This window comes from Agromyces sp. NPDC056965 (assembly GCF_042673425.1).
Lineage (GTDB): Bacteria > Actinomycetota > Actinomycetes > Actinomycetales > Microbacteriaceae > Agromyces.
The window spans coordinates 36,652-94,322 of sequence record NZ_JBHURI010000002.1 but is presented as its reverse complement, the minus strand read 5'-3'; the positions used below and the strand labels follow the sequence as shown (position 1 = coordinate 94,322).

Here is a 57,671-nt window from a genome sequence, read left to right as displayed (position 1 = left end):
GCACGGCGACCTCGCCGACGTCTCGGGCAACGACGACGCCGTCGAGGCGCTGCTCGCCGCAGCGGCCGGCGGGCACCATGTCTTCCTGCTCGGCCCGCCCGGCGCGGGCAAGACGATGCTGGCGTCCCGCCTGCCGGGCATCCTTCCCGATCTCGACGCCGACGAGGCGCTCGAGGTCGCGTCGCTCCGCTCCCTCTCAGGCCGACCACCAGTTGCCGGGCTCTCGCACCGCCCGCCGTTCGAAGCGCCGCACCACACGGCCACGGCCGCGGCGATGGTCGGCGGCGGCAGCCGACTCATCCGCCCCGGTGCTGCCGCGCGCGCCTCGCACGGCGTGCTGTTCCTCGATGAGGCGCCCGAGTTCCCCTCGGCGGTGCTCGACGTGCTGCGCCAGCCGCTCGAGTCCGGTTCGATCTCGATCCATCGGGCGAACGCCGTCGCTTCCTTCCCAGCTCGCTTCCAACTCGTGATCGCCGCGAATCCGTGTCCGTGCGGCAACCACGGGTCGAAAGGGGCGGAGTGCACGTGCCCGCCGATCGCACGACGTCGATACCTCGCTCGCATCTCCGGGCCGCTCCTCGATCGCATCGACGTGCAGCTCCGGGTGCCGCGCATCACCGCGGCGGGCCTGCGTCTCGCCGCCGAGCGCCCGGGACCCTCCACCGCGGCCGCCCGCGCCCGGGTCGTCGAGGCCCGCGCCCGCGCCGCCCGTCGATTGCGCGGCACCCCATGGCGTACCAACGCGCAGATGCCGGGCCCGTGGATGCGCGGCGCAGGCGGGCTGCATCCGGGCGGTCGCGCGACCGCCGACCTCGATCGCGCACTCGAACTCGGCGGGGTGACCATGCGCGGCTACGACCGCATCCTCAAGGTCGCCTGGACCCTCGCCGACCTCGACGGCGCAGACGCTCCCGCCCTCGACCACGTCGGCCGCGCGCTCTTCCTCAGAAAGGGACTCCCACTGTGAACACCGTCCACCGCGAAGCGACCGGGCTGCGCGCCGTGCTCTCGGCAGTGCGATCGGCACCGATCGCCGACGACGCCGCGCTCGACGAGATCTTCGCCCGGGCGCTGCTCGGGTCGGTCGCCGAGCCCGGCGACGGGCTCCTGGGTCGCGCGATCGACGCCATCGGCGCGGCGGCCGCGGCCGCGCTCCTCCTCGACGCCGCGAGCCCGGCCGCCTTCGCCGACGCGCTGACTGCTGCGGGCGGTTCGATCGACGCTCGCGAGGCGAAGTCGGGCCTCGAACGCTGGACGCCGCGGCTCGATCACGGGGCGTTCGCGCGATCGCTCGAACAGGCCGCTCGAGTCGGGGCGCGCCTGCTCCTGCCGAGCGACGCCGCCTGGCCGGTCGGAGTCGACGAGCTCGGCGTCCACGCCCCGCTCGGGCTCTGGGTCCGCGGTCGCGAGCACGCGCTCGACGGCTCGTCGGCATCGATCTCCCTCGTCGGCGCCCGCGCGGCGACCGGCTACGGCGAGCACGTCACCATGGAGGCGTCCGCCGGACTCGTTGATCGCGGGTTCACGATCGTCAGCGGCGGCGCATACGGCATCGACGGCATGGCGCACCGCTCGGCGCTCGCGAGCCATGGCACCACGGTTGCCTTCCTCGCCGGGGGAGTCGACCGGTTCTACCCGATGGGTCATGAGAGCCTGCTCTCTCGGATCGTCGACACCGGAGCAGTCGTCTCCGAACTGCCGTGCGGGGCCGCGCCCACGAAGTGGAGGTTCCTGCAGCGCAACCGGCTCATCGCGGCTGCGAGCGAGGGCACCGTCGTGCTCGAGGCCGGGTTCCGCTCGGGCTCGCTCAACACGGCAGGGCACGCCGCCACCCTCGGCCGCCCGCTCGGCGCGGTGCCCGGTCCGGTCACGAGCCCGGCTTCCGCCGGATGCCACCGACTCCTGCGAGAGTTCGACGCCGTGTGCGTGACCGACGCCGAGCAGATGGCCGAACTCGTCGGTGGCGCGCGGGCCCGCTCCGATGCTCGAGCCCTCGGGCCCGAACCCGACGATCGCGGCATGCTCGGCACAGCCATGCCCTCTGACACGGTGCGCGTGCTCGACGCACTGAGCACTCGCAGCCCGCGCGAGTTGGCCGACATCGCACGGCGGTGCGGCATGACCCCGTCGGCGGTGATGGGCGTGCTCGGCGGGCTCGACGCCCTTGGGCAGGCCAAGCGGCATCCGTTCGGCTGGTTGCGGGCGAAGTGCGCGTGACAGTGGGTGACCGCCGTTCACTAATGACTAGCGTGATGAAAGTGGGCAGAGATTCTGCTGACGCAAGGAGGGGTCCCGTGCTGGGAAGAACCTATGAGCGCGAGAACTGTTCGGCCGCCCGTGCACTCGAGCTGGTGGGTGAGCGGTGGAGCCTACTGATCTTGAGGGATGCGATGTTCAGGGGTGCTCGCCGATTCACGGAGTTCGAGAGATCACTCGGTATCGCTTCGAACGTCCTCGCATCACGACTCGAGCTCTTCATCGAGAACGGCCTCATGGAGATCCGGCGCGCACCAGACGGCGCTGAGGTCCGCGAGTACGTGCTCACGCCGAAAGGGCTCGACCTGGAGCCGGTGATCCACGCGCTGAGCGCTTGGGGGGACAAATGGGCCGCGCCGGATGGCGCCCCGATCCTCTACGAACACTCGCGCTGCGATGGTGCCGTCCACCTCGACCTGCGGTGCGAGACGTGTGGCGATTCGGTCGAGCCAGGGGAGATCGTCGCCGTCCCCGGCCCTGGCCTGCAGCGGGCATGAACGGTTCGGGGCCTGACCGGGGTCCGGGCGAACCGGGTTCGGCCAGACGGCCGGTCTTCATGACGAAGGCTCAGCAGAACCCGACCGTGCGGTGAGGGCGTCCACGGCGGAGCGCGCCCGCGAGGCGGGTGCTGCCTGGCCGGCCGATGATTCGGGCATGCCCTCCCCGTCCTCGGCAAGCCGACGCAGGCTCTCCCTCACGAAGAAGACCCACGCATTCGAGCACACGTCGTAGCACTCGAGATCGGGCACCAAGCCGTGCTGGGTGAACGTCACACGGGCTCCGTCGCCCTCCGCGGCGATATCGAACTGGATTCGGTCGCCGACCCACTCGCTCTGGTCTTCGACGAACGCGAAGAAGTTGTCGACCACGAGCCAGATGATGCGTCGATCGTGCTCGACGTCCGTGATTCGCATGCGTGTGCGGTGGAGGCCCGGGACCTCGAAGCCGAACTCGTCCCCCACCTCCGCGGTCGGGCCGTCGATCGCCTCGTTCCACCACCCCCGAGCGTCGAGAACCGCCTTGAAGACGTCCTCGACCGGGCGGTTGATCGTGACGGAGGTGGTGAAGTCGTTCATGAGGGTCGGCCTCTCGTTGAGCGGTGCTTGCATGATGCAAGTCAAGGTATCCGGTCGGCGCTTATGATGCAACAATTTTGTTGCACGTTGCGGTGTCCGTCGCCTGCGGCACCGCGTCCTCCGCGGTGCGTCGGCGGCACGCCCTAGGCTGACGGCGGAAGGAGGGCTCGATGCAGCACCCGCAGCTCGGCCGGTACCCGGCAGCCCGACACGTCATCGCCCAGGTGAGCGACACCCACCTCCTGCGCGGCGGCGAACCGCTCGGCGGTGTCGCCGACACGGTCCAGGCGCTCGCGCAGGTCTCAGCCCAACTCGAACGGCTCGGCGGCGGGGTCGACGCGATCGTCGTCACCGGCGACATCGCCGACCTGGGCGAGCCCGACGCCTATCGCCTCGCGCGCGCCGCGCTCGAGCCGCTCGCCGAACGCATGGGCTCCCGCCTGGTCTGGGTGATGGGCAACCACGACGAGCGCGCCGCGTTCCGCAGCGAGCTGCTCGGCGAGCCCGCGAGCGATGCGCCGGTGCATCGTGTCGTCGAAGTCGACGGCCTCCGCATCATCGCCCTCGACTCCACGGTGCCCGACTACCACCACGGCGAGCTCGACGACGCGTCGTTCGACTGGCTCGCGGCGACCCTCGAGGTGCCTGCCGAGCACGGCACGGTCATCGCGCTGCACCACGCGCCCATCGCCACGCCGCTCGCGCTGATGGACGTGCTCGAGCTCCGCGGCCAGGACCGCCTCGCCGAGGTCCTCCGCGGCCGAGATGTGCGGCTGATCCTCGGCGGGCACCTGCACTACGCGACGAACGGGAGCTTCGCGGGCATCCCCGTCTCCGTCGCCGGGGCCACCGCGTACACGATGGACCTCTCCGCCACGCCGCGAGATCTCGTCGGCGTCGACGGCGGTCGCTCCTTCTCCCTCGTGCACCTCTATGCCGACGGCGTCGTGACCTCGGTCGTGCCGGTGGGGCCCTACACGCCCGTCACGACGCTCGACGAGGTCTTCCTCGACGAGATCGAGTCGCTGTCGCCCGAGGCCCGTCTCGAACGGTTCTCGCGCAAGCTCGGCACGGCGTGAGTCCGAGCACTGCTTCAGGGCGTGCCGTGCGCCCTGCCGGCCCGCGCGGGAGCAAGCTGGTCACGTGAACCTCGACCAGCTGCTCGACGACTACCTGTCGCACGTCGCAGTGGAGCGCGGGTACTCGCCGCACACCGTCGCCGCCTATCGGAGCGACCTCGTCGAGCTCATCTCCTTCACCGAGGCTCGTGGTTCGACCGACGCCGCGGCGATCGACCTGCCGCTCCTGCGCGACTGGCTCTGGACGGCGACCGAACGCGGACTCGCCCGATCGAGCATCGCGCGCCGCGCGGCATCCGCTCGGGGATTCACCGCCTGGTTGAGTCGCCGCGGTCTGCTCGAAGCAGACCCCGGTGTGCGGCTCAAGGCGCCGCGGGCGCAGCGCACGCTGCCGCGCGTCGTCACCGAGCAGGCCGTGACCGATGCCCTCGCCGCGCTCTCGGCCCGGGCGGCCGACGACGCTCCCACCGAGGTGCGCGATCTCGCGATCATCGAGCTGCTGTACGCCTCGGCGCTGCGGGTCTCGGAACTCGTGGGCCTCGACCTCGACGACATCGATCGACGGCGGCGCGTCGTGCGCGTGCTCGGCAAGGGCTCCAAGGAGCGGATGGTTCCCTACGGGGCTCCCGCGGCCCGTGCGATCGACCGGTATCTCGACGTGGCACGACCGAAGATCGTCGCGAGTGCGAGCATTGCGCCCGCGCCGGTAGCCGCGAACGCCGTGTTCCTCGGCGCTCGTGGCGGTCGCATGGGCGTGCGGAGCGTCTACCGGCTCGTCGCCGCCATCCTCGCGGAGATCCCGGGCACCGGGCCGAGCGGGCCGCACGCCTTCCGGCACACCGCGGCGACGCACCTGCTCGACGGCGGCGCGGACCTCCGCGCCGTGCAGGAGTTCCTGGGACACGCGAGCCTCGGCACCACCCAGATCTACACGCACGTGTCGTCGGAGCGACTCAAGCAGAGCTACCGCACGGCGCATCCGCGCGCCTGACGAGGGGCAGCGCCCGACTCACTCGAGCGGGAGCAGCACCGCGCGAGGCAGCCCGCCGAGGAAGAGGAACGGCGACACGTACTCGCCGTCGACACGCACACCGAAGTGCACGCACCCGGAGTCGCAGTGCCCGCCCGTCGCGACCGTGCCGATCGGGTCGCCCGCCGCCACGGTCGCACCTGCCGCGACGAGGCCGGCGACCGGCTCGATCGCGCTCACGACCCCGTCGCCGTGATCGATCGAGACGACCGGGCGCCCGGCGACCATTCCGCTGAAGCTCACCACCCCTGGGGCGGCGGCGACCACGGTGGCGGCCGGGGTCGCCGCGATGTCGATGCCGCGATGACCGGCCGTGTACGGCGTCGGCGGCGCGCGGAACGGGGCGACGACACGGGTCGGCGCTGGGACCGGCCAACGCCAGGGCTCAGCGGGCTCGGACTGCGATGGACCGTCGGCAGCGACTCGAGCGGTCGATCGCAGCGGGGGCGCCGCGGTCGCCGACGAGGCCGCGGAGAGGGGCGCGACGAGCATGAGTACGACGAGCATGAGCGCGACGATCTCGCTCGGAGGCGATGAAGGACTCGCCGCTCGCCCCCTGCGGGTCGGTCTCGGAGCGTTCATGGTCCGATGATCGGGCCGGCACGCGGCATCCGCTCGCGTCGGCACCGGAGAGGTGGATGGGACCGGCCGACCGCGGTTGGGGAGGGGCAGTGCCGATGGTAGAGTATCGGGAGCACCCCGGTCTTCCGGGGTGACTACGCGCGCCATTTCGGCCGACGACTCCACTCAGTCCAGTCTCTGCTTCCAGCAGGAACCGGCGGAGCCGTGCCGGGCGCCAGGGCTCCAGCCGCCGGCCGGAGCGACAACTGAGAACAAAGGAGTACGGCTCATGGCCGTCGTCACCATTCGCCAGCTGCTCGACAGCGGCGTTCACTTCGGGCACCAGACCCGCCGTTGGAACCCGAAGATGAAGCGCTTCATCCTCACGGAGCGTTCGGGCAGCTACATCATCGACCTGCAGCAGTCGCTCGCCTACATCGACAAGACGTACGACTTCGTGCGCGAGACGGTCGCCCACGGCGGCACCATCCTCTTCGTCGGCACGAAGAAGCAGGCGCAGAACGCGATCGCCGAGCAGGCGACCCGCGTCGGCCAGCCCTACGTGAACCAGCGCTGGCTCGGTGGCCTCCTCACCAACTTCCAGACGGTCTCCAAGCGCCTCGCGCGCATGAAGGAGCTCGAGGAGCTCGACTTCGAAGGCACCACGAGTGGCTTCACCAAGAAGGAACTCCTAATCAAGAAGCGCGAGCTCGACAAGCTGCACAAGTCGCTCGGCGGTATCCGCAACCTGACGAAGACGCCCTCGGCGCTCTGGGTTGTCGACACCAAGAAGGAGCACCTCGCGATCGACGAGGCCAAGAAGCTCGGCATCCCCGTCATCGGCATCCTCGACACCAACTGCGACCCCGACGAGGTCCAGTACCCGATCCCGGGCAACGACGACGCGATCCGTTCGGTGAGCCTGCTCACCCGCATCGTCGCCGACGCTGCAGCCGAGGGCCTCATCGAGCGTCACCAGAAGCCCGAGGCCGAGGGCAACGTCTCCGCCGTCGAGCCGCTCGCCGAGTGGGAGCAGGAGCTCCTCCAGGCCGGCTCCGAGACCACCCCCGAGCAGGCTTCGGCCGAGACCGAGGTTGTGGCGGAGACCGTCGCAGAGGCCAAGGCCGAAGCGGCCGAGGTCGTCGACGAAGCAGCGACCGAGGTCGCCGCGACCGAGACCGCTGCCGACGTCGAAGGCGCGGAGGCTGCCGAAGCCGCCGAGTCCAAGTAAGACCACGAGTTCAGGAGACTTCAGAGATATGGCCAACTTCACTCTCGAAGACGTCAAGAACCTGCGCGAGCGCCTCGGCACCGGCATGGTCGACACGAAGAACGCCCTCGTCGAAGCTGATGGCGACATGGAGAAGGCGGTCGAGATCCTCCGCCTGAAGGGTGCGAAGGGCAACGCCAAGCGCGCCGACCGCTCCACCGCCGAAGGCCTCGTCGCCGCCGTCGACAACGGCGACGGCACCGCGACGATGATCGAGCTCGCCTGCGAGACCGACTTCGTCGCCAAGGGCGACAAGTTCGTCGGTCTCGCCGACCGCGTGCTCGCTGCTGTCGCAGCTGCCCGTGCCGAGAACCTCGAGGCTGCACTCGCCGCTCCGGCCGACGGCAAGACCGTCGCGACCGTGATCGACGAAGAGGCCGCGATCCTCGGCGAGAAGGTCGAGCTCCGTCGCATCCGTCTCGTCAAGGGCGAGCAGTTCGCGATCTACCTGCACAAGACGTCGAAGGACCTCCCGCCGCAGGTCGGCGTCGTGCTCGGCTACGCCGGCACTGACGCTGAGACCGCCCGTTCGGTCGCGCAGCACATCTCGTTCGCGAACCCGGAGTACCTCACGCGTGAGGAAGTTCCGGCGGAGTCGGTCGAGAAGGAGCGCGCGATCGTCGAGCAGATCTCGCGCGAGGAGGGCAAGCCCGAGGCCGCCCTCCCGAAGATCATCGAGGGTCGCCTCGGTGCGTACTTCAAGCAGGTCGCCCTGCTCGAGCAGGACTACGCGAAGGACAACAAGCTGTCCGTCGCGAAGGTGCTCGAGGGTGCAGGCCTCACGGTGAGCGACTTCGCTCGCTTCAAGGTCGGCGCCTAGGTGCCTCGAAGGAGTCCGGATCGTTCGCGATCCGGACTCCTTTGCTATGTCCGGAACGATTCCGGACGCATGACGGGTCGTGCCCGTCGAAAACGCCCGAGCAACGGCACTGCGCCGAGCTCGGCGAACCAGTAGCTTTGACCCCAGAGGGGAAGGATCGGTCGGGATGACGGAACACAAGCGCAGGGTCCTGCTGAAACTCTCGGGGGAGGCGTTCGGGGCCGGTGCCCTCGGGGTGAACCCCGACGTGATCAGCGCACTCGCACGTGAGATCGCCGATGCCGCACGCACGGTCGAGATCGCGATCGTCGTCGGCGGCGGCAACTTCTTCCGCGGCGCCGAGCTCTCGCAGCGCGGCATGGATCGCGGCAGGGCCGACTACATGGGCATGCTCGGCACGGTGATGAACGCGCTCGCCCTCCAGGACTTCCTCGAGCAGGCAGGCGCCGAGACGCGCGTGCAGTCGGCGATCTCGATGACGCAGGTCGCCGAGCCCTACATTCCGCGTCGTGCGGAGCGGCACCTCGAGAAGGGCCGGGTCGTCATCTTCGGCGCCGGCGCGGGCCTGCCCTACTTCTCGACCGACACGGTGGCCGCACAGCGCGCCCTCGAGATCGACGCCGAGGTCGTGCTGGTCGCGAAGAACGGCGTCGACGGCGTCTACTCCGACGACCCGCGCACGAACCCCGACGCGCACAAGATCGACCGCATCAGCTACCAGGAGGCCCTGCAGCGCGGCCTCAAGGTCGTCGATTCGACGGCGTTCAGCCTCTGCATGGACAACGGCATGCCGATGCAGGTCTTCGGCATGGCGCCCCACGGCAACGTCACCAAGGCGATCCTCGGAGCCGACCTCGGCACGATCGTCAGCAACGGCGAGCCCGCCACCAGTCGATAGACTGTCCCGAGTAGCGAAACAGAAGGAGCCCCCGTGATCGCGGACGTACTTTCCGATGCCACCACACGCATGCAGAAGGCCGTGGAGGTCGCCAAAGACGACTTCTCGAGCGTTCGCACCGGTCGGGCGAACCCCCAGCTCTTCCAGAAGATCATGGTGAGCTACTACGGCACGCCCACGCCGCTCGCGCAGCTCGCATCGATGCAGAACCCCGAAGCGCGCACCCTCGTGGTCACGCCCTACGACAAGGGCGCCCTGAAGGACATCGAGCAGGCGATCCGCGACACTCCGAACCTCGGAGCGAACCCGTCGAACGACGGCAACATCATCCGCGTCACGCTGCCCGAACTGACCGAGGAGCGCCGCCGCGAGTTCGTCAAGATCGTGCGCGGCAAGGCCGAGGACGCTCGCGTCTCGGTCCGCAACATCCGCCGCAAGGCGAAGGACGACCTCGACGCCCTCAAGGGCGACGTGGGCGATGACGAGGTTTCGCGCGCGGAGAAGGAACTCGAGCAGATCACGAAGTCCAATGTGGACGCGATCGACGACGCCCTGAAGCGCAAGGAAGCCGAACTCCTCGAGGTCTGAGGCAGACGATGTCGGGCGTCCCAGAAGAGGATCAGTCGGACGCCGGGGGAGCAGAACGAACCTCGCGCGAGGAGTTCCGAGCGCAGGTGCACGCCCGCAAGGCCGACCTCGAGCGCCAGTTCGAGGTCGGCAAGGCCCAGTTCGATCAGGCGCAGGAGAAGATCAAGGCCCGTACCGGCCGCAACCTGATCCTCGCGACCCTGATCGGACTCGGCTTCGGAGCTGTGCTCCTGCTCAGCCTCCTCGTGATCAAAGAGCTGTTCATGCTCTTCGCGGTGGTCATCGCCGCCTTCGCGAGCTACGAGCTCGCTCAGGCCCTGCGCAAGGGCGGCTATCACGTTCCCCGCATCCCGACCGTCGTGGTCGCAGTGGCCGCAGTGCCGCTCGCCTACTACGGGGGCGCGGGTGGTCAGCTGATCGCGGTGCTCGGCGGCATCCTCATCGTCTCGCTCTGGCGACTCGGCGAACAGGCCGTGCCGTCGCTGCGTCGCCCGGGCCGTGAACTCGCACGCGACGTCGCGGCCGGTGCGTTCGTACAGGGCTACGTGACCTTCCTCGCGACGTTCGCCGTGGTGCTCACCGCAGCAGAGGGCGGCGAGTTGTGGACGCTCGCCTTCATCGCGGTGGCGGTGGCCGCCGACACGGGCGCCTACGCGTTCGGGCTGATGCTCGGCAAACACAAGATGGCGCCCGTCATCAGCCCGAAGAAGACCTGGGAGGGGTTCGCGGGCGGCGGCGCGGTCAGTCTCGTCGCCGGTGTACTCCTGTCGACGCTGATGCTCGGGAACACCTGGTGGTTCGGCCTCATCTTCGGTGCTGCGATCTTCCTCACGGCGACCCTCGGCGATCTCGTCGAATCCCTGATCAAGCGTGACATCGGCATCAAGGACATGAGCTCGTGGCTTCCGGGCCACGGTGGATTCCTCGATCGTCTCGACTCGATCCTGCCGTCGGCTGCCGTCGCCTTCGTGGCATTCCGGATCTTCGGGTGAGCGTTTCCACGCCGACCCTCCGCAATAATGGAGCGGTGGACTCCACCTTCCCTCGCGCTCGCAAGCCCAAGCTCGGTTACAACACGGCTCAGGTCGAGTCGTTCCTGCAGGTGGCGCGCCGCGCATACGACGGCACCGCCCAACCCGGCGATGAGCCGCTGACCTCGGATCGCATTCGATTGACGGCGTTCGCGATGCAGAAGGGCGGCTACTCGACGACCCACGTCGACCAGGCCCTCGAGCGGCTGGAGGACGCCTTCGCCGCTCAGGAGCGGCAGGTCGCGGCCCGGCTGCACGGGGGCGAGGCGTGGCTCACCGAGGCGCGCACGACCGCACAGGTGGTCTCCAACCGCCTCGCGCGCCCCGAGGGGCATCGCTTCGATCGAGTCGCGCCGCTCGTGCGCGGGTACAGCACTCGAGACGTCGACCGCTTCGCGGACAAGCTCACGAGGTACTTCAGCGACGGGTGGCCGATCTCGATCGACGACGTGCGCAGCGTCGTGTTCAAGACGCAGCGCGGCGGGTATCGCGAGGCTCAGGTCGACCTGCTCCTCGACGCCGTCGTCGACGTGATGCTCGCGGTCCGCTGACGTGCGCGTCGAGTTGGAATCCGTCGCCGCTCTTTCGATACACTCGTCGAATCGTGGGTAGACATGCGGGAAGTGACGAGGCCGAGGAGCCGCGTCATCAGACGACCGCCGCCGCGTCGAACTCCGATTCCTCGCCGAACGTTCGACCTTCGGCATCTCCGCGCCCGGCCGTCTCATCGGCCGCCAGGCAGCCGCGAGTCGGCAAGGTCAAGCAGGCCGCGACCGTGGTGTTCGCCTTCGCGGCATCCGTCAGCTTCCTGCTCGTGAACGTGGTCGACCCGTTCTCGGGGGCGACCGCCTCGTCGAACTTCGCCGCCGAGGCCGATCGCTTCGGCGGAGAGCGCGTGCAGGCGATCGAGGTCGCCGGCGACTACTCGATCGACGTCGGCCAAGAGAGCTACGACGTCGAGAAGAAGCCCGAGGTGAAGCTCGCGCCCGCCTCGACGAGTGAGAGCAGCGGGTGGGCTCCGCCCGCAGTGACTCCCGACCCCGGCTCGGCCCAGGCCTACGCGGCCGGTGCCGTCGCGGCGCGCGGATGGGCGTCGAGCGAGTTCGACTGCCTCGTCGCGCTCTGGAGCAAGGAGTCCGGCTGGCGCGTGAACGCCTACAACGCCGGCAGCGGCGCATACGGCATCCCGCAGGCGCTTCCCGGTTCGAAGATGGCGAGCGCCGGAGCCGACTGGGAGACCAACGCGGCCACGCAGGTCGAGTGGGGTCTGGGCTACGTTTCGGGCCGCTACGGCACGCCCTGCGGCGCGTGGGCGCACTCGCAAGACGTCGGCTGGTACTGAAACGCTCCGCGTCGCTCGCGGAGCGGAGACGTCTCGCCTGCGGCCTAGACTGGATTCCATGGCGCGTTCGAACCGATCCCGGAGTCGGGCGGCGCGTGCCCGCGAGGAGCACCCCGAACTCGACGTCGAGCGTCTCACCTCGGGGTGGCGACGCACCGAGGTGCGCGGCGGTCGTGAGTGGAACGTGCAGCCCGTCTCCGAGGCGCAGGCCGTGAAAGCCTACCTCTGCCCGGGCTGCGGTCAAGACGTCGTACCGGGCGTCGCCCACCTCGTGGCATGGCGCGCGGACGGCGTGCTCGGCGACGCGGCCGACCTGGCCTCGCGCCGTCATTGGCACACACACTGCTGGAGGATCGGCGCGGCATGAGCGACACGTCCATCGAGATCCGCGCGAGCGTCGAACTGCCCGCGCGTCGTGAAGAGATCGAGCTTCACACGGCCGACGGCCTGACCCTCGTCGGCGAACTCGCCACGCCGCTCGACCGGCCGCCCGTCGCGACGCTCGTCACGCTGCATCCGCTGCCGACGGCAGGCGGCTTCATGGACTCGCACATCATCCGGAAGGCGGCCGCCCGCCTGCCGGCACTCGCCGACCTCGCGGTGCTCCGATTCAACACGCGCGGCACCGTGTCGCCGCGCGGCACGAGCGAGGGCGCCTTCGGCGAGGGCGTCGCAGAGCGAGCGGATGTCGCGGCGGCCATGTCGTTCGTCGAGGAGCGCGCGCTGCCGCACCCGTGGCTCGTCGGCTGGTCGTTCGGCACGGAGCTCGCATTGAAGTACGGACTCGAGCACGGCATCGACGGGGCGATCCTGCTCTCGCCGCCGCTGCACCGCACGAGTGAGGCCGAGCTCGCGCGTTGGCAGCATGCGAAGCCCGAACTGGTCGCGCTGATCCCGGAGTTCGACGACTACCTGCGACCGGCCGAGGCGGCCGAGCGGTTCGCGAGCGTTCCGAAGGTCACGCGCATCGACGTGACGGGCGGCAAGCACCTGTGGGTGGGGGAGTCGCAGACCCGTCGCGTGCTCGACGAGATCGTCGGGGTCGTCAACCCCGCTGCACTGCCGTTGCCGACGGAGTGGCCCGCCGACGCGAGCTGAGGGCTTCCGTGCCCTGAGCGCACTCTGGTGCGACGGGGAGCGTGGCGAGCTCAGCGCTCGTTCTGGTGCGGCACGACGACCTGCTTGATGATCAGCAGGATCGCTGCGGCGACCGGGATCGCGACGAGTGCACCGAGCACACCGCCGAGCGATCCGCCCGCGAGCGCCGCGATCACCACGAGCGCGCCGGGGACCTTCACCGCGCGGTTCATGATGCGGGGGCTCAGCACGTATGCCTCGACCTGCATGTAGATCACGTAGTAGATCGCTGCGACGAGGGCGGTCAGCGGCGAGCCGAGGCCCGGGATCAGGCACACGAGCACGATCAGCACCGAGCCGCTCAGCGTGCCGACGAGCGGCACGAGTGAGAACAGGAAGGCGAGGAAGGCGAGCACCGCGGGGAACGGGGCCTGGATGATCGACAGGAACACGAAGCTCGCGACGCCGTTGACCGCGGCGAGCGAGACCTGGCCGAGCACGTAGCGGCCGACCGATTGGGTGATCTGCTCGGTGAGGTCGGCGAAGCGGTCGCGCTTGGACGCTGGCACCAGCTGGTAGGTGGCGCGCTTCATGGTGTTCAGCGAGGAGACGAAGTAGAGCGTCAGGATGAACACGATGACGACGCCGAACACCCCGGCGCCGATCGCGACGGCCACCTGGAGCACGCCACCGGCGAGCTCGCTCAGCTTGTCGGGATTCGTGAAGAAGTCGGTGAGGCCGGTCGTGACCTGCTCGCTGATCTCGTCGACCGGAACCTGCGGGAACTGCTCCTGCAGGAACTCGATCCAGTCTTGGGAGGTCGTCTGGTCGACGATCCGCGGGATCTCCTCGACGAGCTGGCTCACCTGGTCGACGATGATCGGCACGACGGCGATCACGAGGGCGGCGACGAGCAGGCCGACCCCGCTCATGACGATCAGGATCGCCGCCCAACGCGGAAGCCCCCGGCGCTCGAGCCAGCTGGTTGCCGGGTCGAGGCCGAGGGCCAGGAACACTGCGATGCCGACGTAGGCGATGATCGTCGACAGCGTCGCGATCGAACTGAGGATGAGGAGGCCGACACCCACGCCGAGGGTGCCGACCAGCCCGATGCGGAACGCGTTCTGGATCTTCATCGAACGGCCCGCTCCCTCTTTCTCGGACCGACTACTTGGTCTTCGCGGCGATCTGCTCCGCCTGCGTCAGCACACCGCGGAGGCTCTCGAAGTAGCCGGCGACGGCGTCGCGCTCGATCTTGATCTGCGAGAGGCGGTCCTCGGCGTCCGCGACGAGCGCACGGGTGCGCTCCTCGGCATCGGCGATGAGCTTGCGTGCCTGCTCGTGCGCTGCCGCGATGCGGTCGCGGGCCTCGTCGTCGGCCTTGTCGCGGACGACCGCGATGTCGGACCGGACCTCGGTCTCGAGCCGGTCGGCCTCTGCACGGCTCTCGGCGGTGCGGGCGACGGCCTCTGCGAGCTCGGCGTTGGCGTCTTCGAGGAACTTCTGGGTCTGCGCGACCGCCTCCTGATGGGCGGCGAGGAGCTCCTGCTCGGCCTCGTCGCGCTTCGTCGACAGCTCGGATTCGAGGTCGAGGTGCGACTTCTCGATCTCGCGGCGCATGCGGTTGACCTCGTGCGTGGTCTTCTTGCGCATCGCGGTGAGCTGGTTGTCGAGGTCGATGCGGCCCTGCTCGGAGTCGGCGTCGAAGTCGGCGCGTGCCTGCTCCTGCTCGAGGGCGAGGTCGGCGCGCATCTGCTCGAGGTCGGCGGCGTGCTTGGCGCGGATGCGCTCGAGCTCGTGCTGGAGCTTGAGGCGGGCGGCCTCGGCTTCGCGCTCGATGTCGACCTTCGCCTGCTCGCGCTGCTGCACCAGTTCGGTCCTGCTGCCTTCGAGTTCGCGGTCGAGGTCGCTGCGGGCCTGGTCGAGCTCGTGCACGAGGGCGGCGCGGCGTTCGGCGATCTCGGCATCGATGCCGGCGCGTGCCTCTGCGGACTCGCGCTCGAGGTCGAGTCGGGACTGCTCGGTCTCCGCGGCGAGGTCGATGCGCGCCTGCTCGCTCTCGCGTGCGAGCTCGGCACGGGCGCGGTCGAGTTCGATCGCGACCTCGGCACGGGTCTGCTCGGTCTCCTGCGTGAGGCCCGCGGCGGTGGCCCGCGCGTCGGTGGCCTCGGCGTTGGCCGCGAGGAGGATCTCGGCCGACTTCCGCTCGGACGCGGCGATCATCGCCGCGGATTCGCGCTTCGCGCTCGTGCGGATCTCCGCGGTCTCGGTGGCGACCGCACCGCGGATCGCCGCGGCGTCGCGGGCGGCGTCCTGACGGAGCTGCTCGCTCGCCTCGTGCGAGCGGGAGACCATGTCGTCGGCCTCCGAGCGAGCGTTCTCGAGGATGCGGTTCGCCTGTGCGCGAGCCTCGGTGAGGGTGCGCTCTGCGAGTTCGTGCGCGTCGGAGCGCATGAGGTGCGCCTCGTCTTCAGCCGCACGGCGGAGCTTCTCCGCGTCGATGTCGGCCTGCGCGATGAGGCGGGTGGACTGCTCCTCCGCGACGCGGAGGGTGTTCTCGAGCTTCGTGCCGAGACCGGAGAACGTGGGGCTGCCGACCTCTTCGAGCTCGGCCGTCAACTCCTCGATGCGTGCGAGGAGACGCTTGTTCTCCTTGACGCTGTCGGTGCTCTGGTTGTTCGCGGCGATGATGTCGCGGCGAAGACCATTGATCGCCTTGTCGACCTCGTCTTTGTCATATCCGCGGAACACCTGCGTGAACTCGGTCTCTTCGACGGCCATTCTTCCTCCGGGCTCTGTCCCGCGTCGTGGGGGCGCATGCGGGATGGTGTGTCCGATTGTACGGGTCGCGCGAGGTACGCGGAGACACCGGACTTCCAGCCATCGGTTAGGGATCTCCCAGAAATCGTCGGTAGTCTGGAATGTCTTTGTCAGAGGCCGCCACGGGCGGCAATGGAGGTTCTGTTCGTGCGCTTCGTCTTCGCAATCGTGGCGTTCATCGCCGCGGCCGTGATGATCGGGCTCGGCATCGCCCAGCGCACGGTCTTCCTCGAACCCGATCGTGTCTCGATGTCGGCCGAGCTGTCGGGGGGCGAGGCCGACTTCATCGTGATCGAACCCGACGCACTGGCCGCCCACCCGGGCAAGCAGACGATCACCGTGTCGGGCTCCCCGAAGGCGTTCCTCTCCTACGGGCGCAGTTCCGACGTCGAGGCCTGGCTCGGGGACACTCCGTACGTCTCGGTCGACTACGACGCCGACTCCGGCGAACTGACCAACGAGATCGTCGTCACGAAGCCGGTCGACGACTCGACCCCCGTCACCCCCGTCGCACCGGCGACCACGCCGCCGGCAGCCGATGCCGCGACCGGCACCGCGGCCGAAGTCGCCGCACCGTCGCCCGCGGGATCCGACCTCTGGCTCGACGAGTTCACTGACGACCTCGTGCTCACCACCACGATCGACGTGCCTGAAGACATCGCGGTGCTCGTCAGCGCCGACGGCGGCGACGAACTGCCCTCCCGCGTGAAGATCGACTGGCCGCTCGACAACGCGACGCCGTGGGCCGGCCCCCTGATCGTGGGCGGCGCCCTCGTCTTCCTGGTCGGCATCGCGCTCGTGATCGCGGGCTTCGTGAACCACCGCCGCATGCGGGGCCCTCGTCGCAACCTGCCGAAGGGACCGCGCGGCAAGCTGCCGAGCGCCCCGAAGCCGGGTCGCACGCAGGTCGGCGGTGGCGGCCGGCGCTCCATCGGCCGCGCCAAGCGCGTGGCCATCGTGCCGTTCCTCGTCATCCCCGCGCTCGCACTCTCCGCGTGCTCGGCCGACTACTGGCCGAACTTCGACCAGCAGGCGGCGCCCGAGAGCACTGCTCCGGCGACGCCGGTCGCGACCCCCGCGGCGACGGACGAACCCGATGACGACACGCCCGTGACGCAGCCCGCGGTGACCGTGCCGCAGATGGAGCGCATCATGCGCCGCGTCGCCGTGTTCGCCACCGACGTCGACGCCTCGCGCGATGCCACAGTCGCAGCCGAGCGGTTCACTGGTCCGGCACTCGAGGCGCGAACGGCCAACTACGTGATCCGCGGCTCACTCGCCGAGCACCCGATGCCGACGCCGATTCCGGCGTCGCCGCTGACCCTCACGCTCCCGCAGCAGGCCACGGGCTGGCCGCGAACGGTGCTCACGATCGCCAAGAACTCGGATGACCCGACGATCGCGCCGAGCGCGCTCGTGCTCGTGCAGCAGACGCCGCGTGAGAACTACAAGATCCTCTACGCGATCTCCCTCGCGCCCGACGCCGAAGTTCCCGAGGTCGCTCCCGCGTCGATCGGCGCGCCGCCGATCTCGCCCGAGTTCAAGGGACTCGTGATGCCCACCGGTCAGGTGGCCTCGGCCTACGCCGACGTGCTGCTGAAGGGCGAATCGTCGGAGTTCGCTCCGATGTTCGACCCCGAGGGCGACACGCTCATGCAGCAGCTCGGGCCGGCAGGCCAGCAGGCCATCAACGACAGCCTGCAGGCCACCGTCGATGCCACGTACTCGAACGCGGTCGGCGACAGTCCCACGATCGCATTGGCCACGAACGACGCGGGCGCCCTCGTGAGCGTCTCGATCGACCAGACTGAGAACGTCATTCCGAACGACGGCGGTACGATCGGGTTCAAGCCCGGTGCCGCCGCTGCGCTCTCCGGGTTCACCGGAAAGAGCGCGAAGGGCGTGCAGCGCGTCATCGGCATCCAACTGCTGTTCTACGTTCCCGGCGTCGGCAACGAATCTGAAGACCAGATCCGTCTGCTCGGCTGGTCGGAGAGTCTCATCGGAGCTTCGGAGGTACCGTGACCAACCCGATTCCCCCTTCCGGCGCCGCGCTTCGCGGTGCGGTCGACCTCTCGGCGCTCGTGCAGCGTCAGTCGCCGGGTCCGGCGGGCGGGCAGGGTGCGCACGCGGCATCCGGACCGAGCGACCAGATCGTCTTCGAGACGGATGACGCCGCCTTCGGCTCCACGCTCGAGCTCTCGCACACGGTGCCTGTCATCGTCGCCCTCTGGGCGACGTGGAGCGAGCCGTCCAAGGCCCTGCTCGCGACGCTCGAGCGACTGGTCCGTGCTCGCGCGGGTCGCCTCGTGCTCGCCGCAGCCGATGCCGACCGCAGTCCGCAGCTCGTGCAGGCCTTCCAGGCGCAGTCCATTCCCACGGTCGTCGCCGTCGTCGCCGGGCAGCCGGTGCCGCTGTTCGCGGGCGAGCAGCCCGACGAGGTCATCGACCAGGTCTTCGACCAGTTGCTCGAGCTCGCCGGCCAGCACGGCGTGACCGGCACCATCGAGACCGGCGAGGCAGATGCCGCGCACGACGGAGTTCCCGCCGAACCCGTCGAACCGCCGCTGCCGCCCCTGCACCAGGAGGCGTACGACGCGATCGAGCGGGGCGACTTCGCCGCCGCGTCATCCGCGTACCGCACGGCGATCGCACAGGACCCGCGCGACTCGCTCGCCGTTGCCGGCCTCGCGCAGGCCAACCTGCTCGGACGCCTGCACGGCAAGACCCTCGACGAGATCCGCAACGCCGCCGCCGTCGCGCCGAAGGACCTCGACGCGCAGCTCGACGTCGCCGACCTCGATCTCTCGGGCGGGCACGTCGACGACGCGTTCGATCGGCTCCTCACACTCTTCCCCGACCTCGATGCCGACGGCAAGAAGCTCGTGCGCGAGCGACTCGTCGAGCTCTTCGAGGTCGTCGGCACCGACGACCCGCGCGTCGCCGTGGCGCGTCGACGCCTCACGACCCTGCTCTACTGAGTACCGCTCCGCTGAGGTCGCGCTACCGGGGCCGGAGCTCCATCAGTCGAGCGTGAACCACACCGCGCCGAGCGGCGGCAGCGTGAACGACGCCGATGCCGGTCGGCCCGCCCATGGCGTCTCAGTCGCGTCGACGCCGCCGAGGTTGCCGACGCCCGATCCGCCGAACTCCGCGGCATCCGAGTTCATGACCTCGCGCCATCGCCCGGCGGTCGGCAGGCCGAGGCGGAATCCCTCATGCGGCACTCCCGAGAAGTTCACGACGCAGAGGAGCGGTCGCCGTTCACGGTCGTACCTGAGGAACGCGATGACGTTCTCGGCGGCCGCGCCGCCCTCGACCCACTCGAAGCCGGCCGCGTCGTCGTCGAGCACCCAGAGTGCGGGCGTCGCGCGATAGCCGCGATTCAGTGCGCCGACGAACTCGGCGAGCTGCCGGTGGCTCGGCTGGTCGAGGATCCACCAGTCGAGGCCGCGTTCCTCGCTCCACTCCGAGAGCTGGCCGAATTCCTGCCCCATGAAGAGCAGCTGCTTGCCGGGGTGCGCCCACATGAAGGCGAGGTAGGCGCGCACGTTCGCGAGCTGCTGCCAGTGGTCACCCGGCATCTTGCGCACGAGCGATCCCTTGCCGTGCACGACCTCGTCGTGACTGATCGGCAGCACGAAGTGCTCGCTGAACGCGTAGAGGAACGAGAACGTGAGGTCGTGATGGTGGTGCGAGCGGTACATCGGGTCGTTCTGGATGTACTGCAGCGAATCGTGCATCCACCCCATGTTCCACTTGTAGCCGAAGCCGAGCCCGCCGCTCTCGGTCGGAGCGGTGACGCCCGGCCAGCTCGTGGACTCCTCGGCGACCATGACGATGCCGGGGTTGCGCTTGTACGCCGTCGCGGTCGTCTCCTGCAGGAAGGCGATCGCCTCGAGGTTCTCGCGGCCGCCGTGCACGTTCGGCAGCCACTCGCCGTCGGCCCGTGAGTAGTCGAGGTAGAGCATCGAGGCGACCGCGTCGACCCGCAGCCCGTCGACGTGCATCTCCTCGAACCAGAAGAGGGCGTTCGCCACGAGGAAGTTGCGCACCCGCGGGTTGCCGTAGTCGAAGACGTAGGTGCCCCAGTCGAGCTGCTCGCCGCGGCGCGGGTCGGCGTGCTCGTAGAGCGGCTGGCCGTCGAAGCGCGCGAGCGCCCATTCGTCTTTCGGGAAGTGCCCCGGCACCCAGTCCATGATGACGCCGAAGCCCGCCTGGTGCAGTCGGTCGATCAGGTACTTCAGGTCGTCGGGGGAGCCGAAGCGCGAGGTCGCGGCGTAGTAGCCGGTCACCTGGTAGCCCCACGAGCCGCCGAACGGATGCTCCGCGAGGGGCATGAACTCGACGTGCGTGTAGCCCAGCCACTCGAGGTACTCGATGAGCTCGTCGGCGACGTCGCGGTAGCCCTTTCCGGGGCGCCAGGAGCCGAGGTGCATCTCGTAGATGCTCATGGGGAGCGCGTGCAGGTCGGCGGCGGCGCGGCGCGACATCCATTCGCCGTCGGCCCACTCGTGGGAGCTCAGCGAGACCACCGAGCCCGTGGCGGGGGCGACCTCGGCCTGCCGTGCCATCGGGTCGGCCTTCATGATCCAGTCGCCGTCGGCGGTGAGCAGCTCGAACTTGTAGACAGCGCCCGGCTCGACGTCGGGGATGAAGAGCTCCCAGACCCCGGTCGGGCCCATGCTGCGCATCGCGTGCCCGGTGCCGTCCCAGCGGTTGAACGCACCGGTCACGCGCACCGCGGCCGCGCGCGGCGCCCAGACCGTGAACGCGGTGCCGCGCACGCTGCCGGTCACGCCCCAGTGCTCGCGGTAGTGGGCGCCGAGCACCCGCCAGAGCTCCTCGTGCCGCCCCTCGCCGATGAGGTGCAGGTCGAGTTCGCCGATCGTCGGGGCGAAGCGATAGGGGTCGTCGCTCGTCCAGTCCGAACCGTCGGCGTAGCGGGCGCGCACCCGGTAGTCGCTCGGGCCGAAGCCGCCGGCGCCTGCCCAGATGCCGTGGCCGACGTGCTCGAGCGCGAGCACGCCGCCGTCGGGGAGGACGGCCTCGACCGATTCCGCCAGCGGCCGCCGCGTGCGGATCGCCGTGAGCGGCCCCGCGTGGTGCGACTCGTCGAAGCCGTGCTGCCCGAGCACCGAGTGCGGGTCGTGGTGGCGCCCCTCGGCGACGGCGACGAGCACCTCGTCGGCGATGACGGGTGCGGCGAGCGGATCAGGCATCCGTGGCCCTCCTCACGTGCAGGATGTGCGCAGGCCGCGTGAACGCGTCGAGTCGCACGTAGTTCGACGCGCCCCACTCCCAGCGTTCGTCGGTCACGAGTTCGTCGACCTCGAAGCGGGCACCGGGCGGGAGGCCGATCGCCTCGAGATCGAGGTGTACGGTGGTCTCCCGCACCGAGTGCGGGTCGACGTTCGCGACGACGATGATCGTGTCGTCGGCGCCCGTGCCGGTGAAGCGGCCGTCGAGGTGCTTCGAGTAGACCAGCACCGAGTCGTCGTCGCTCGCGTGGAAGCGGATGTTGCGGAGCTGGCCGAGCGCCGGGTGCTCGGCACGGATGCGGTTGAGGATACCGAGGTAGAGCGCGAGCGAACGGCCCTCGCGCTCGGCTGCCGCGAAGTCGCGCGGCTTGTACTCGTACTTCTCGTTGTCGATCGCCTCTTCGGCGCCGGGGCGGGCGACCGACTCGAAGTGCTCGAAGCCCGCGTAGACGCCCCAGAGCGGCGCCGCCGTCGCAGCGACGGTCGCGCGCACCGTGAACGCGGCCGGCCCGCCGAACTGCAGGTATTCGGTGAGGATGTCGGGGGTGTTGACGAAGAGGTTCGGCCGCATGAAGTCGGCGGTGTCCTGCGACACGCTCGTCAGGAACTCCTCGAGCTCGGCCTTGGTGTTCCGCCACGTGAAGTACGAGTACGACTGCTGGAAGCCGACCATCGCGAGCGCCTGCATCATCGCCGGGCGGGTGAAGGCCTCGGCGAGGAAGACGACGCCCGGGTCATCCGCGTTCACCGTCGCGATCAGCCGCTCCCAGAACGCGAGCGGCTTCGTGTGCGGGTTGTCGACGCGGAAGATGCGCACGCCCTGCTTCATCCAGTGCCGCACGATGCGCAGCACCTCGGCGAAGATGCCGTCGGGGTCGTCGTCGAAGTTCACCGGGTAGATGTCCTGGTACTTCTTCGGCGGGTTCTCGGCGTAGCGGATCGTGCCGTCGGGCAGCTGGGTGAACCAGTCGGGATGCTCCGTCACCCACGGGTGGTCGGGGGTCGCCTGCAGGGCGAGGTCGAGGGCGACCTCGATGCCGAGCGCGGCCGCCCGGCGCACGAACGCGCGGAAGTCGGCGAGCGTGCCGAGATCGGGGTGCACGGCGTCGTGGCCGCCGGGGGTGCCGTCGGCGAGCGGCCCGCCGATGGCCCAGGGGGAGCCCGGGTCGTGCGGTCCCGGGTCGAGCGTGTTGTTGCGCCCCTTGCGGTTCGTGACCCCGATCGGATGGATCGGCGGCAGGTAGACGACGTCGAAGCCCATCGCCGCGACCCCGTCGAGTCGCTTGGCCGCGGTGCGGAAGGTGCCCGACTTCCACGAGCCGTCCTTCAGCTGCTTCGCCCCTTCGGACCGCGGGAAGAACTCGTACCAGGCGCCGACGCCGGCGCGGCGCCGCTCGACGAGGAGCGTGTGCTCGGGGGAGTCGGTCGAGAGTCGCGCGAGCGGTCGCGCGTCGAACTCGGCGAGGGCCGGGTCGTCGATGAGCTGGCGGCGGGCAGCGACGGATGCCGCGTCGTTGCGCAGCCCGATGGCGAGCGCCGTGAGCCGTTTGCGAGCCGCGAGGGGCCGCGCCTTCTCGGCGACGGCCCGATCGATGAGGCGCGCGCCGAGCTCGAACATCAGCTCGGCGTCGACCCCGGCGTCGACCTTGAGCGCGGCGTCGTGCCGCCACGTCGCGACCTCGTCGTCGAACCCCGTAACGTGCCAGTGCCACTCGCCGGTCTCGTCGAGCAGCACCTCCGCCTCCCAGCGGTCGGTGCCGGGCGCCAGCGGAGACATCCGCTCGCGTCGTACGACACCAGCGGGGCTCGTGATGACGAGCATCGCGCCCACCTGGTCGTGCCCCTCGCGGAACACGGTCGCGCGGAACGGCACCACCTCGCCCTCGAACGCCTTGGGGCGCCAGCGCGCATCGGGCACAGCGGGGGTCAGCCGGGTCACTGGGATCCGGCCGGCGAGCACGGGGGCGGTCGTCACGGTTCGACCGTAGCGCGTCTGCGCCGGATCGCACTCGCGAACGCGGCCGGATCGTCACGGCCGGCCGCATCTGTTGACGGGAGGTCTCGGCGCGGATACCGTCGGCGCATGGTGCGAGAGCGATGATCACCGCAGAGACGCTCCGCGGCATCCCGATCTTCGCTCCGGTGCCCGAGACGACGCTCGACGAACTCGCCCGGGCGGTCGAGGACATCCGTCTCATGCCCGGCGAGTACTTCGCGCACGAGGGCGACGAGCGGGCGCTGTTCGTCGTCGTCGAGGGCGGAGCCGAGATCACCAAGGTGATCAACGGCGAGGAGCGCGTGATCGGCCGCCGCAAGCCGGGGCAGTTCTTCGGCGAGGTGCCGATGACGCTGAGCACGCCGTTCCCGGCGAGCGGGCGAGCAGCGGATGCCGCGGAGGGCGCGCGCATCATCAAGCTCGACGTCACGGTCTACTACACGCTCGCTGCGGCTGAGCCGTCGATCCCGGCGCGGGTCGCGGGCCTCGCCCGTCGCTACCTGGATTCGCTGCAGGAGATCGCGGCCGAGCGCCTCGAGACCGATGTGCGGGTCATCGGGCCGCGATCGGATGCCCGAACGCATGAGGTCACGGGCTTCCTCATCCGCAACCAGGTCGCGTTCGAGCGCACCACGATCGACGACCCGGTCGTCGGCGAGCGGTACCCGGTCCTCGAGCACGGCGGCGAGCGCACGGTCGACCCCTCGTTGCGCGAGGTCGCGACGGCGGTCGGGCTCGACGTCGCGCCCGCGGCATCCGACTACGACGTCGTCATTCTGGGCGCCGGGCCTGCGGGACTCACCGCCGCCGTCAACGGTGCGGCAGAGGGGCTGCGCACGGTCGTGATCGAATCCGTCGCCCCCGGCGGCCAGGCGGGCACCTCGACGCGCATCGAGAACTACACCGGGTTCCCGTTCGGCATCTCGGGCGACGACCTCGCGAGCCGTGCTTTGAAGCAGGCGAAGCGGCTCGGCGCCGAGATCGTGGTGACCCGCACCGTGGAGTCCATCCTGCCGGGCGCGGGTGCCGCGGGGGTCGAGATCGTGCTCGACGGCGGCGACGTGCTGCGCGCGCCCGTGGTCATCATCGCGACGGGGGTGGCCTGGCGTTCGCTGCCGGTGCCGGGCATCGACCGGTTCCGCGGCAACGGCGTCTACTACGGGGCTGCGCGCAGCGATGCCTCGATCGCGCAGGGAGCCGACGTCTGCATCGTCGGCGCCGGCAACTCGGCCGGCCAGGCCGCCCTCTTCTTCGCGCGGCACGCACGATCGGTCACGATGCTCGTGCGCGGCGAGTCGCTCGAGACGAGCATGTCGCGCTACCTGATCGACCAGATCGCGGCCAACGACGGTGTGCGAGTGCAGACCCGCAGCGAGATCGTCGGGCTGCACGGCGGGCCGAGCCTCGAGGCGATCGATGTCGCTGACCGAACCACCGGGGCGACCGCGCGTACCGAGGCCGGCGTCGTGTTCGTGATGATCGGCGCCGACGCCGTGACCGGGTGGATGCCGGAGGACGTCGCTCGTGACGCGCACGGCTTCATCCTCACCGGAGCCGACGCGGCGGCGACCCCGCAGTGGCGCCTTGACCGTCGGCCGTTCGCGCTCGAGACGAGTGCGCCGGGGGTGTTCGCGATCGGCGACGTGCGTTCGGGGTCGGTGAAGCGTGTGGCTGCGGGCGTCGGCGAGGGCGGCATGGCGGTGGCGTTCGTGCACCAGTACCTCGCGCTCGCGTAGCGAACTGCGTCATCGCGGGCTCGTGCAGTGCGCGGCTCGGAGTCCGGGCACCGTCGGTGGGATGGACGAGACGCGGTGAAAGAAGGGGCCGGAATCGGCCTCCGGGGCCGCAGAAACGGGTCAACTAATGTCCGCTGAGCGTCGTTTGGTTCCGTCCAGCAATACCCCCCGTTGTGGGGGGTATGACGTCCCGAATCACCCCCGTTAGAGTCACGTTCACCGCGTGCGAGTTCCTCCCGTGGACGGTTCAACGGTTGAGGAGTCGCGTGATGCGTCGACGGCGTGTGTGGGATGCAATTGTCGGTCTGGTCATCGCCTCAGTGCTGGTCGGCACGCTCGCGCAACCGGCTGTTGCAGACGAGGCCGTAGAGCCCGACTTGTTCGTCGGCTCGGAGCCGTTGCTTCCCGACGAGTCTCCGGACGCAGCCGTTCAGGAGGGTGAAGCTCCGGTGCCGGTCGACTTGAGCGATGAGCCCGATCCTGCCCCGACGGTGCCCGAACCTGCGCCAGCGGAGCTGGCTCCGGCAGAGCCGACGGACATGTTGGAAGAGTTCGACCCTGCTGGTGTGCAGGTGCTTGATCGTGAGGAGTTCTCCCAGACCTACAAGGGCCCTGATGGCACTCGTGTCACGGAGCTGTCGGATGAGCCCTTGAACGTTCGGGTTGATGGAAAATGGAAGCCGGTCGAGACGGACCTCGCGGGCCGTGGCCCGTTCGCCCTTCTCGGTCGTGGGGGCGCGGAGGTCGCCCAGCATCCGATGCAGCCGGTGTTCGCGGAGAATGCGTCTGAGGAATCGTTGGTGACGTTGACGCGAGGTGCGCACACGGTGTCGTTCTCGTTGGTCGGCGCCGCGTCGTCCCAGCTGACACGGGACCGGGAGCCGTGGTCGGACGAGAAAAACCGCCTCGAGTACCCAGAGGTGTTCCCGGATACCGACTTGGTGTACGAAGTCACACCGGGCGCGGTGAAGGAGCTGTTCGAGCTCGCAGCGGCTCCCGGGGCGAAGGGGAGGTCGTCGTGGCAGTGGCGGATTGAATCCGACGGGCTGACCCTCCGCGAGGACGAGAATGGCGACATCCTGTTCGAGGACGCGAAGGGCAAGCCTCAGCTGATCGTTCCGCGCCCGATCATGTGGGACTCGGCCGGGCTGTCTGGAAAGCAGGCGAATGAGCAGGGTGATGTCGAGGCCGAGGTGAAGCGCGACGGTGCTGCTTGGGTATTGACGTTGACGGCCGATCGGGCGTGGCTGAACAACGAGGACCGCGTGTACCCGGTCTCGGTCGATCCGTTGTCGTCGTTCGGGCCCCGAGAATCGTGGGCATACAAGTCGAACGGGGCCTTCAACCACAACTACGGCATCCAGGTCGGGAATACGAATCAGAGCGGCCTCTGGCGAACGGTCGCGTCGTACGACTACCAGCAGTTCTTCGGCAAGCAGATCATCGATGCTGAGATCGAGTTCTATGGGCAGTCCTCGGACTCGACGACGACGAACCGCACCGGTTACGCGTTCTGGGCGACGAATCTCAGCTTCGACTCAGTGGGTGAGTACCTGGGGCCGGCGAACTTCTGGAACGGCGGCGGTAACGTCACGCACGACGCACTGGCGAATCGAGTCGCACAATGGGTCCGGGATTGGCAACAGGGCGCATGTCTGATGTTCGCCGGCGAAGAGATCAACGACTTCACATACAAGCACTACCAATCGAAGATGTGGGTGTCGTGGAAGCCCTACCCGACGGTCGGTTCGATTGCGGCCCCGTCACCGGGCGATGGGTCGACGAACGCAAGTTTGACGCCGACGTTGAAGATCGCAGGCAGCACCACGCCCGAGAACAGTGTGCTGCACTACTTCTTCCGGGTCAGTGAGAACCCGAATCCCGAAGTCGCACCAGTTTGGGAATCGAACTGGATCCTCTCGGACACGGTGCAGGTTCCTGACGTGAAGTTGCAGCCGGGAAAGAAGTATTACTGGAAGGCGTACGTCAGAAACGGTACAGACGAGTATCTGTGGGGAACGCCGACTACCCGTGCGTCAGCAGTCTGGAGCTTCACGACGAACAACACCCCGGTGACCGCTCTATCTACGGCCTCACCGGTCGACGGTGGCATCGTGGTCACGACCGAGCCGACGCTGTCGGTCGCGCCGCCGGTCAACTCCGAGAATCGCCCGCTGAAGTACTGGTTCCGAGTCGCCACGGGTGCTGACTCGCGCACCGGCGGCGTGGTGAACTCGGGCTGGCTGGACACGCCGTCATGGACACCGCCTGCGGGTTCGCTGCAAGATGGCACGACGTACTCGTGGACGGTGCTCACGAAAGATGACTACTCCGAGTCGGTGACGCCTTGGGTCGGCAGGTTCAGTGTGAACAAGCGGTTGGGCTCCTCGGGGCCGTCGCCGATGGATGCAGCCGGGCCGGTATCGGTGAATCTCGCGTCCGGCAACGTCAGCATGAGCTTCTCCTCGCCGACGGTGTCGACTGTGGGCGGCCCGATGGGCGTTGCGTTCGTGTACAACTCGCAATACCCGTCCAACAAGGGTCTCAAAGGCGAGTATTTCGACGCGACCCCGAAGCCGGGTCAAACCCAATCGTGGGACTTCAACCAGGCCAAACGAGTCTTGGTTCGCACGGACAAGCAGATCTCGTTCCAATGGGGCACGGAGTCTCCTGGCGCGGGCGCACCGGCCGATAAGTTCATGGCCCGGTGGACGGGCTTCATCACCCCTGATGTAGCGGGCGAATACCTCTTCGGCTCGACGCAAGACGATGGCGTCGCCGTGACCGTGGGGGGCACGAAAGTCATCGACAAGTTCAATGGGTCGTCAGTGAATTCCGCGGTGACGTGGCCAGGCAGTGCGAAGACACTGCCAGCTGCCCCGGTGCCGTTCAAGGCCGAGTACTTCGAAGCCACCGGCCCCGCCTATGTCGAGGTCTGGGTGAAGAAGAAGAACGCGGATGGATCGTACGGGACAGCATCGACTGTGCCGCCGTCGTGGTTCACGAAGTCCGCAGAAGTCCTGCCCGACGGGTGGGCGTCATCGACGATCCTTGCAGGCGAGTCGGGGACGTACTCAAAGGTCCGGGTCGAGGAAGGATCGATCACCTTCACCGACCTGACCGGTGGCACCCACACCTACCTGAAGAACCTGGGCGGCGGTTACACGCCACCGCTCGGTGAAGCGGGTGTGGTCACAATCGGTGGCGACGGCCGTGTCACCCTCACGGATGGTGCGGGCGTTGTGCACGTGTTCCGTGCCGATGGTGGCATCGAATCGGCGACGAGCCCGCTGGACTTGAAGAAGCCGGCAGCGCCTGGCGTCGAGTATCACTCGACGGGAGCCAATGCAGGTCTGGTGAAACGGACCTTCGACCGCCTCTCGGCTTCCGGCCCGACCCGCGAGGTGAAGTTCTTTCACGGCGGTGACATGGAAGGGCTGGTCACCGCTTGCCCGCCTGCGGCTGGCAGCGCGGACGCGCCGGCAGGGCTGCTGTGTCGCATCGACTACCCCGATGGCACCACGACACGTCTCTACTACGACACGGATCGGCGCCTCATCGGCATCGTCGACCCGGGCGGGGAGGAAACGTCATTCTCGTACGACGAGAACCGTCGCCTGACCAGTGTGCGAGACCCGCTGCAGACCGACTGGCTCCGTGCCGACGCCTCCCGTGTGGCATCCGCCACGAACCGCACGTCGATCAGCTACGACTCGGAAGGCAAGGCCGTGAACGTGACGCTCGCGGCACCCGATGGAGTCACTCCCGGCCTGCAGCCCGCGCACACCTACACCTACGCAGGTGCCACGACCACTGTGGATGCGGCCGGTCAGGACGCTTGGGGTGCCCCTGCGACGGGGCATGCCCGAACGGTCACCTTCGATGCCGGGTGGCGGGCAACGTCCGACGCCTCACCGTCAGGACTCACCGCGTTCACCGAATGGAACGCCAAGGACCAGAACCTCTCGGCCACGGACCCCTTGGCACGCAAGACCACGACCATCTACGACCAGCAGAACCGCGTCACCGACACCTACGGGCCGGCCTCAGCCGATTGCTTCGGCGCTGACCGTCGCGCCCTCGGCAGCTGCGCGGAAGCGCCGGCGCACTCGTCGACACGGTACGACGAAGGCCTGCAGGGTCTGAACGCACAGTGGTACGACAACGCCTCGTTGAACGGAACGCCGAAGGCGTTCTCGCTCGGCATCCCGTCCATCCCAGACGGGAGGATTGACAAAGACTGGGCCGGGAGCAGTCCGATCGCCGGCATCCCGACCACGAACTGGTCCGTCCAATTCACCGGCACGATCACGTTCCCGACCGCGGGCGAGTACTCGTTCCAGACCTACTCCGATGACGGAGCCCAAGTGTGGATCGACGACAACCTCAAGGTCAATTACTGGCAGGCATCGAGTTGGGCCCCGTCCAACATCGGCACCGTCATTGCGCAGGCCGGGCAGGTCGCTCGAATCCGTGTCCACTACTTCCAGGCCACTGGTCCGTCAGCCCTTACGCTGACATGGAAGAAGCCTGCCGACGCAGCTTTCATCAAGGTGCCAGGCGAGGCCCTCAAGCCCGCATACAACCTCGCCACCTCGTCCACGAGCGACGACTCCGTGGCCGCAGGCGCACCGACCGATATTACGAACAGCAATGTGCCGTCGCTCACGACAGCAACGTCGTACGGCGCTGAACCCTGGCTCGGACTCGCCGAGACGTCCGCAGTCGACCCGGCGGGCCTGAACCTCCGCACGGTCACGAAGTACGAGACGGACTACAACCGACGCGTCTCCCGCATGCTGCCAGCCGGCGTCGCGGCCGGGGCGACCGTCGCCCAGGCCGGCACGAAGTACGACTACTACGGCGACGTGCAGACCCTCGGCAACGCGTGGAGCACCGCCGATCCGGTCTGCGGCGTGCCCGCGTCGACGCCGCAGTACGGAAACGTCAAGCAGGCGACCGCACCGCCCGCTGCGGGCGGGGCATCGGTAGTCACTCAGTTCGTGTACGACGTTATGGGCCGAAAGCTCGGTTCGAAGCGCTCCGGTGATGCGGCCTGGACGTGCACGAAGCTCGACGGCCGTGGCCGCACGATCGAGGTCACCTACCCCGCGTACGGAGACACCGCGGCACGTACTGCGTCGTTCACGCACGCGGTCGGCGGCGACCCGCTGACCGGCCGCGCCGAAGACCCCGCCGGCGCGATCACCACGACGGTCGACCTGTTGGGTCGTACCGTCAACTACACGGATGTCTGGGGCACGGTCACGGCGACTGGGTACAACCTCCTCGGCCAGGCGACGACCTCGACGGTGACCCCGCCGGGCGGCACAGCGACGGTCACCGAGCTCAGCTACAACACTGACGGGCAGGTCGAGACCGTGTCCGTCGACAGTGTCCTCCTCGCGGACCCGTCGTACACGACCGGGCAACTGACCGGCGTGGTCTACGCGAACGGCTCCTCACTGGCTGATCTGCAACGCAACCCTGCTGGCGCCCTCACAGCCATGTCGTGGTTGTTCCCGAACGGACAGCAGCCGGTGAAGGATGCGGTGTTCCGTTCGCAGTCCGGCCGGATCGTGGCGAACACCCTCACCGACGGGGCGAACCCCGGTCAGGACTCCCGGTACACCTTCGACGCCGCCGGTCGTCTGACGTCGGCGGTGATCCCAGGGCACACCCTGTCGTACGGGTTCGCCGCGACCGACGGCTGCGGCGTCAACTCGGGCGCGGGGCTGAACGGCAACCGCACGTCATCGATCGACCTGCCCGATGGTGGCAGCCCGGTGACGACGTCGTACTGCTACGACCAGACCGACCGCCTCACATCCACGGCCGTGTCCGGCACCCCGGCAGGCCCAGGCCTGTCACCGGTCGCCGCCGGCATCCTGGCCGCGCAGCTCGCGTACGACGCGCACGGCAACACGACGAACCTCGCCGATCAGACGCTGGGCTACGACGTGTCCGATCAGCACGTGAAGACGGCGCTGACGGATGGCATGGTGATCGTGTACCTGCGTGATGTGACGGGCCGGATCATCCAGCGCACCGAAACCCCTGCAGGGCAGAACCCGCAGACCTTGGTGGCCCGTTACGGGTTCACTGGCGGCGGTGACAGCCCGGCACTCCTTCTGGATGGCGCGAACGGGGTCGTGCAGTCCTTCGTCGGCCTGCCCGGCGGGGTGACGGTGTCGAAGACAGGGGCGGCACAGTCGTGGTCGTATCCGAACCTCCAAGGCAGCATCACGGTCACCGCCGACGCCGCGGGCGTCCGCAGCGCTGGGGTGTTCCGGTATGACCCGTTTGGTCAACCGATCGACCCGGTCACCGGGCAGATCGGTACCCCGACCGCGGATGACTCGGGACCGGACACCCTCGCTGGTGACGCGGACTGGGGCTGGCTCGGCCAGCACCGCAAGCTCACCGAACACGCCGGGTCGATCATGACGATCGAGATGGGGGCCCGCCAGTACGTGCCCGCACTCGGGCGGTTCCTCGAAGTCGACCCCGTCGAAGGCGGCGTCACCAACAACTACGACTACCCAGCCGACCCCATCAACGGGCTTGATCTCACGGGCACGAACTGGATGAGCGCGTTGACAGATTCTGCGCTTGGGCAAGCCGCGTTCCTTGCCTGCGGGTTCATTCCGGGGCCCATCGGTGCAGCCTGCGCGGCGGTCGAAACCGGGCTGTATCTGGCGCAAGGAAGATACGTCGAGGCCGGCGCTGCTGCGATCGGTATGCTCGGAGCGGGTGCCGCTGGTCAGGTCTTGAAGGTGACCGTTAAGGCGGTTGCGCGTGAAGCCGCGGTTTCGATTGCTTCGACCGCCGGTAGAAGGGTGGAGGTGCTCGCACGGCGGGAGTTGACGACACAGTACCTCCGCCGTACGAACACGATGAGGACGGCGATAGAGAACATGGTGGGGTTCGGCATCAGCTCAGCTGCGTCGAGCATCTTCACTCGCACGAGCACTGTCGTCTCACGCGCTTATGTGCAAGGGCGAGGTGGGCGGAGCATCGCATGGTAGCAGCGGGAAGAGTCCGGAGGAGCCGTGTTCGTGGCATAAGTGAAGTGGCACGAGCCGTTGGTCTCTTGCTGGCGTTGGGCTTCGGTGTAGCGATTGTGTTCGGCGTGGCAGCGACTGGGACTGTTGCGGTCGGTGCGTTCGCTGCCGCACTCCCGGCCGTACTGCTCGCGGTTCGTTCGATGATGCTCGGCGTTTGGATCCAGGGCACGGATCTCCTGATCGTGTCTTGGTTGAGGACCTACCGAATCGTCGATGAAGAAATTGCCGAGGTACTGATCGGTGACTACTCCGGCTATTTCAATCGATGGGCGGACGGAGATCTCATGAGCCGCCACGTCAGTGTGCTTGGCTTGGCAATCGGTCGCAATGATCGCCTGTTTCCGGCAACTGCGATGCGCAACTCGACAGCTCGCCGGAGGATTCCTGAAATCGAGGATGTGCTCCGGGTGGCAAGCCAGCATAGGCGGGATGCGCAGCGCTAGAGCGGGTCGCCGATTGGGTGGATAGGTCTCATCTGATGCCGCCGGTCGTCTGGGGTCGGCGGTCATCCCGAGGCATACCCTGTCGTACGGGTATCGCCGGAACAGGCGGCTGCGGCGCCCCGCCGGGATGTATCCAACGTCTGCCTATTGGAAGATCGCCGAACTCGCTCGCGACACTAACGTTGTGCGAAAAGTCGCGCCTCGGACAACGGCCATCTCTCAGAGTCATGACTGGAACCTGGCCGAGCCGGGTTTGGCAACTGCGAGCGCGGTCTACGGAGCATGGCGATCCAATCGCCGACATTCACATCGCGACGAGACTCGTCGTTCACGCAACCGACATCTGCGGCTCCTAGGGTGGAGCCGTGAAGCCGATTCGCAAGTTCACGGTCCGCGCGGTCATCCCTGCTGAGCTCGGCGCGCTCGAAGAGCTCGCCGCGAACCTCCGCTGGGCGTGGCACGAACCGACCCGCCGGCTGTTCCAGCACCTCGACCCAGAGCTCTGGCAGGCCTCCGATCGCGACCCGGTCGCGTTCCTCGGCGAGGTCGACCCGGCGAGGCTCGCCGAGTTGGCGGGCGATGCCGGCTACGTCGAGTGGGCCGAGCGCGAGCGAGCGGCGCTGCGCGAGTATCTCGCGGAACCTCGCTGGTACCAGTCGCTCAGTGCGGAGACCCCGCGCACCATCGCGTACTTCTCGCCCGAGTTCGGCATCACCGCCGCGCTGCCGCAGTACTCCGGCGGACTCGGCATCCTCGCGGGAGATCACCTGAAGGCGGCATCCGACCTCGGCGTGCCGATCGTCGGCGTCGGGCTCTTCTACAAGGCCGGGTACTTCTCGCAGTCGATCTCCTCCGACGGCTGGCAGCAGGAGCGCTACCCGGTGCTCGATCCCGATGGCCTGCCGCTCACGCTGCTGCGCGCACCCGATGGCGCCCCGGTGCAGGTGACGCTCGCGCTGCCCGACGACCGTTCGCTGCACGCGCGGGTCTGGAAGGCCGCGGTCGGCCGCGTTCCGCTGCTGCTGCTCGACACCGACATCCCGACGAACGGCGATGAGCTTCGCTCGGTGACCGACCGCCTGTACGGCGGCGGTGGCGAGCACCGACTGCTGCAGGAGCTCCTGCTCGGCATCGGCGGCGCCCGCGCCGTGCGCGCGTGGACCGAGCTGAGCGGATGCCCCGCGCCCGACGTCTTCCACATGAACGAGGGCCACGCCGGCTTCCTCGGCCTCGAGCGCATCGCGACCTACATCGGCGAGGGCCTCACGTTCGCCGCTGCACTGCAGCTCGTGCGTGCGGGCACCGTCTTCACGACCCACACGCCGGTGCCCGCCGGCATCGACCGCTTCGACCGTGCACTCGTCGAGCGGTACCTGTCGAGTTCGCTGCTGCCCGGCGTCGACCCGGCCGACGCGCTCGCCCTCGGGGTCGAGCCCGGCGCCGATCCCGCGACGGGTGCGTTCAACATGGCCGTCATGGGGCTGCGGCTCGCGCAGCACGCGAACGGCGTCTCGAAGCTGCACGGCGAGGTGAGCCGGCGCATGTTCGGCGACCTCTGGCCGGGCTTCGACGCCGAGGAGGTGCCGATCACCTCGATCACGAACGGCGTGCACGCGCCGACCTGGACCGACCCCGCCCTGCTCGGCCTCGCCGAGACGCGGCTCGGCACCGGCGACACCGAGCACGCCGAGTGGCGCAGCCCCGCGCTCACCGACGGCGAGTTCTGGACGGTCAAGCGCGCCATGCGCCAGCAGCTCGTCGATGACGCCCGGCGCCGGCTCGCGGCATCCTGGCGTGAACAGCACTCGGGCGCCGAGCCGCCGAAATGGGTGACGCAGGTGCTCGACCCCGACACCCTCACGATCGGGTTCGCCCGGCGCGTGCCCACCTACAAGCGGCTGACGCTGATGCTGCAGGATCCGGAGCGGCTGAAGGCGATCCTCACGAACCCCGAGCACCCGGTGCAGTTCGTCATCGCGGGCAAGTCGCACCCGGCCGACGACGAGGGCAAGCGGCTCATCCAGCAGCTCGTGCAGTTCACCCAGCAGCCCGAGCTGCGGGGGCGCATCGTCTTCCTGCCCGATTACGACATGGGCATGGCCGAGAAGCTCTACCCGGGCTGCGACGTGTGGCTCAACAATCCGCTGCGCCCGCTCGAGGCGTGCGGCACCTCGGGTATGAAGGCCGCCATGAACGGCGCCCTGAACCTCTCGATCCTCGACGGCTGGTGGGCGGAGTTCGCGGGCGACGACTTCGGCTGGGTGATCCCCTCCGCCGATGCAGCGGGTGACGCGGGGGAGCGCGACGCCCTCGAGGCAGCCGCCCTCTACGACCTGCTCGAGCACCGGGTCGCGCCGCGCTACTACGAGCGCGACGGCGACGGGGTGCCGGTCGAGTGGGTGCGCCGCGTGCGCGAGACCCTCGCCGGACTCGCCCCCGAGCTCGGCGCCGATCGCATGGTGCGCGAGTACGTCGAGCGTCTCTACCGGCCTGCGGCCGAGCACTTCGCGGTCGTCGCGGCCGAGAGTGCGCGGGGAGCCCGCGAGCTCTCGAGCTGGGGAGCGCGGGTGCGTGCGGCATGGCCGGGCGTGCACGTCGCGCACGTCGAGTCGGGCGGCATCGACGCGCCGCACGTCGGCGACGAACTCCAGCTGCGCGCCGTCGTGCGGCTCGGCGACCTCACTCCCGACGACGTACGGGTCGAGGTCGTCTACGGGCGCAGCCGTGCCGACGAGACGATCGACGCCGCCCAGCACGCCGAGCTCGAGGTCACGGATGCCGCGGCGCAGCTCTCCCCGGGCGAGCACCTCTACACGGGATCGCTCGTGCTCGACCGCGCGGGTGCGTTCGGCTACACGGTGCGCGTGGTGCCGCGGCATCCGCTGCTGCTGTCGACCGCCGAGCTCGGGCTCGTCGCCGTCGCCGACTGAGCGCTCCGAAAACAGGACTCAGAGACGCGAACACGTGTTCTGCGCCTGTATTCGTCGCAGGGTCGGCGGGTCGTCCTGTTCCCGTCGCCTCGCGGCCGAAGCTCAGCGGGTGCGGGCGATCGGGGCGTACCGGCCCGCGGTGACGGCGAGCAGGTCGTCGGGAGCGAGCTCGAGGTCCAGGCCGCGCCGCCCACCCGAGACGTAGATCGTCTCGTGGAGGATGGCCGACTCGTCGAGCACCGTCGGCAGCGCCGTCTTCTGGCCGATGGGGCTGATGCCGCCGACGACGTAGCCCGTCTTGCGCTCCGCGACGGCGGGGTCGGCCATCTCGGCGCGCTTGCCGCCGAGCGCGGCGGCGAGGGCCTTCAGGTCGAGCTGCATCGCCACCGGCACGATGCCCACGGCGAGTGCGCCGTCGACGCTCGCGAGCAGGGTCTTGAAGACACGGTCGGGGTCGAGGCCGAGCTTCTCGGCGGCCTCGAACCCGTAGGCCGCGGCGCGCGGGTCGTGGTCGTAGCCGAGTGCCGTGAAGACGATGCCGGCCCGGGTGAGGGCAACCGTCGCGGGCGTGCCCGCCGAGGCATCCGCTCGCTTGGCCATCAGGCTGCGCCCTCTGCACGGAACAGGCGCATCGACTGGGCGCCGACCGTGATGGTGGTGCCCGGTGCGAGCGGGGCGGCCGCAGACGCCGGTGCCTCATCGGCGGAGTCCCACATCGCGGTGTAGCCGGTCACGCCGTCGTGCGACGGCAGCACGATCCGGGCGTCGGACTCGTGCGCGTGCACGATGAGGAGGATGCGGTTCGGCGTCTCGGTCTCGGGCGTGGAGGCGGCGAGGAACTGGAGCGTGCGTTCGGCGGGGGAGTTCCAGTCGTCGATGCCCATGGTCTCGCCGTCGGCGTTGAACCAGTCCATCTGCGTGGCGCTCGGCACGGTCTCGCCGAGGCGGCCGAAGCGGCTGGGGCGGAGTGCCGGGTTCTCGGCGCGCAGCCGCATCAGGTGCCGCGCGGTCTCGAGCAGCTCGGGAGCGAATCGGGGGCGGTCGGCGGCGTCCCATGCGAGCCAGGTGAGCGGCGAGTCGTGGCAGTACGCGTTGTTGTTGCCGCGCTGGCTGCGGCCGAACTCGTCGCCCGCGGTGATCATCGGCACGCCGGCCGACAGCAGCAGCGTGCCGAGCAGGTTCCGGATGCTCCGGCGACGCGCCGCCCGCACGACCGGGTCGGCCGCCTCACCCTCGACGCCGTGGTTGTACGAGTTGTTGGAGTCGGTGCCGTCGCGGTTCTGCTCGCCGTTGCCCTGGTTGTGCTTGACGTCGTAGGCGGTGAGGTCGGCGAGCGTGAATCCGTCGTGCGCCGTGACGAAGTTCAGGCTCGCAAGGGGCCCGCGCTCGCCGGAGAAGGTGTTCGACGAGCCCGCAAGCCTCGTCGCGAATCGGCCGATTCCGCTGCCGGCCGAGCCCGTCTCGCGTTCGCGGCGCAGGTCGCCGAGCCAGAAGTCGCGCATGCGATCGCGGTAGCGGTCGTTCCACTCGGCGAAGCCGGTCGGGAAGTTGCCCGTCTGCCAGCCGTCGGGCCCGACGTCCCACGGCTCGGCGATGAGCTTCGACGCGCCGATCACGGGGTCGTCGAGCATGCCGCGCAGCAGCGGATGCTCGGGCGTGAACGCCTCGCGCTCGTCGCGGCCGAGCGTGACGGCGAGGTCGAGCCGGAACCCGTCGACCTGCAGCTCGTCGGCGAAGTAGCGCATCGAGTCGAGCACGAGCCGCTGCGGCGCCGCTGCGGCGAAGTCGAGGCTGTTGCCGCATCCCGTGGTGTCGACGTAGCGGCCGTGCGCGTCGTGCCGGTAGTACGCGGCGTTGTCGATGCCGCGGAACGAGGAGGTCGGCCCCTCGCGGCCCTCTTCGGCGGTGTGGTTGTAGACCACGTCGAGCACGACCTCGAGGCCCGCCTCGTGGAGGCGCCGCACCATGCCGGCGAACTCGCGCCGTACGGCGGCTGCGCCCTCGGCACGGGCGGCGGCGCTCGCGTACGGTGCGTGGGCGGCAAAGAAGGCGAGGGTGTTGTAGCCCCAGTAGTTGACCTTGCCCTGGCGCACGAGGCGCTGCTCCGACACGAAGGCGTGCACCGGCAGCAGCTCGACGGTCGTGATGCCGAGGTTCACGAGGTACTCGAGCGAGGCGTCGTGGGCGAGGCCGGCGTAGGTGCCGCGCAGCGGTTCGGGCACGGCGGGGTTCAGCTTCGAGAAGCCGCGCACGTGCGCCTCGTAGACCACGGTGCGGTCGAGCGGCACGCGGGGCTTCGCCGAGTCGCCCCATTCGAAGTCGGTCGCGGTGAGCGCGTCGAGGGCGACGCCGCGCCAGGATCCGTCGTCGGCGCGTGCGAGCCCGCGGGCATACGGGTCGAGCAGGGTGTGCACGGGGTTGAACGCGTGCTCGACACCCACGGGGCCGTCGACGCGCAGGCCGTAGTGCGCGCCGGGGCGGAGCTCTGCGGACTCGCCCTGCCACACGCCGTCGTCGCCCCGCACGAGCGGCGTGCGGGAGATCGCCCAGTCGAGGTCGTCGGCGTCGAACACCACGAGGTCGACGGATGTCGCGTGCTCCGACCACACCCTGGCGACGCCGCCGTCGGCACCCGCACGAACACCGAGGTCGTGCAGGGGATCGCGCTCAGGCATGCGATCTACAGTAGTTCGTGGAGGCGAGACGCCTGCAAGCGCGTGCACGCCCGTGTCGCGCACACACTCGGACACCACCCGGAGGTCACATGGTCTACCTCGACCACGCGGCGACCACGCCGATGCTGCCCGAGGCGATCGACGCGCTCACCGCCGCGCTCGCCGTGGTGGGCAACCCCTCGTCGATCCACAGCGCCGGCCAGCAGGCCAAGCGCCTGCTCGAGGAGTCCCGGGAGCGCATCGCGGCGACCCTCGGCGCCGACGGCATCGAGATCGTCTTCACGGGCAACGGCACCGAGGCCGTGAACCTCGCGATCAAGGGCCTCTGGTGGCAGCGGCGCACGAATGCGGCCACCGGTGCCGAGCGTCGCCGCATCCTCGTGCCGGCGGGGGAGCACCATGCCACGATCGACACCGTCGAGTGGCTCGTCGCGCATGAGGGCGCCGAGGTGGTCGAGCTGCCGCTCGACGAGGTCGGCCGGGTGCGCCTCGACGTGCTCGCCGACGAGCTCGAGCGGGGCGCTGCATCCGTCGCCCTCGTCACGATGCTCTGGGCCAACAACGAGGTCGGCACGATCGAGCCCGTCGAAGAGGTCGCGCGCCTGACGGCTCGGGCGGGCGTGCCGCTGCACGTCGACGCGGTCGCCGCCTACGGGCAGGTGCCGATCGACTTCCACGGCATCCGGCGCGCGACGGATGCCCCGCGCGGCGCCGGTCTCGTCGCCCTCAGCGTCTCGGCGCACAAGATCGGCGGACCGGCGGGCATCGGCGCGCTCGTGCTCGACCGGTCGGCCGCGGTCGAGCCGCTCATCCACGGCGGCGGGCAGCAGCGCAAGGTGCGGTCGGGAACGCAGGATGTCGCGGCTGCGGCGTCGTTCGCGGCGGCCGCCGACATCGTGGCGTCCCGACTCGACGCGGACACGGCACGCATGGCGGCGCTCCGCGACCGGGTGATCGCCGGCGTCGTCGGTGCGGTGCCCGAGGCACGGCTCTCGGGCGACGCGGGCCCCGGGGCATCCGTTCGGCTGCCCGGCAACGCCCACTTCTCGTTCCCCGGCTGCGAGGGCGACTCGCTCCTCTTCCTGCTCGACGCCGCGGGCGTCGCGGTCTCGACGGGCTCGGCGTGCCAGGCCGGGGTGCCGGAGCCGTCGCACGTGCTGATGGCGATGGGGCGCTCGGAGGCCGACGCGCGGGGCGCGCTCCGCATCACGATCGGGCACGCGTCGACCGACGCCGACGTCGACGCGTTCCTCGCGGCGCTGCCCGCCGCCCACACGCAGGCGGCCCGTGCAGGGCTCGCAGCCCGCGCCACCTCGTTCGACCGCTGATCGACGGTCGGTCGTGTCCGGTGGGCTAGGACGCGTGCTCCTCCTCGGGGATGCCGAGGCCGCGCGGGAACACGCTGTGGCGGAGCTGGGTCTCCATGGCACCGACGATGTCGGCGACGTCGACGGCCGCGAGGTCCGCCGGACGCCACTCCGGCACGGTGTCCTGGTGCAGCGTCCCGGTGTTCTGCGCCACGAGCGCCTGCACCCCCGTGAAGAGGTCGGGCTGCGTCGTGAACCAGCGGGCGAGGCGGAGTTCGCGCTCGAGCGCATCGCGGAGCTCCTCGCCGTCGCGCGCGGCGCGCACCGACCGCAGGGTCGCGACGAGCGCGGTCGGCGAGAGCCGCAGCAGCGTATCGGCGGCAGCCGCGGCGTTCTCAGCGGCCTCGGCATCGTTCGAATCGGCGGCGGCGAGCCCCTCGACCGTCTCGCCGCTCGAGAACGCCCAGAGCCGTTCGAGGATCTCGTCGACCGTGTTCGCCGAATAGCACGCGTCGATCCAGTCGCGACGCGCGAGCACCGTCGAGGGACCTGCGTCGACCGCGAACCGTCGAACCGTGTCGTCGGGGCTGGACGCGTCGGCGGCGAGGGCCGCCTTCAGTTCGGCGATGCGCTCCGTCGGAACCATCACGTCCGCGAAGCCGAGGGCGATCGCATCGGCGGCGGTCAGGTCGATGGAGTTCAGGGCGAGGTAGGTGCCGAACTCGCCGGGAGTGCGCGCGAGCCGCCAGGTCGCGCCTCCGTCGGGAACGAAGCCGTAGCCGGTCTCGGGCTGCCCGAGCACGACCCGGTCGGTCACGACCCGCGTCGCGACGTGACCGGCGAGCGAGATGCCGCCGCCCATCGTCATGCCGTGCATGATCGAGACGACCGGCTTGGGGTACTCGGCGAGCTTCGCGATCAAGCGGTACTCGTCGCGGAAGAAGACCGAGCCGATCGTCATGCCCTCGGCCGCGCGAGCCAGGATCTCCCGGAAGTCGCCGCCGGCGCAGAAGCCGTATTCGCCGGAGCCGTCCAGCAGCACGACCGCGACGGCGGGATCGGACGACCACGCCTCGAGGGTCTCGGTCATCGAATGCATCATCTCGAGGTCGATGGCGTTGATCGACTCCGGACGATTGAGGGTCAGGTGGCCGAGTTGACCGACGACGTCGGCGTTGACAGGCGAGTGCACCAGCCCAACGGTACTTGGCGCGGGCCGCTCATGTGAATTCGTCGGCGAGGCCGTGCATCGCCGGCCACGGGGCATCCGCTCAGGAGGCCTGCCTACACTGGAGGGGTGAAGGTTCTTGCAGCGATGAGCGGTGGCGTCGACAGCGCCGTCGCTGCCGCGCGCGCCGTCGAGGCGGGGCACGAGGTCGTCGGCGTGCACCTGGCGCTCAGCCGCATGCCCGGAACCCTGCGCACCGGCAGCCGCGGCTGCTGCACCATCGAGGACTCGATGGACGCGCAGCGCGCCGCCAACGTGCTCGGCATCCCGTACTACGTGTGGGACTTCTCCGAGCGCTTCAAGGCCGACGTCGTCGACGACTTCATCGCCGAGTACTCGGCCGGGCGCACCCCGAACCCCTGCATGCGCTGCAACGAGCGCATCAAGTTCGCCGCGCTGCTCGAGAAGGCGCTCGCGCTCGGCTTCGACGCCGTCGCCACGGGCCACTACGCCAAGATCACGACGGATGACGCGGGCAACCGCGAGCTCCATCGCGCGAGCGCCGAGGCGAAGGACCAGAGCTACGTGCTCGGCGTGCTCACCGCCGAGCAGCTCGCGCACGCCTACTTCCCGCTCGGCGACACACCCTCGAAGGCGCTCGTTCGCGCCGAGGCCGCCGAGCGCGGGCTCTCGGTCGCGCAGAAGCCCGACTCCTACGACATCTGCTTCATCCCCGACGGCGACACGAGGGGCTGGCTCGCCGACAAGGTCGGCACCGAGACGGGCGACATCGTCGACCGCACGGGCGCCGTCGTCGGCTCGCACGAGGGCGCGCACGCGTTCACCGTCGGCCAGCGCCGGGGCATGCGCCTCGGCACGCCCGCGGCCGACGGCAAGCCGCGCTTCGTGCTCGAGGTGCGCCCGAAGGAGAACACCGTCGTCGTCGGCCCGAAGGAGGCGCTCGCGATCGGCGTCATCGCCGGGGCGCGCTTCTCGTGGGCCGGGCTCGCGCCCGAGCAGCCCGAGGCCGCGTTCGACTGCGAGGTGCAGATCCGCGCTCACGCCGACCCCGTGCCGGCCGTCGCGCAGCTCGTCGACGGCGAGCTCGTCGTCACGCCGGGGCATCCGCTCGACGGCGTCGCACCGGGCCAGACCGCCGTCATCTACGTCGGAACCCGCGTGCTCGGCCAGTTCACGATCGACCGCACGGTTAGCGCGGTGCCGGTCGACGCGTAGCCCGCGTCTCGCAACGCCCGGTCGACGGCATCGCCAGTGTTGGCGGTCGCTCATAGGATTGGCGATGTGAGCGACATCTCCGGTGACAGCGGCCTCCCGACCGATTTCGACGCGGCGCGAGCGGAGGCGACCGCGCTCGCCGATCGCATCGAGGGCGCGCGGCTCGCATACTACGGCGACGGCGACTCCACGCTCTCCGACGCCGAGTACGACGAGGCCTTCCATCGCCTCGAGGCGCTCGAGCGGGCGTTCCCCGAACTCGCGGGCCAAGACAGCCCGACCCAGCAGGTCGGCGCGGCCATCGTCTCGGCCGGCTTCCCCGAGCACGAGCACGCCGAGCGCATGCTCAGCCTCGACAACGTGTTCTCGATCGACGAGTTCCGCGACTGGGCGACGAAGACCGCGGCTGCGGCCGGTCGGCCGGTGCACTGGCTCTCCGAGCTGAAGATCGACGGCCTCGCCATCAGCCTCGCGTACCGCGACGGCGTGCTCGAGACCGCGACGACCCGAGGCGACGGCCGGGTCGGCGAGGACATCACCGAGAACGTCGACCTGATCCCGGCGATCCCGCATCGACTCGTCGGCGAGGGGTACCCGTCGTTCTTCGAGGTGCGCGGCGAGGTGTTCCTGCGCACGAGCGACTTCGAAGCGCTCAACGAGCGCCAGCACGAGCTGCAGGCCGCGTTCGAGGCCGAGCAGCTCGCCAAGGGGCGCGCGGCCGACGACATCCCGACGAAGTACCCCGAGTTCGCCAACGCCCGCAACACCGCAGCGGGCAGCCTGCGTCAGCGCCGCGAGAAGAAGAACGCGTTCGAGCTCTCGCTCATGCGCGAGCGGCTCGGCCGACTCGAGATGTACCTGCACGGCATCGGCGCCTGGCAGCATCCTGATGTCCGGAACCAGTCCGAGATCTACGCCCTGCTCGCGAGCTGGGGCCTGCCGGTCTCACCGCACTCGCGCGTGTTCGACACGGTCGACGAGGTCGCCGGTTACATCGCCGAGCGCGGCGAGCACCGCCACGACGTCGAGCACGAGATCGACGGCATCGTCGTCAAGGTCGACGAGCTCGCCCTGCACGACGAGCTCGGCGCAACGAGCCGCGCCCCGCGCTGGGCGATCGCGTACAAGTACCCGCCCGAAGAGGTGCACACGAAGCTCCTCGACATCGTCGTCGGCGTCGGCCGCACGGGGCGGGCGACCCCGTACGCGGTCATGCAGCCCGTCAAGGTCGCCGGTTCGACCGTGCGCCAGGCGACGCTGCACAACCAGCAGGTCGTGAAGGCCAAGGGCGTGCGCATCGGCGACACCGTGGTGCTCCGCAAGGCGGGCGACGTCATCCCCGAGATCCTCGGGGCGGTCGAGCAGCTTCGCGACGGCACAGAGGTCGAGTGGCACATGCCAGAGCTCTGCCCCGAGTGCGGCACGCCGCTGCGCGCCATGAAAGAGGGCGACATCGACCTGCGCTGCCCGAACGCGAAGTCGTGCCCCGCGCAGGTGCGCGGCCGCGTCGAGCACATCGGGTCTCGCGGGGGCCTCGACATCGAGGCGCTCGGCGAGGTCACGGCCGCAGCGCTCACCCAGCCGTCGGTGCCCGCCGAGCCGCCCCTCGCGACCGAGGCCCGTCTCTTCGACCTCACGCTCGACGAGCTCGTGCCGATCGAGGTCGTCGTGCGCGACTCCGAGACCGGCGAGCCGAAGGTCGACGAAGAGACCGGTGCGCCGTCGAGGCGCGCGCCGTTCCAGAAGCTCGGGCCGGCGAGCTACCCGCCCGGCACCGAGACGATGACGCCGGCCGAACGCCGAGCGGCAGGGGTCAAGAAGGACTACCGGGTCGTCGGTCCCTCCGAGGCCGCGACGAAGCTCCTCGCCGAACTCGAGAAGGCCAAGACGAAGCCGCTGTGGCGCCTGCTCGTCTCGCTCAACATCCGCCATGTCGGGCCGGTCGCCGCCCGCGCGCTCGCCGACTGGTTCGGCTCGCTCGACGCGATCCGCGCGGCGACCCGCGAACAGCTCGCCGAGGTCGAGGGCGTCGGCGGCATCATCGCCGACTCGCTCATCGAGTGGTTCGGCGTCGACTGGCACCTCGACATCGTCGACCGCTGGACGGCGGCGGGCGTGCAGTTCGCGACTCCGGGGCATCCTGGGCCGGGGGCGGCCGCCGAGGCCGGGGGAGTGCTCGCGGGTCTCACGGTCGTCGCGACCGGCTCGCTCGAGGGCTTCAGCCGTGAGGGGGCGCAGGAGGCGATCATCGCCGCAGGCGGCAAGGCGGCGTCGAGCGTCTCGAAGAAGACCGATTTCGTGGCGGCCGGCCCGGGTGCGGGCTCGAAGCTCGCGAAGGCCGAGGAGCTCGGGATCCGGGTGCTCGACGCAGCGCAGTTCGCGCTGCTCGTGACGGCGGGCCCCGACGCGCTGCCACCGATCGAGGTTGCAGAAGGCGACTGACGGCGACTGAAGGCGACTGCCTGATCATCGAGGGGGAGCATGTCGACACCATCCGACGACGCGACGGCGCCGAACGGCGACGCTTCGAGCGAGTCCCCACGCAGCCCGTCGCGACGTGAGTTCCTCCGTGTCGGCGGTGCGGCCGCGGCCGGAGTCGTCGTCGGAGGCGGCGCGGGCGCGGCCGTCGGCGTGGCCCTCGCCGGAGGATCGCCGAGCGCGACAGCTCCCTCGCCCTCCGCGGCGGCCAGCGGCGGTGATTCGCCGATCGAGCACCTCGTCGTGCTGATGGGAGAGAACCGGTCGTTCGACAACCTGCTCGGCCGGTTGTACTCGACGGCGTCGTTGCCTTCGGGCGCGCGGTTCGAGGGCCTCGAATTCGGCGAGTACGCGAACGTCGCCGCCGATGGCAGTTCGATACCCGCGCACGTCTACTCGGGTGCCACCGACCAGATCATGGAACGACCCGATCCCGACCCGGGCGAAGAGTACCCGCACGTGAACACGCAACTGTTCGCCACCATCGACCCGCCGCACAACGAGGGTCGCGAACCCCCGCACATGACCGCGCCGTACAACGCGCCCCACGATGGTACGAAGCCCGACATGTCGGGCTTCGTACGCGACTACGAGGCGAAGCTCACCGCGCTTCGGCGCGGACACGCGCCCGACCCCGACGACGTGCGCCAGATCATGGGCGGATTCGACTCCAGCATGCTGCCGGTGCTGTCGACGCTGGCACGCGAGTTCGCCGTGTTCGACCACTGGCACTGCGCCGTGCCCTCGCAGACGTTCTGCAATCGATCGTTCTTCCACGCCTCGACCTCGCACGGCTTCGTCACGAACGTGCTGCACGGCGGCTACCGCAAGTGGCTCGACGCCCCTGCAGCGCCGACGGTCTTCAACCGGCTCGAGAAGCAGGGGCTCAGCTGGCGCGTCTACTTCGACCAGCGCCAGCTGATCTCGTTCACCGGGTTCCTGCACGCGCCGGTGCTCGAGAAGTACTGGCGCACCGAGCACTTCGCGACGATGGAGGACTTCGAGCGAGACGCCGCGGAGGGCACACTGCCCGCCTACGCGTTCATCGAGCCGCGGATGGTCTACGACCACAACGACTTCCACCCGCCGTTCGGCAAGTTCCGCGAGAGCGACCTCGACGACGAACCGGTCATCGACAGCGCGGTCTCCGACGTCAGGGCCGGTGACGCACTGGTCAGCAGGGTCTACCAGGCCGTGCGGGGCGGGGCATCGGAGTCGGGCTCCAACGCGCTGAACACCATGCTCCTCATCACCTTCGACGAGCACGGCGGCACCTACGATCACGTGCCCCCGCCGTCGGCGACGCCTCCCGACGATGCCGGCGCCGGCGAGATGGGCTTCACCTTCGACCGCCTCGGCGTTCGCGTTCCGGCCATCGCGATCTCGGCGTACACCCGGTCCGGAACCGTCATCAACGACGAATTCCACCACGCCGCCGTCATCGCGACGCTGTCGAAGAAGTACGGCTTCGACGAATTGACCGATCGCGACACCGGTGCCAGAGACCTGACGGCGGCCCTCAACCTCGCGGTGCCGCGGCATCCGTCGACGTGGCCGTCGCCGACGCCGCAGTACGTGCCGCCGAACGACGAGGAACGCCCGCCGAACGAGGCCGATCGCTCCTCGGCACGGCCGTTGAGCCCGCCGGCCCAGGGGCTGCTCGGCCTGCTGATCGCGAAGTACGGAACGTCGGGGGAGCCGCAGCCCGAGACCTACGCCGACGCGTACGAGCTGCTGCAGAAGTACGGCGACGGGCTGTTCGGCGCGCCCCGATAGAATCGATGCATCCCCATCCCGAGACGACGGAGCAGCATGTCCGAAATCACTGCGGAGCAGGTCGCGCATCTCGCGAACCTCGCCCGCATCGCGCTCACCGATGAAGAGATCGAGCACCTCACCACGGAGCTCGGCCAGATCATGCACGCGGTCGAGCAGGTGAGCGAGGTCGCCACGCCCGACGTGCCGCCGACGAGCCACCCGATCCCGATGCAGAACGTGTTCCGCGACGACGTCGTGGGCACCACGGTGCTCACCGCAGACGAGGCGCTCGCGGGCGCCCCCGAGTCCGACGACTCGCGATTCAAGGTCTCGGCGATCCTGGGAGAAGAGCAGTGAGCGACGAACTGATCCGCCTGTCCGCAGCCGCACTCGGCGAGAAGCTCGCCGCCGGCGAGGTCTCCTCGGTCGAGGCGACCCGTGCCCACCTCGACCGCATCGCGTCCGTCGACGGTGCCGTGCACGCGTTCCTCCACGTCGAGGGCGAACGCGCCATCGAGACGGCCGCCGAGATCGACCGCCAGCGCGCAGCAGGCGCGCCCCTCGGCCCGCTCGCGGGTGTGCCGATCGCGATCAAAGACGTGCTCGTCACGAAGGGCATGCCCTCGACCTCCGGCTCGCGCATCCTCGAGGGCTGGATCCCTCCGTATGACGCGACGCCGGTCACGAAGGTGCGCGAAGCCGGCATGATCCCGCTCGGCAAGACGAACATGGACGAGTTCGCCATGGGTTCGTCGACCGAGCACTCCGCGTACGGTCCGACCCACAACCCGTGGGACCTCGACCGCATCCCCGGCGGCTCCGGCGGCGGCTCCGCGGCATCCGTGGCCGCGTTCGAAGCCCCGCTCGCGCTCGGCTCCGACACCGGCGGCTCGATCCGCCAGCCGGCGCACGTCACCGGCACGGTCGGCGTCAAGCCGACCTACGGCGCCGTCAGCCGCTACGGCTCGATCGCCCTGGCCTCCTCGCTCGACCAGATCGGCCCCGTCACGCGAAACGTGCTCGATGCCGCACTGCTCCACGACGTGATCGCCGGGCACGACCCGCTCGACTCCACGTCGATCCCCGAGGCGTGGCCGTCGATGGCCGAGGCAGTGCGCCGAGCGGATGTCTCGGGCCTCCGCATCGGCGTCATCAAGGAACTCGACGGCGAGGGCTTCCAGGCCGGCGTGCGCCAGCGCTTCCACGAGTCGCTCGAACTGCTCGAGAAGCAGGGCGCCGAGATCGTCGAGATCTCCGCTCCCCACTTCCAGTACGCGATCGCGGCGTACTACCTCATCCTCCCGGCCGAGGCGTCGTCGAACCTCGCGAAGTTCGACTCCGTGCGCTTCGGCCTCCGGGTCACGCCCGAGGGCGGCGGCACGGTCGAGCAGGTCATGTCGGCGACGCGCGAGGCGGGCTTCGGCCCCGAGGTGAAGCGACGCATCATCCTCGGCACCTACGCGCTCTCGGCGGGCTACTACGACGCGTACTACGGCTCCGCGCAGAAGGTGCGCACGCTCGTGCAGCGCGACTTCGACGCGGCGTTCGCGAACGTCGACGTGCTCGCCTCGCCGACTGCGCCGACGACCGCGTTCAAGTTCGGCGAGAAGCTCGCCGACCCCGTGTCGATGTACCTCAACGACATCGCGACGATTCCCGCGAACCTCGCGGGCGTGCCCGGCATCTCGCTGCCCTCGGGGCTCGCTCCCGAAGACGGACTGCCCGTCGGCATCCAGTTCCTGGCACCGGCCCGTGAAGACGCACGTCTCTACAACGTCGGCGCGGCCCTCGAGCAGCTGCTCGAAGAGCGCTGGGGCGGCCCGCTGCTCGCCCAGGCACCCGATCTCTCCATTCACGAGCTCACCGCGACCGAGGAAGGCGCACTCTGATGGCCCGCGCTGAACTGATGGACTTCGACAAGGCCCTCGAGCTCTTCGAGCCGGTCATCGGCCTCGAGGTGCACGTCGAGCTGAACACCACGACGAAGATGTTCTCGTCGGCCCCGAACCCCGCGAACTCGCAGTTCCACGGCGCCGAGCCGAACACGCTCATCACGCCCGTGTGCCTCGGCCTGCCGGGTTCGCTGCCCGTCGTCAACGGCGAGGCCGTGAAGTACTCGATCAGCCTCGGCCTCGCGCTCGGCTGCGAGATCGCGCCGTCGAGCCGGTTCGCGCGCAAGAACTACTTCTACCCCGACCTCGCGAAGAACTACCAGATCTCGCAGTACGACGAACCGATCGCGTTCGACGGCGAGGTCGAGGTCGAGCTCGAGAACGGCCGGGTCTTCACGGTGCCGATCGAGCGCGCGCACATGGAGGAGGACGCCGGCAAGCTCACGCACGTGGGCGGTTCGACGGGCCGCATCCAGGGTGCCGAGTACTCGCTCGTCGACTACAACCGCGCCGGCGTTCCGCTCGTCGAGATCGTCACCCGTCCGATCTTCGGCGGCGAGGCCGACACCCCCGCTCTCGCGAAGGCGTACGTCGCCACGATCCGCGACATCGTGCTCTCGCTCGGCATCTCCGAGGCGCGCATGGAGCGCGGGAACCTCCGGTGCGACGCGAACGTGTCGCTGCGCCCCCGCGGCCAGGAGAAGCTCGGCACGCGCACCGAGACGAAGAACGTCAACTCGATGCGCTCGGTCGAGCGCGCCGTGCGCTACGAGATCCAGCGTCAGGCGGCGATCCTCGCCGGCGGCGGCACGATCATCCAGGAGACGCGTCACTGGCACGAGGACACCGGCGCGACGAGCGCCGGGCGCCCGAAGTCCGACGCCGACGACTACCGCTACTTCCCCGAGCCCGATCTGCTGCCGGTCGTGCCCTCGAAGGAGCTCGTCGACGAGCTGCGCGCTGCGCTTCCCGAGCCGCCGGCCGCGCGTCGTCGCCGCCTCAAGTCCGAGTGGGGCTTCACCGACCTCGAGTTCCAGGATGTCGCGAACTCCGGCCTCCTCATCGAGCTCGAGGCGACGGTGAAGGCCGGCGCGACGCCCGCCGCTGCCCGCAAGTGGTGGACCGGTGAGATCGCCCGCCTCGCGAACGCCGCAGACGTCGACGCCTCGGGCCTCGTCGCTCCCGAGCACGTCGCCGAGCTCTCGCAGCTCGTCGACTCCGGCACGCTCACCGACCGCCTGGCGCGCCAGGTGCTCGAGGGCGTCATCGCCGGTGAGGGTTCGCCGCAGCAGGTGGTCGATGCCCGTGGCCTCGCGGTCGTCTCCGACGACGGCGCACTGATCGCCGCGATCGACGAGGCGCTGGCCTCGCAGCCCGACGTGCTCGCGAAGATCCGCGACGGCAAGGTGCAGGCCGCGGGCGCGGTCATCGGCGCGGTCATGAAGGCGATGCAGGGCAAGGCCGATGCCGCGCGTGTGCGCGAGCTCGTGCTCGAGCGCGCCGCGCAGACCGCGTAACGCACGCAAGCGCAAGAGAGCCGAGCGGAGGGATCCGCTCGGCTCTCAGCATGTTCGATGCTCGCGGCCGTACAGTGGTCGTCCCCTGAACGATTGACGAGGACAACATGGGATTCCTTGACCGTCTCTTCGGAGCAGTTCCCGCCGAACCGCAGCGCCCTCAGGCCCAGCCCGCCCGCAGGCTGAGTGACGACGAGCTCGCGGTCGAGCGCTACCGCTACCTGCTGCGCACGGCCCCGCCCGAGTCGGTCGAGGCGGTGCACGCCGAAGCGTTCGCGAAGCTCACGCCGCAGCAGCGCCAGGCCCTCTTCGCCTCGCTCAGCGCCGACGCGCCGGCCGGTGAACGACTCGTCTCCGACGAGCCGAGCGCCTTGGCCCGCGCAGCGACCCGCGCCGAGCTCCGCGCACCCGGCAGCGTCGAGCGCGCCTTCACGCGAGCGGATGCCTCGGGCGGACGCCCGCAGCAGGGCGGTCCGTCGTTCGGCGGCATGTTCGCCGGCTCGCTGCTCGGCTCCGTCGCCGGCGTGGTGGTCGGTTCGGCGATCGCGCAGGCGTTCCTGTCCGACCCGTCGGCGTTCGAGGCGGGTGCCGACGGCGGTGCCGGCGAGGCCGGTGCCGATGGCGGCGACGCTGCGGCGTCCGACGGCTACGACGCATCCGGTGCCGACTCGGGCGGCGACTTCGGTGGCTTCGGCGACTTCGGCGGTGGCGATTTCGGTGGGGGCGGCGACTTCGGCTTCTGACCGCTTCGGGCGGTGGCCAGCGGAGTCTGCGATGACGGCGGCAGCGGATAGGGTCGCATCATGAGCAAGCAGGACGGCTCGTCGCGCCAAGTGACCACCGGTCCGGTCGACGACTCGGCGACGCCGATCCTGCACGTCGACATGGACGCGTTCTTCGTCTCCGTCGAGCTGCTGAAGCGACCCGAGCTGCGCGGCAAGCCCGTGCTGGTCGGCGGCACGGCGGGCCGCGGTGTCGTGTCGGCCGCGAGCTACGAGGCTCGCAAGTACGGCGTGAACTCTGCCATGCCCATGTCGCTGGCCCTCCAGCGCTGCCCGAACGCGGTCGTGCTGAGCGGCGACTATGCGAGCTACACCGAGTACTCGCGCCGGGTCATGACGATCTTCGAAGAGGTCACGCCGCTCGTCGAGAAGCTCTCGATCGACGAGGCCTTCCTCGACGTGTCCGGCGCACGACGGCTTCACGGCAGCCCCGCCGAGATCGCGTGGGGCCTGCGTCGACGCGTGCACCACGAGACCGGTCTCACCTGCTCGGTCGGCGTCGCGGCGACGAAGTTCGTCGCGAAGGTCGCCTCGAGCCGGGCGAAACCCGATGGCATGCTCGTCGTCCCGGCCGATCGCACGCTCGAGTTCCTGCACCCGTTGCCCGTCTCAGCGCTCTGGGGGGTCGGCAAGGTCACCGAGGAGTCGCTCACCCGCCTCGGGCTCCGTACCGTGGGCGACGTCGCCGCCATGCCGGCAGACGCGCTCGCACGGGCGCTGGGGCCGGCGCTCGCTGCGAAACTCGGCCACCTGTCGATGGGGGTCGACGCCCGCGACGTCGTCACCGGGCGAGAGGAGAAGAGCATCGGGCACGAGGTCACGTTCGGGTACGACCTCACCGACCTCGAACAGCTGCGACGCGAGCTGCTGCGTCTCTCCGACGACGTCGCGGTACGGCTCCGTCGGGCCGGCGTGGTCGGGCGCACGGTCGTGCTGAAGCTGCGCTACGGCGACTTCCGCACCGTCACCCGGTCGCGCACGCTGGGGGAGCCGACCGACGTCGCGAGGCGCATCTACGACGAGGCATCCGCTGCGCTCGGCGAGCTCGCAGTCGACGGGGCCCGCATCCGTCTCATCGGCGTGCGCGCCGAGCAACTCCGGCCCTCGGGCAGCGGTGCGATGCTGTGGGACCCCGACGAGGAGTGGCGCGAGGCCGAACGCACGATCGACGAGGTGACGGCGCGGTTCGGCCGCGGTGCGGTGCGGCCCGCCTCGCTCGTGAAGCGAGCAGCCGACCGGGTCGAGTCGTCGCGTCGCACAGAACCCGGTGCCGGCGACATTCGCTGAATCGGTGCCGGCGAATCTCGCAAGGGGTGGTTCGAGAGCAGGCGCGCCGGTAGCGTTGACTCATGGCTGAACTCGTTCTGGACCTCGCTGAGACCGTCGCCGGCGTCGGTGTGAAGACCTCCTACGGCGACCCCGTCGACATCGACGGCACTACGCTCGTGCCCGTGGCGCTCGGGTACTACGGCTTCGGTGCCGGCAGCGGCTCCGATGGTTCGGGCGACGAAGCGGGCGGCGGTGGCGGTGGCGGACTCTCCATTCCGCTCGGCGCATACGTCGGCCGCTCGGGTGACGTGCGCTTCGAACCGAACCTCATCGGGCTGCTGCTGGTCGCCACTCCGCTCGTCTGGGTCACGGGCAAGGCGCTCAAAATGGTGATCCGCGCACTCAAGCGCTGACCTCGCCGTCGGCTGCGGCGCAGGCCGTTGCCGTCGACGACGCTGCCCGCGCCATCGGCGTATACTCGTGCTCGAACACGGGAGTCCGGTGAGCCGGGCTGAGAGGAAGGTTCTCAACCTTCGACCGTCGAACCTGATCTGGGTCATGCCAGCGCAGGGAGGCCAATCACATCTCAATTTCCCGTGCCTCTTTCCACGAATCGAAAGGGCACGACAGTGCACACTGCAGCATCAGAAACCAGCAGCCCCTCCACGCCCCGCAAGTCGCGCGACCTGCGCTGGCGGGTCGTCGACATCGTCGTCGCCAGCGTCATCGGCGTCGCGACCGGGCTCCTCTTCCTCTTCTGGAACAACGTCGGCTACGCGTGGTTCAGCGCGGCCGACGCGCTCACGCCGGGTCTCGGCGGCATCGCCGTCGGCATCTGGCTCATCGGCGGCGTGCTCGGCGGGCTCATCATCCGCAAGCCGGGTGCAGCGCTCTTCGTCGAACTGCTCGCCGCGATCGTCTCCGCCCTCGTCGGCAACCAGTGGGGCATCGAGACGATCTACTCCGGCGTGATGCAGGGTCTCGGCGCCGAACTGGTGTTCGCGATCTTCGCCTACCGCCGCTTCGGCCTGGTGCCCGCGATGCTCGCGGGTGCCGCTGCCGGCGCCGCAGCGTGGACGCTCGAGCTCTTCACCTCGGGTAACCTCGCGAAGTCACCGGAGTTCCTCGGGCTCTACTTCACGACCGTCGTCATCTCGGGCGCGGTGCTCGCCGGGCTGCTCGGCTGGCTCATCGTGCGCGGTCTCGCAGCGACGGGAGCACTGAGCCGATTCGCCGCCGGTCAAGACGTGGCGCAGCGGGTCTGACGTGGGGCGCGATTCCGGTGCCACCCGGCCCGCGCGCGTGGAGGCGCGCGGGTGGGGGTGGCGGCACGCCGGGCGCAAGCGAGCCGCACTCGACGGCATCGACCTCGTCATCACCCCGGGGGAGCGGCTACTGCTGCTCGGCCCGTCGGGGTCGGGCAAGTCGACCCTCCTGCACGCACTCGCCGGCGTTCACGGCGGGGCCGAAGAGGGCGACGAGACCGGCTCGCTGCTCATCGACGGCGAGTGGCCCGGTTCGGTGCGCGGGCGAGCGAGTCTCGTGCTGCAAGATCCAGACTCGCAGGTGATCCTCGCGCGGGTCGGCGACGATGTGGCCTTCGGGTGCGAGAACCTCGGCGTTCCGCGTGACGAGATCTGGCCGCGCGTGCGGCGGGCGCTCGACGAGGTCGGTCTCGACCTGCCGCTCGATCACCCCACGAACGCGCTCTCCGGCGGCCAGAAGCAGCGCCTCGCGCTGGCGGGCGCCCTCGCGATGGGACCGGGGCTCCTGCTGCTCGACGAGCCGACGGCGAACCTCGATCCCGTCGGGGTCGACGAGGTGCGGCAGGCGGTCGCTCGCACGCTCGATCGCACCGGCGCGACCTTCGTGGTCGTCGAGCACCGGGTCGACGTCTGGGTCGACCTCGTCACCCGCGTGGTCGTGCTCGGCCGCGACGGCCGACTGATCGCCGACGGCGAGCCGCAGCACGTCCTCTCCACGCAGCGCGACGCGTTGCTCGCCGCCGGCGTCTGGGTGCCGGGGGTGCCGCCGGCGGTGTCGGCAGCGCGGCCCTCGCCCGCGGCATCCGTCGTCGATCTCGAGGGCATCGATCTCGCGATCGGTCGCCGAAGCGACGCCGTCGTGCGCAGCGGACTCTCGCTCGCAGTGCCGCGCGCCGCCTCGACCGTGCTCACCGGGCCGAACGGTGCGGGCAAGTCGACGCTGGCCCTCACCATGGGCGGGCTGCTCGCACCCCTCGGCGGTCGTGTGCGCGCCTCGCACGAGCTCGCCGCCGGACTCAAGACGGATCCGATCCGGTGGCGGTCGCGCGAGCTGCTCACTCGCATCGGCACCGTCTTCCAGGAGCCCGAGCACCAGTTCGTCGCCTCGACCGTGCAGCGCGAACTCGAGGTCGCGCCGCGCGCGCTCGGCCTCGACGCCGCGACGACGGCTCGGCGCACCCGCGAGGTGCTCGAACGCCTCGGTCTCGACCGGCTCGCTGCGGCGAACCCGTTCACCCTGTCCGGCGGTGAGCAGCGTCGCCTGACGGTCGGGTGCGCGCTCGTCGCGCAGCCGGGCGTCGTCATCCTCGACGAGCCGACGTTCGGACAGGACCGACTCACCTGGATCGAACTCGTGACCCTGCTTCGCGGCCTCGTCGACGACGGCACGACGCTGCTCTCGGTCAGTCACGATGCCGCCTACCTCGACGCGCTCGGCGACCAGCACCTCGACCTCGGCAGCGACGTGTTGCGCCTGGGGGCGGCAGCATGAGCCCGACCCCGCGACTGCATCTCGTCGACCAGGTGAACCCGGTGAGCCGGCTCGCCGCCGCGATGCTGCTCACGACGCCGCTGCTGCTCACCGTCGACTGGGTGAGCGCCGCCGTCGCGCTCGGGTTGCAGCTCGTGCTCTTCGCGATGGCGGGGGTGACCCCGAAGCTGCTCGTCTCGCGGGCTTGGCCGATCCTCATCGCGGCGCCGATCGCCGGCCTCAGCATGTTGCTCTACGGGCGCCCAGAAGGCACCGAGTACTGGTCGTTCTGGCTCGCCCGCATCACCGACGGATCGATCGAGCTCGCCGTCGCCGTCACGGTGCGCGTGCTCGCGATCGGGCTTCCCGCGGTGCTGCTCTTCATGAACGTCGATCCGACCGAGCTCGCCGACGGGCTCGCGCAGATCGCCAAACTGCCGAGCCGATTCGTACTCGGCGCGCTGGCGGGTGCACGACTCGTCGGCCTCTTCATGGAGGACTGGCGGGCGATGGCCCTGTCACGCCGTGCGCGCGGCATCGGCGACCACGGCGTGATCCGCCGGTTCGCGACCATGGCGTTCGCACTGCTCGTGCTCGCCATTCGACGCGGCAGCAAGCTCGCGACCGCGATGGAGGCTCGCGGGTTCGGCTCCGACCACTCGCGCACCTGGGCACGCGAGTCCCGAGTCGGGTGGCCGGATGCCGCTCTGCTCTGCATCGCCGTCGGCATCGCGGTGCTCGCGATCGGATGTGCCGTCTGGGCGGGCACGTACCACGCGGTGTGGGCGTGAGCGCGAGCGACCCGGGCGGTGCGACCGTGAGCGCGCCCGCGGCATCCGCCGTGCGGCTCGTGCTCGATCGCTGCCGTGCCGCGGGCGCGCCGGTCGTGGCGATCGACGGGCCGAGCGGCTCGGGCAAGAGCACGCTCGCCGACGCGCTCGTGCGCGCGTGGCCGGGCCCTGCCCCCGAGCTCGTGCGTCTCGACGACGTCTATCCGGGGTGGAACGGACTCGAGCCCGCCGGCGCTGCGCTCGCGCACGAGCTCGTCGCCCGCCATGCGCGCGGCGCAGTCGGGCAGTGGCGCCGATGGGACTGGGCAGGCGACCGAGTCGCATCGATCGAACGGAGCACGCCGGGCCGCGTGCTCATCGTCGAAGGCTGCGGTGCTTTCGCCGCGGCCGCTCCCATCGAGGCCGTCACGGTCTGGGTCGAGGCGTCGCCGCGCGTGCGCAAGCGCCGGGCGCTCGAGCGCGACGCCGGGGCGTTCGACCCGTACTGGGACCTGTGGGAGCGCCAGTGGCGACGCTACGTCGCACGAACCCAACCGGCACGCCGCGCCGACGTGCGCGTGCGCGTCGCCGACGCCTGAGTTGTCGTGATCGGCGACACGACGCGGGGCCGCGCGTGCGACCTGCCGCTGCAGCACCCCGAGGGCTACGGTAGTGATATGAGCACAGACACAGGCGCCCAGTACGTCGCGGAGTTCCTCGACGGCCCGCTCGAGGGGGAGTTCGAGCACCGGATCCTCGTGGGCGGCAAGACCGAGCAGCGCGTCGGCATGGTCGCCGCCGTCGATGGTCTCGAGTCCTTGTTCTGGTACGACGCGGTCGACGAGCGCGAGGTCAACGGGCAGGTGCGGGTGCAGTTCCGGTTCGACGCCGACGATTCCGATCCGGTCGAATCCGACGACGAGAACGACTGAGCGCAGGCTCTCCCGGTCGATCAGCCCTGCTGATCGGCGACGAACGCGCCGATGAGCGCGGCGGGGTGCATGAGACGCCAGATCGGGCCGGGGTCACTGATCGCGCCCGTCAGCTCGAGTGGTGAGGCGACCTCGCCGGCCGCAGTCGTGAAGCTGACGCGCCCGACGTCGCTGCCGGAGGCCGCGGTCGTGAAGGGCTCGACGGTGACGGATGCCTCCGCGCCGGCGCCGCCCCACGACGCATCCGTTCTGCTGACCGAGGCGATCAGCTCGGCCCGGTCGCCCCACGCGGCCTCGACGCTCGCGTAGGGCGTGCCGGCCGTGATGACCTCGACCGGCACCGCCGATGCGGCAGCCGAGGTGACGGCCGTGCTCACGCCGGCGTCGAGGGTCTCGTAGTCGGGCATGAGGGTTGTGGCGCCGACGAGGCGGTGCGGTGGTTCGCCTTGGAGTCCGGGCACCGTGGTGGTGTAGACGAAGCTCACGCCCGCCTGATCGGTGTAACTCCGTGCGAGTGCCCGAACACCCGCATCGCCCGGGCGGGCGACGACATCTGGGATGGTCCGTTCGCCGGCCACCGAGGGCGCGTCGCCGACGCCGAACAGCTCCGCGAGGCGCGGGTCGGCGAGCACGAGGGCGGCGAGGCGGGTGAGCTCTTCCGCCGTTCCGACGTTGTCGCCCGAGAGTCCCGTGGCGTCGGCGACGTGCGTCGCGGTGAAGCCGTTCTCGGCGAGCCAGGCGTTGGCGGCCTCGACGTACGGGTCGACGCCGCCGAACGCCCACCGAGCGAGCGTGTCGGCGTGGTTGTTGCTCGAGGCGAGCAGTACAGCCCGAACGACGTCGCGCTCGGTCCACTTCTGGCCGGGGAGCACGTCGAGCGTGCGGGTGTCTTCAGCGACGTAGCGGAGGTAGTCGGTGTAGTCGGCCGCGCTGATCGTGATCTCGGGGCCGCCGCCGTCGGGCGGTAGCGGCAGGGAGTCGAGCGTCGCGAGCACCGTGACGAGCTTCACCGCCCCACCGATCGGCACGGCCTCGGTGTCGCCGGCGACGCCGAGCGTCGTCGCGGTGCCGTCGTCGCCGAGCACGGCCATCGCGCTGGCTCCCTCGGTCGGGAGGGTCACGGCCGAGGCGCTCTCGTCGGGTGCCGAACCGACGTCGGCGGCGACGGTCACGTTCACCGTCGGAAGCGGGCCGAGAAGCATCGCCGGGCCGTAGACGCCGATGCCGAGGATCGCGATCGCGCCGACGGCGATGCCGACGATGCGGCCGGGGGTGAGGCTCATGGATTCAGCGTAACCCGGCGCGGATCAAGCCCAGCCCAGCTCGTGGAGCCGGTCGTCGTCGATGCCGTAGAAGTGCGCGATCTCGTGCACGAGCGTGACGTGGATCTCCTCGCGAAGCTCCTCCTCGTCGGCGCAGATCGCCAGCAGCGGTTCGCGGAAGAGGATGATGCGGTCGGGCATCTCGCCGAATCCGTAGCGATCGCGTTCGGTGAGGGCCCAACCGTCGTAGAGACCGAGCAGGTCGAGTGATCCGTCTTCGGGCCGGTCTTCGACGACGAACACGACGTTGTCGAGGCCGTCGACCATGTCGTCGGACAACTGGTCGAGTTCATCGACGACGATCGCCTCGAAGGCTTCGGCATCGAGTTCCACGAGCGGCTCCGATCGAAATGCGACGGGCGGTGAAACGGCTCTCGCCGAGAAAGACTTGGGGTGAGTAACGGGGCTTGAACCCGCGACCCTGTCCTTGGTCCGTACCACTACCAAGGACGATTGGGGTGAGTAACGGGGCTTGAACCCGCGACCCTGTCTTTGGTCCGTACCACTACCAAGGACGATTGGGGTGAGTAACGGGGCTTGAACCCGCG

The 57,671-nt window shown here is 69.7% G+C and carries 46 protein-coding genes and 1 riboswitch (1 of these 47 running past the window's edge); of the genes, 35 read left to right on the top strand and 11 right to left on the bottom strand.

Annotation, left to right across the window (positions count from 1 at the left end; all coding sequences use genetic code 11):
• The 3 genes from ACFTQE_RS01130 to ACFTQE_RS01120 form a co-directional block, all read left to right on the top strand.
• A protein-coding gene (locus tag ACFTQE_RS01130) for a YifB family Mg chelatase-like AAA ATPase (protein ID WP_376923338.1) crosses the window boundary here: on the top strand, nt 1–967 show its 3' portion. Its footprint begins 584 nt before the window's first position; 967 of the gene's 1,551 nt are visible here — the last part of the coding sequence; its start codon lies beyond the left edge, outside the window; its stop codon occupies nt 965–967.
• Nucleotides 964–2,217: a DNA-processing protein DprA gene (gene dprA, locus ACFTQE_RS01125; RefSeq protein ID WP_376923337.1), complete on the top strand. Its 1,254-nt coding sequence runs from the start codon at nt 964–966 to the stop codon at nt 2,215–2,217. The genes ACFTQE_RS01130 and dprA overlap by 4 nt, the downstream gene beginning before the upstream one ends.
• 77 nt (nt 2,218–2,294) lie before the next feature.
• Nucleotides 2,295–2,753, top strand: a complete 459-nt coding sequence (locus tag ACFTQE_RS01120) for a winged helix-turn-helix transcriptional regulator (protein WP_376923336.1) — start codon at nt 2,295–2,297, stop codon at nt 2,751–2,753.
• A 57-nt stretch (nt 2,754–2,810) separates the two neighbouring features.
• On the opposite strand, the gene ACFTQE_RS01115 is transcribed toward ACFTQE_RS01120, so the two are convergent.
• Nucleotides 2,811–3,365, bottom strand: a complete 555-nt coding sequence (locus tag ACFTQE_RS01115) for an SRPBCC domain-containing protein (RefSeq protein WP_376923335.1) — start codon at nt 3,363–3,365, stop codon at nt 2,811–2,813.
• Nucleotides 3,366–3,502: 137 nt separating this feature from the next.
• On the opposite strand from ACFTQE_RS01115, the gene ACFTQE_RS01110 reads away from it, so the two are divergent.
• Together ACFTQE_RS01110 and ACFTQE_RS01105 are read left to right on the top strand one after the other, a co-directional pair.
• Nucleotides 3,503–4,411, top strand: coding sequence for a phosphodiesterase (locus ACFTQE_RS01110; RefSeq protein WP_376923334.1), 909 nt, complete (start codon nt 3,503–3,505; stop codon nt 4,409–4,411).
• A 64-nt stretch (nt 4,412–4,475) separates the two neighbouring features.
• Entirely contained in the window at nt 4,476–5,402 is a 927-nt protein-coding gene (locus ACFTQE_RS01105) for a tyrosine recombinase XerC (RefSeq protein ID WP_376923333.1), read from the top strand.
• Nucleotides 5,403–5,420: 18 nt separating this feature from the next.
• Here the strand turns inward: ACFTQE_RS01105 and ACFTQE_RS01100 are convergent, their stop codons facing one another.
• Entirely contained in the window at nt 5,421–6,023 is a 603-nt protein-coding gene (locus tag ACFTQE_RS01100; protein ID WP_376923332.1) for a M23 family metallopeptidase, read from the bottom strand.
• Nucleotides 6,024–6,291: 268 nt separating this feature from the next.
• On the opposite strand from ACFTQE_RS01100, the gene rpsB reads away from it, so the two are divergent.
• The 9 genes from rpsB (at nt 6,292) to ACFTQE_RS01055 (ending at nt 13,049) form a co-directional block, all read left to right on the top strand.
• On the top strand, nt 6,292–7,233 hold the full coding sequence (rpsB, locus tag ACFTQE_RS01095) for a 30S ribosomal protein S2 (protein WP_375833686.1): 942 nt from the start codon (nt 6,292–6,294) through the stop codon (nt 7,231–7,233).
• Nucleotides 7,234–7,261: 28 nt separating this feature from the next.
• Entirely contained in the window at nt 7,262–8,092 is an 831-nt protein-coding gene (gene tsf, locus ACFTQE_RS01090; protein WP_376923331.1) for a translation elongation factor Ts, read from the top strand.
• Nucleotides 8,093–8,258: 166 nt separating this feature from the next.
• Entirely contained in the window at nt 8,259–8,990 is a 732-nt protein-coding gene (gene pyrH / locus ACFTQE_RS01085; protein WP_375833680.1) for a UMP kinase, read from the top strand.
• A 33-nt stretch (nt 8,991–9,023) separates the two neighbouring features.
• Nucleotides 9,024–9,578, top strand: a complete 555-nt coding sequence (gene frr, locus ACFTQE_RS01080; protein WP_056009535.1) for a ribosome recycling factor — start codon at nt 9,024–9,026, stop codon at nt 9,576–9,578.
• 8 nt (nt 9,579–9,586) lie between these two features.
• Nucleotides 9,587–10,570 (top strand): phosphatidate cytidylyltransferase, encoded by a 984-nt coding sequence (locus tag ACFTQE_RS01075; protein ID WP_376923330.1) that lies wholly within the window; start codon nt 9,587–9,589, stop codon nt 10,568–10,570.
• Between the two features lie 35 nt (nt 10,571–10,605).
• On the top strand, nt 10,606–11,160 hold the full coding sequence (locus tag ACFTQE_RS01070) for a DivIVA domain-containing protein (RefSeq protein ID WP_376923329.1): 555 nt from the start codon (nt 10,606–10,608) through the stop codon (nt 11,158–11,160).
• A gap of 53 nt (nt 11,161–11,213) precedes the next feature.
• Nucleotides 11,214–11,951 (top strand): lytic transglycosylase domain-containing protein, encoded by a 738-nt coding sequence (locus tag ACFTQE_RS01065; RefSeq protein ID WP_376923328.1) that lies wholly within the window; start codon nt 11,214–11,216, stop codon nt 11,949–11,951.
• A 58-nt stretch (nt 11,952–12,009) separates the two neighbouring features.
• Entirely contained in the window at nt 12,010–12,318 is a 309-nt protein-coding gene (locus ACFTQE_RS01060) for a hypothetical protein (RefSeq protein ID WP_375833670.1), read from the top strand.
• A complete protein-coding gene (locus ACFTQE_RS01055) occupies nt 12,315–13,049 on the top strand; it encodes an alpha/beta hydrolase (RefSeq protein ID WP_376923327.1) in 735 nt (244 codons plus the stop codon). Before ACFTQE_RS01060 ends, ACFTQE_RS01055 begins: the two co-directional genes overlap by 4 nt.
• A gap of 50 nt (nt 13,050–13,099) precedes the next feature.
• Here ACFTQE_RS01055 and ACFTQE_RS01050 read toward each other — a convergent pair whose 3' ends face one another.
• Both ACFTQE_RS01050 and ACFTQE_RS01045 read right to left on the bottom strand, forming a co-directional pair.
• Nucleotides 13,100–14,164, bottom strand: a complete 1,065-nt coding sequence (locus tag ACFTQE_RS01050) for an AI-2E family transporter (protein WP_376923326.1) — start codon at nt 14,162–14,164, stop codon at nt 13,100–13,102.
• 31 nt (nt 14,165–14,195) lie between these two features.
• Complete coding sequence (locus ACFTQE_RS01045) at nt 14,196–15,809, bottom strand: DivIVA domain-containing protein (RefSeq protein WP_376923325.1); 1,614 nt, start codon at nt 15,807–15,809, stop codon at nt 14,196–14,198.
• 171 nt (nt 15,810–15,980) lie between these two features.
• Between ACFTQE_RS01045 and ACFTQE_RS01040 the strand changes: the two genes are divergently transcribed.
• Together ACFTQE_RS01040 and ACFTQE_RS01035 are read left to right on the top strand one after the other, a co-directional pair.
• On the top strand, nt 15,981–17,873 hold the full coding sequence (locus tag ACFTQE_RS01040) for a hypothetical protein (protein ID WP_376923324.1): 1,893 nt from the start codon (nt 15,981–15,983) through the stop codon (nt 17,871–17,873).
• A complete protein-coding gene (locus ACFTQE_RS01035) occupies nt 17,870–18,829 on the top strand; it encodes a tetratricopeptide repeat protein (protein WP_376923323.1) in 960 nt (319 codons plus the stop codon). The genes ACFTQE_RS01040 and ACFTQE_RS01035 overlap by 4 nt, the downstream gene beginning before the upstream one ends.
• Before the next feature lie 42 nt (nt 18,830–18,871).
• Here ACFTQE_RS01035 and glgB read toward each other — a convergent pair whose 3' ends face one another.
• Together glgB and ACFTQE_RS01025 are read right to left on the bottom strand one after the other, a co-directional pair.
• Entirely contained in the window at nt 18,872–21,070 is a 2,199-nt protein-coding gene (gene glgB, locus ACFTQE_RS01030; RefSeq protein ID WP_376923322.1) for a 1,4-alpha-glucan branching protein GlgB, read from the bottom strand.
• Nucleotides 21,063–23,084, bottom strand: coding sequence for a maltotransferase domain-containing protein (locus ACFTQE_RS01025; protein ID WP_376923321.1), 2,022 nt, complete (start codon nt 23,082–23,084; stop codon nt 21,063–21,065). Before ACFTQE_RS01025 ends, glgB begins: the two co-directional genes overlap by 8 nt.
• A 122-nt stretch (nt 23,085–23,206) precedes the next feature.
• Here ACFTQE_RS01025 and ACFTQE_RS01020 point away from each other — a divergent pair, with 122 nt between their 5' ends.
• The 4 genes from ACFTQE_RS01020 (at nt 23,207) to glgP (ending at nt 35,281) form a co-directional block, all read left to right on the top strand.
• Entirely contained in the window at nt 23,207–24,841 is a 1,635-nt protein-coding gene (locus ACFTQE_RS01020; protein WP_376923320.1) for an FAD-dependent oxidoreductase, read from the top strand.
• Between the two features lie 269 nt (nt 24,842–25,110).
• Nucleotides 25,111–31,869, top strand: coding sequence for a PA14 domain-containing protein (locus tag ACFTQE_RS01015; RefSeq protein ID WP_376923361.1), 6,759 nt, complete (start codon nt 25,111–25,113; stop codon nt 31,867–31,869).
• A 44-nt stretch (nt 31,870–31,913) separates the two neighbouring features.
• Nucleotides 31,914–32,351, top strand: coding sequence for a hypothetical protein (locus ACFTQE_RS01010; RefSeq protein WP_376923319.1), 438 nt, complete (start codon nt 31,914–31,916; stop codon nt 32,349–32,351).
• Nucleotides 32,352–32,716: 365 nt separating this feature from the next.
• Nucleotides 32,717–35,281 (top strand): alpha-glucan family phosphorylase, encoded by a 2,565-nt coding sequence (gene glgP, locus ACFTQE_RS01005; RefSeq protein WP_376923318.1) that lies wholly within the window; start codon nt 32,717–32,719, stop codon nt 35,279–35,281.
• Between the two features lie 102 nt (nt 35,282–35,383).
• Here the strand turns inward: glgP and ybaK are convergent, their stop codons facing one another.
• Both ybaK and glgX read right to left on the bottom strand, forming a co-directional pair.
• On the bottom strand, nt 35,384–35,881 hold the full coding sequence (ybaK, locus tag ACFTQE_RS01000; protein WP_376923317.1) for a Cys-tRNA(Pro) deacylase: 498 nt from the start codon (nt 35,879–35,881) through the stop codon (nt 35,384–35,386).
• Nucleotides 35,881–37,956: a glycogen debranching protein GlgX gene (gene glgX, locus ACFTQE_RS00995; protein WP_376923316.1), complete on the bottom strand. Its 2,076-nt coding sequence runs from the start codon at nt 37,954–37,956 to the stop codon at nt 35,881–35,883. Before glgX ends, ybaK begins: the two co-directional genes overlap by 1 nt.
• Nucleotides 37,957–38,045: 89 nt before the next feature.
• Between glgX and ACFTQE_RS00990 the strand changes: the two genes are divergently transcribed.
• A complete protein-coding gene (locus tag ACFTQE_RS00990; RefSeq protein WP_376923315.1) occupies nt 38,046–39,284 on the top strand; it encodes a cysteine desulfurase family protein in 1,239 nt (412 codons plus the stop codon).
• Nucleotides 39,285–39,309: 25 nt separating this feature from the next.
• Here the strand turns inward: ACFTQE_RS00990 and ACFTQE_RS00985 are convergent, their stop codons facing one another.
• Nucleotides 39,310–40,455 (bottom strand): enoyl-CoA hydratase/isomerase family protein, encoded by a 1,146-nt coding sequence (locus ACFTQE_RS00985; RefSeq protein ID WP_376923314.1) that lies wholly within the window; start codon nt 40,453–40,455, stop codon nt 39,310–39,312.
• A gap of 105 nt (nt 40,456–40,560) precedes the next feature.
• On the opposite strand from ACFTQE_RS00985, the gene mnmA reads away from it, so the two are divergent.
• The 14 genes from mnmA to ACFTQE_RS00915 all read left to right on the top strand — a co-directional run bounded on the left by mnmA (nt 40,561) and on the right by ACFTQE_RS00915 (nt 55,801).
• Nucleotides 40,561–41,667 (top strand): tRNA 2-thiouridine(34) synthase MnmA, encoded by a 1,107-nt coding sequence (gene mnmA / locus ACFTQE_RS00980; protein WP_376923313.1) that lies wholly within the window; start codon nt 40,561–40,563, stop codon nt 41,665–41,667.
• Between the two features lie 66 nt (nt 41,668–41,733).
• Entirely contained in the window at nt 41,734–44,109 is a 2,376-nt protein-coding gene (gene ligA / locus ACFTQE_RS00975) for an NAD-dependent DNA ligase LigA (protein WP_376923312.1), read from the top strand.
• Between the two features lie 39 nt (nt 44,110–44,148).
• Nucleotides 44,149–45,921 carry an alkaline phosphatase family protein gene (locus ACFTQE_RS00970; RefSeq protein WP_376923311.1) on the top strand — a complete coding sequence of 591 codons (1,773 nt, stop codon included), beginning with the start codon at nt 44,149–44,151 and terminating at the stop codon, nt 45,919–45,921.
• Nucleotides 45,922–45,957: 36 nt separating this feature from the next.
• Entirely contained in the window at nt 45,958–46,260 is a 303-nt protein-coding gene (gene gatC, locus ACFTQE_RS00965; RefSeq protein WP_056009497.1) for an Asp-tRNA(Asn)/Glu-tRNA(Gln) amidotransferase subunit GatC, read from the top strand.
• A complete protein-coding gene (gatA, locus tag ACFTQE_RS00960; RefSeq protein ID WP_376923310.1) occupies nt 46,257–47,792 on the top strand; it encodes an Asp-tRNA(Asn)/Glu-tRNA(Gln) amidotransferase subunit GatA in 1,536 nt (511 codons plus the stop codon). Before gatC ends, gatA begins: the two co-directional genes overlap by 4 nt.
• Nucleotides 47,792–49,312 (top strand): Asp-tRNA(Asn)/Glu-tRNA(Gln) amidotransferase subunit GatB, encoded by a 1,521-nt coding sequence (gene gatB, locus ACFTQE_RS00955; protein WP_376923309.1) that lies wholly within the window; start codon nt 47,792–47,794, stop codon nt 49,310–49,312. The genes gatA and gatB overlap by 1 nt, the downstream gene beginning before the upstream one ends.
• A gap of 107 nt (nt 49,313–49,419) precedes the next feature.
• A complete protein-coding gene (locus tag ACFTQE_RS00950) occupies nt 49,420–50,055 on the top strand; it encodes a hypothetical protein (RefSeq protein WP_376923308.1) in 636 nt (211 codons plus the stop codon).
• 60 nt (nt 50,056–50,115) lie between these two features.
• Complete coding sequence (locus tag ACFTQE_RS00945) at nt 50,116–51,381, top strand: DNA polymerase IV (RefSeq protein WP_376923307.1); 1,266 nt, start codon at nt 50,116–50,118, stop codon at nt 51,379–51,381.
• 62 nt (nt 51,382–51,443) lie between these two features.
• On the top strand, nt 51,444–51,776 hold the full coding sequence (locus ACFTQE_RS00940) for a hypothetical protein (RefSeq protein WP_376923306.1): 333 nt from the start codon (nt 51,444–51,446) through the stop codon (nt 51,774–51,776).
• 67 nt (nt 51,777–51,843) lie between these two features.
• Nucleotides 51,844–51,953, top strand: a riboswitch (TPP riboswitch).
• Between the two features lie 39 nt (nt 51,954–51,992).
• On the top strand, nt 51,993–52,628 hold the full coding sequence (locus tag ACFTQE_RS00935) for an ECF transporter S component (protein ID WP_376923305.1): 636 nt from the start codon (nt 51,993–51,995) through the stop codon (nt 52,626–52,628).
• A 1-nt stretch (nt 52,629) separates the two neighbouring features.
• On the top strand, nt 52,630–54,120 hold the full coding sequence (locus tag ACFTQE_RS00930; protein WP_376923304.1) for an ABC transporter ATP-binding protein: 1,491 nt from the start codon (nt 52,630–52,632) through the stop codon (nt 54,118–54,120).
• A complete protein-coding gene (locus tag ACFTQE_RS00925; RefSeq protein ID WP_376923303.1) occupies nt 54,117–54,890 on the top strand; it encodes an energy-coupling factor transporter transmembrane component T family protein in 774 nt (257 codons plus the stop codon). The genes ACFTQE_RS00930 and ACFTQE_RS00925 overlap by 4 nt, the downstream gene beginning before the upstream one ends.
• Nucleotides 54,887–55,468 (top strand): AAA family ATPase, encoded by a 582-nt coding sequence (locus ACFTQE_RS00920; RefSeq protein WP_376923302.1) that lies wholly within the window; start codon nt 54,887–54,889, stop codon nt 55,466–55,468. Before ACFTQE_RS00925 ends, ACFTQE_RS00920 begins: the two co-directional genes overlap by 4 nt.
• A 78-nt stretch (nt 55,469–55,546) precedes the next feature.
• A complete protein-coding gene (locus ACFTQE_RS00915) occupies nt 55,547–55,801 on the top strand; it encodes a hypothetical protein (RefSeq protein WP_375833598.1) in 255 nt (84 codons plus the stop codon).
• Between the two features lie 20 nt (nt 55,802–55,821).
• Here ACFTQE_RS00915 and ACFTQE_RS00910 read toward each other — a convergent pair whose 3' ends face one another.
• Nucleotides 55,822–57,084 carry a hypothetical protein gene (locus tag ACFTQE_RS00910; RefSeq protein WP_376923301.1) on the bottom strand — a complete coding sequence of 421 codons (1,263 nt, stop codon included), beginning with the start codon at nt 57,082–57,084 and terminating at the stop codon, nt 55,822–55,824.
• Nucleotides 57,085–57,108: 24 nt separating this feature from the next.
• On the bottom strand, nt 57,109–57,456 hold the full coding sequence (locus tag ACFTQE_RS00905; protein WP_376923300.1) for a metallopeptidase family protein: 348 nt from the start codon (nt 57,454–57,456) through the stop codon (nt 57,109–57,111).
• Nucleotides 57,457–57,671: the final 215 nt, after the last annotated feature.

Coding starts and splice junctions, on each gene's coding strand:
- ACFTQE_RS01020 (WP_376923320.1), top strand. CDS start 23,207: ATGATCACCGCAGAGACGCTCCGCGGCATCCCGATCTTCGCTCCGGTG.
- ACFTQE_RS00925 (WP_376923303.1), top strand. CDS start 54,117: ATGAGCCCGACCCCGCGACTGCATCTCGTCGACCAGGTGAACCCGGTG.
- ACFTQE_RS01015 (WP_376923361.1), top strand. CDS start 25,111: ATGCGTCGACGGCGTGTGTGGGATGCAATTGTCGGTCTGGTCATCGCC.
- ACFTQE_RS00990 (WP_376923315.1), top strand. CDS start 38,046: ATGGTCTACCTCGACCACGCGGCGACCACGCCGATGCTGCCCGAGGCG.
- rpsB (WP_375833686.1), top strand. CDS start 6,292: ATGGCCGTCGTCACCATTCGCCAGCTGCTCGACAGCGGCGTTCACTTC.
- gatB (WP_376923309.1), top strand. CDS start 47,792: ATGGCCCGCGCTGAACTGATGGACTTCGACAAGGCCCTCGAGCTCTTC.
- ACFTQE_RS00910 (WP_376923301.1), bottom strand. CDS start 57,084: ATGAGCCTCACCCCCGGCCGCATCGTCGGCATCGCCGTCGGCGCGATC.
- tsf (WP_376923331.1), top strand. CDS start 7,262: ATGGCCAACTTCACTCTCGAAGACGTCAAGAACCTGCGCGAGCGCCTC.
- glgB (WP_376923322.1), bottom strand. CDS start 21,070: ATGCCTGATCCGCTCGCCGCACCCGTCATCGCCGACGAGGTGCTCGTC.
- ACFTQE_RS01040 (WP_376923324.1), top strand. CDS start 15,981: ATGGAGGTTCTGTTCGTGCGCTTCGTCTTCGCAATCGTGGCGTTCATC.
- ACFTQE_RS00915 (WP_375833598.1), top strand. CDS start 55,547: ATGAGCACAGACACAGGCGCCCAGTACGTCGCGGAGTTCCTCGACGGC.
- ACFTQE_RS00950 (WP_376923308.1), top strand. CDS start 49,420: ATGGGATTCCTTGACCGTCTCTTCGGAGCAGTTCCCGCCGAACCGCAG.
- ACFTQE_RS01110 (WP_376923334.1), top strand. CDS start 3,503: ATGCAGCACCCGCAGCTCGGCCGGTACCCGGCAGCCCGACACGTCATC.
- ACFTQE_RS01100 (WP_376923332.1), bottom strand. CDS start 6,023: ATGAACGCTCCGAGACCGACCCGCAGGGGGCGAGCGGCGAGTCCTTCA.
- ybaK (WP_376923317.1), bottom strand. CDS start 35,881: ATGGCCAAGCGAGCGGATGCCTCGGCGGGCACGCCCGCGACGGTTGCC.
- ACFTQE_RS00940 (WP_376923306.1), top strand. CDS start 51,444: ATGGCTGAACTCGTTCTGGACCTCGCTGAGACCGTCGCCGGCGTCGGT.
- ACFTQE_RS01045 (WP_376923325.1), bottom strand. CDS start 15,809: ATGGCCGTCGAAGAGACCGAGTTCACGCAGGTGTTCCGCGGATATGAC.
- ACFTQE_RS01055 (WP_376923327.1), top strand. CDS start 12,315: ATGAGCGACACGTCCATCGAGATCCGCGCGAGCGTCGAACTGCCCGCG.
- ACFTQE_RS01115 (WP_376923335.1), bottom strand. CDS start 3,365: ATGCAAGCACCGCTCAACGAGAGGCCGACCCTCATGAACGACTTCACC.
- gatC (WP_056009497.1), top strand. CDS start 45,958: ATGTCCGAAATCACTGCGGAGCAGGTCGCGCATCTCGCGAACCTCGCC.
- ACFTQE_RS00945 (WP_376923307.1), top strand. CDS start 50,116: ATGAGCAAGCAGGACGGCTCGTCGCGCCAAGTGACCACCGGTCCGGTC.
- ACFTQE_RS00970 (WP_376923311.1), top strand. CDS start 44,149: ATGTCGACACCATCCGACGACGCGACGGCGCCGAACGGCGACGCTTCG.
- ACFTQE_RS01050 (WP_376923326.1), bottom strand. CDS start 14,164: ATGAAGATCCAGAACGCGTTCCGCATCGGGCTGGTCGGCACCCTCGGC.
- pyrH (WP_375833680.1), top strand. CDS start 8,259: ATGACGGAACACAAGCGCAGGGTCCTGCTGAAACTCTCGGGGGAGGCG.
- glgX (WP_376923316.1), bottom strand. CDS start 37,956: ATGCCTGAGCGCGATCCCCTGCACGACCTCGGTGTTCGTGCGGGTGCC.
- ACFTQE_RS01060 (WP_375833670.1), top strand. CDS start 12,010: ATGGCGCGTTCGAACCGATCCCGGAGTCGGGCGGCGCGTGCCCGCGAG.
- ACFTQE_RS01075 (WP_376923330.1), top strand. CDS start 9,587: ATGTCGGGCGTCCCAGAAGAGGATCAGTCGGACGCCGGGGGAGCAGAA.